Annotated in this window: 53 protein-coding genes and 2 other annotated features (2 of these 55 cut by a window edge); of the genes, 38 read left to right on the forward strand and 15 right to left on the reverse strand. The window is 55.3% G+C overall.

The annotated features are described in order from the left end of the window. Positions 1–387, reverse strand: partial view of a TIGR01212 family radical SAM protein gene (locus B9L21_RS01815; RefSeq protein ID WP_063164952.1) — the 5' end (the start) only. Its footprint begins 573 nt before the window's first position; 387 of the gene's 960 nt are visible here — the first part of the coding sequence; its start codon is at positions 385–387; its stop codon lies off the left edge, out of view. Between the two features lie 157 nt (positions 388–544). Between B9L21_RS01815 and B9L21_RS01820 the strand changes: the two genes are divergently transcribed. From B9L21_RS01820 to B9L21_RS01845, 6 genes are all read left to right on the forward strand, one after another. Then, positions 545–808, forward strand: a complete 264-nt coding sequence (locus B9L21_RS01820) for a YtzC family protein (protein WP_063164953.1) — start codon at positions 545–547, stop codon at positions 806–808. A gap of 88 nt (positions 809–896) precedes the next feature. Next, positions 897–1,061, forward strand: coding sequence for a hypothetical protein (locus tag B9L21_RS01825; protein ID WP_063164954.1), 165 nt, complete (start codon positions 897–899; stop codon positions 1,059–1,061). 131 nt (positions 1,062–1,192) lie between these two features. Continuing rightward, positions 1,193–2,392: an MDR family MFS transporter gene (locus B9L21_RS01830; protein ID WP_063164955.1), complete on the forward strand. Its 1,200-nt coding sequence runs from the start codon at positions 1,193–1,195 to the stop codon at positions 2,390–2,392. 75 nt (positions 2,393–2,467) lie between these two features. Beyond that, positions 2,468–2,691, forward strand: a binding site (T-box leader). A gap of 76 nt (positions 2,692–2,767) precedes the next feature. After that, entirely contained in the window at positions 2,768–5,185 is a 2,418-nt protein-coding gene (leuS, locus tag B9L21_RS01835) for a leucine--tRNA ligase (protein WP_063164956.1), read from the forward strand. A gap of 63 nt (positions 5,186–5,248) precedes the next feature. After that, positions 5,249–5,563: a rhodanese-like domain-containing protein gene (locus B9L21_RS01840; protein ID WP_063164957.1), complete on the forward strand. Its 315-nt coding sequence runs from the start codon at positions 5,249–5,251 to the stop codon at positions 5,561–5,563. 442 nt (positions 5,564–6,005) lie between these two features. Beyond that, positions 6,006–6,185 (forward strand): sporulation protein Cse60, encoded by a 180-nt coding sequence (locus B9L21_RS01845; RefSeq protein WP_008880941.1) that lies wholly within the window; start codon positions 6,006–6,008, stop codon positions 6,183–6,185. Between the two features lie 197 nt (positions 6,186–6,382). Here the strand turns inward: B9L21_RS01845 and B9L21_RS01850 are convergent, their stop codons facing one another. Next, positions 6,383–7,690 carry an NAD(P)/FAD-dependent oxidoreductase gene (locus tag B9L21_RS01850; RefSeq protein WP_063164958.1) on the reverse strand — a complete coding sequence of 436 codons (1,308 nt, stop codon included), beginning with the start codon at positions 7,688–7,690 and terminating at the stop codon, positions 6,383–6,385. A gap of 114 nt (positions 7,691–7,804) precedes the next feature. Between B9L21_RS01850 and B9L21_RS01855 the strand changes: the two genes are divergently transcribed. Beyond that, positions 7,805–9,433: a polysaccharide biosynthesis protein gene (locus tag B9L21_RS01855; RefSeq protein ID WP_063164959.1), complete on the forward strand. Its 1,629-nt coding sequence runs from the start codon at positions 7,805–7,807 to the stop codon at positions 9,431–9,433. 113 nt (positions 9,434–9,546) lie between these two features. On the opposite strand, the gene B9L21_RS01860 is transcribed toward B9L21_RS01855, so the two are convergent. Next, positions 9,547–9,759, reverse strand: coding sequence for a hypothetical protein (locus B9L21_RS01860; protein ID WP_063164960.1), 213 nt, complete (start codon positions 9,757–9,759; stop codon positions 9,547–9,549). 105 nt (positions 9,760–9,864) lie between these two features. Here B9L21_RS01860 and B9L21_RS01865 point away from each other — a divergent pair, with 105 nt between their 5' ends. Next, on the forward strand, positions 9,865–10,605 hold the full coding sequence (locus tag B9L21_RS01865) for a pseudouridine synthase (RefSeq protein WP_063164961.1): 741 nt from the start codon (positions 9,865–9,867) through the stop codon (positions 10,603–10,605). A 100-nt stretch (positions 10,606–10,705) separates the two neighbouring features. Here B9L21_RS01865 and B9L21_RS01870 read toward each other — a convergent pair whose 3' ends face one another. Beyond that, on the reverse strand, positions 10,706–10,927 hold the full coding sequence (locus tag B9L21_RS01870; RefSeq protein ID WP_008880936.1) for a DeoR family transcriptional regulator: 222 nt from the start codon (positions 10,925–10,927) through the stop codon (positions 10,706–10,708). A 245-nt stretch (positions 10,928–11,172) separates the two neighbouring features. Here B9L21_RS01870 and pepV point away from each other — a divergent pair, with 245 nt between their 5' ends. From pepV to B9L21_RS01900, 6 genes are all read left to right on the forward strand, one after another. Continuing rightward, positions 11,173–12,585 carry a dipeptidase PepV gene (gene pepV / locus B9L21_RS01875; protein WP_172796404.1) on the forward strand — a complete coding sequence of 471 codons (1,413 nt, stop codon included), beginning with the start codon at positions 11,173–11,175 and terminating at the stop codon, positions 12,583–12,585. Between the two features lie 217 nt (positions 12,586–12,802). Beyond that, positions 12,803–13,999, forward strand: a complete 1,197-nt coding sequence (malA, locus tag B9L21_RS01880) for a maltose permease (protein ID WP_063164963.1) — start codon at positions 12,803–12,805, stop codon at positions 13,997–13,999. After that, complete coding sequence (gene thpR, locus B9L21_RS01885) at positions 13,996–14,574, forward strand: RNA 2',3'-cyclic phosphodiesterase (RefSeq protein WP_063164964.1); 579 nt, start codon at positions 13,996–13,998, stop codon at positions 14,572–14,574. Before malA ends, thpR begins: the two co-directional genes overlap by 4 nt. 11 nt (positions 14,575–14,585) lie before the next feature. Further along, entirely contained in the window at positions 14,586–15,518 is a 933-nt protein-coding gene (locus B9L21_RS01890; RefSeq protein ID WP_063164965.1) for an NERD domain-containing protein, read from the forward strand. Positions 15,519–15,624: 106 nt separating this feature from the next. After that, the gene (gene pulA, locus B9L21_RS01895; RefSeq protein WP_063164966.1) at positions 15,625–17,793 is read left to right on the forward strand and encodes a type I pullulanase; all 2,169 of its coding nucleotides are present in this window, start codon (positions 15,625–15,627) and stop codon (positions 17,791–17,793) included. A gap of 243 nt (positions 17,794–18,036) precedes the next feature. Further along, on the forward strand, positions 18,037–18,819 hold the full coding sequence (locus B9L21_RS01900) for a phosphotransferase family protein (protein WP_063164967.1): 783 nt from the start codon (positions 18,037–18,039) through the stop codon (positions 18,817–18,819). 93 nt (positions 18,820–18,912) lie between these two features. Here the strand turns inward: B9L21_RS01900 and B9L21_RS01905 are convergent, their stop codons facing one another. After that, on the reverse strand, positions 18,913–19,182 hold the full coding sequence (locus B9L21_RS01905; RefSeq protein ID WP_063164968.1) for a YtzH-like family protein: 270 nt from the start codon (positions 19,180–19,182) through the stop codon (positions 18,913–18,915). 147 nt (positions 19,183–19,329) lie between these two features. Here B9L21_RS01905 and trmB point away from each other — a divergent pair, with 147 nt between their 5' ends. Together trmB and B9L21_RS01915 are read left to right on the forward strand one after the other, a co-directional pair. Then, entirely contained in the window at positions 19,330–19,980 is a 651-nt protein-coding gene (trmB, locus tag B9L21_RS01910; RefSeq protein WP_063164969.1) for a tRNA (guanosine(46)-N7)-methyltransferase TrmB, read from the forward strand. A gap of 85 nt (positions 19,981–20,065) precedes the next feature. Further along, positions 20,066–20,917 (forward strand): YtnP family quorum-quenching lactonase, encoded by an 852-nt coding sequence (locus tag B9L21_RS01915; protein WP_063164970.1) that lies wholly within the window; start codon positions 20,066–20,068, stop codon positions 20,915–20,917. On the opposite strand, the gene B9L21_RS01920 is transcribed toward B9L21_RS01915, so the two are convergent. Then, positions 20,912–21,208 (reverse strand): PepSY domain-containing protein, encoded by a 297-nt coding sequence (locus B9L21_RS01920; protein WP_063164971.1) that lies wholly within the window; start codon positions 21,206–21,208, stop codon positions 20,912–20,914. The genes B9L21_RS01915 and B9L21_RS01920 overlap by 6 nt on opposite strands. Positions 21,209–21,312: 104 nt before the next feature. Between B9L21_RS01920 and B9L21_RS01925 the strand changes: the two genes are divergently transcribed. From B9L21_RS01925 to ccpA, 11 genes are all read left to right on the forward strand, one after another. Further along, a complete protein-coding gene (locus tag B9L21_RS01925) occupies positions 21,313–22,389 on the forward strand; it encodes a M42 family metallopeptidase (protein WP_063164972.1) in 1,077 nt (358 codons plus the stop codon). Positions 22,390–22,487: 98 nt separating this feature from the next. Then, complete coding sequence (locus B9L21_RS01930; protein WP_063164973.1) at positions 22,488–23,018, forward strand: DUF84 family protein; 531 nt, start codon at positions 22,488–22,490, stop codon at positions 23,016–23,018. A gap of 45 nt (positions 23,019–23,063) precedes the next feature. Beyond that, on the forward strand, positions 23,064–23,861 hold the full coding sequence (locus tag B9L21_RS01935) for a DUF1444 domain-containing protein (RefSeq protein WP_063164974.1): 798 nt from the start codon (positions 23,064–23,066) through the stop codon (positions 23,859–23,861). A gap of 18 nt (positions 23,862–23,879) precedes the next feature. Further along, positions 23,880–24,485: a YtpR family tRNA-binding protein gene (ytpR, locus tag B9L21_RS01940; protein ID WP_063164975.1), complete on the forward strand. Its 606-nt coding sequence runs from the start codon at positions 23,880–23,882 to the stop codon at positions 24,483–24,485. A 106-nt stretch (positions 24,486–24,591) separates the two neighbouring features. Then, positions 24,592–27,132: a DNA translocase FtsK gene (locus B9L21_RS01945; RefSeq protein ID WP_063164976.1), complete on the forward strand. Its 2,541-nt coding sequence runs from the start codon at positions 24,592–24,594 to the stop codon at positions 27,130–27,132. Between the two features lie 127 nt (positions 27,133–27,259). After that, on the forward strand, positions 27,260–28,564 hold the full coding sequence (gene murC / locus B9L21_RS01950) for a UDP-N-acetylmuramate--L-alanine ligase (RefSeq protein WP_063164977.1): 1,305 nt from the start codon (positions 27,260–27,262) through the stop codon (positions 28,562–28,564). A 256-nt stretch (positions 28,565–28,820) separates the two neighbouring features. Beyond that, positions 28,821–29,270: a DUF948 domain-containing protein gene (locus tag B9L21_RS01955; RefSeq protein ID WP_063164978.1), complete on the forward strand. Its 450-nt coding sequence runs from the start codon at positions 28,821–28,823 to the stop codon at positions 29,268–29,270. Next, a complete protein-coding gene (locus tag B9L21_RS01960; RefSeq protein WP_063164979.1) occupies positions 29,257–29,640 on the forward strand; it encodes a hypothetical protein in 384 nt (127 codons plus the stop codon). Before B9L21_RS01955 ends, B9L21_RS01960 begins: the two co-directional genes overlap by 14 nt. A 5-nt stretch (positions 29,641–29,645) precedes the next feature. Continuing rightward, the gene (gene ytxJ / locus B9L21_RS01965) at positions 29,646–29,978 is read left to right on the forward strand and encodes a bacillithiol system redox-active protein YtxJ (protein ID WP_063167281.1); all 333 of its coding nucleotides are present in this window, start codon (positions 29,646–29,648) and stop codon (positions 29,976–29,978) included. Positions 29,979–30,221: 243 nt separating this feature from the next. Further along, a complete protein-coding gene (locus B9L21_RS01970; protein ID WP_063164980.1) occupies positions 30,222–31,304 on the forward strand; it encodes a bifunctional 3-deoxy-7-phosphoheptulonate synthase/chorismate mutase in 1,083 nt (360 codons plus the stop codon). A 210-nt stretch (positions 31,305–31,514) separates the two neighbouring features. Then, positions 31,515–32,510: a catabolite control protein A gene (gene ccpA / locus B9L21_RS01975; RefSeq protein WP_063857294.1), complete on the forward strand. Its 996-nt coding sequence runs from the start codon at positions 31,515–31,517 to the stop codon at positions 32,508–32,510. A gap of 169 nt (positions 32,511–32,679) precedes the next feature. Here ccpA and B9L21_RS01980 read toward each other — a convergent pair whose 3' ends face one another. Genes B9L21_RS01980 through B9L21_RS01990 form a run of 3 tightly spaced genes read right to left on the reverse strand, consistent with a single transcriptional unit; the run spans position 32,680 to position 35,154 of the window. Next, a complete protein-coding gene (locus B9L21_RS01980) occupies positions 32,680–33,849 on the reverse strand; it encodes an acetoin utilization protein AcuC (RefSeq protein ID WP_063164982.1) in 1,170 nt (389 codons plus the stop codon). After that, the gene (locus B9L21_RS01985) at positions 33,846–34,490 is read right to left on the reverse strand and encodes an acetoin utilization AcuB family protein (RefSeq protein ID WP_063164983.1); all 645 of its coding nucleotides are present in this window, start codon (positions 34,488–34,490) and stop codon (positions 33,846–33,848) included. Before B9L21_RS01985 ends, B9L21_RS01980 begins: the two co-directional genes overlap by 4 nt. Positions 34,491–34,521: 31 nt before the next feature. Continuing rightward, complete coding sequence (locus B9L21_RS01990; protein ID WP_063164984.1) at positions 34,522–35,154, reverse strand: GNAT family N-acetyltransferase; 633 nt, start codon at positions 35,152–35,154, stop codon at positions 34,522–34,524. 182 nt (positions 35,155–35,336) lie between these two features. Here B9L21_RS01990 and acsA point away from each other — a divergent pair, with 182 nt between their 5' ends. Continuing rightward, positions 35,337–37,052 (forward strand): acetate--CoA ligase, encoded by a 1,716-nt coding sequence (acsA, locus tag B9L21_RS01995; RefSeq protein WP_063164985.1) that lies wholly within the window; start codon positions 35,337–35,339, stop codon positions 37,050–37,052. Positions 37,053–37,110: 58 nt separating this feature from the next. Next, complete coding sequence (locus B9L21_RS02000) at positions 37,111–37,305, forward strand: hypothetical protein (RefSeq protein ID WP_143424835.1); 195 nt, start codon at positions 37,111–37,113, stop codon at positions 37,303–37,305. Between the two features lie 260 nt (positions 37,306–37,565). Here the strand turns inward: B9L21_RS02000 and B9L21_RS02005 are convergent, their stop codons facing one another. Then, complete coding sequence (locus B9L21_RS02005; RefSeq protein ID WP_089134978.1) at positions 37,566–39,224, reverse strand: IS1634 family transposase; 1,659 nt, start codon at positions 39,222–39,224, stop codon at positions 37,566–37,568. A gap of 100 nt (positions 39,225–39,324) precedes the next feature. On the opposite strand from B9L21_RS02005, the gene B9L21_RS02010 reads away from it, so the two are divergent. Continuing rightward, positions 39,325–40,875, forward strand: coding sequence for an IS1182 family transposase (locus B9L21_RS02010; protein WP_171698435.1), 1,551 nt, complete (start codon positions 39,325–39,327; stop codon positions 40,873–40,875). Positions 40,876–41,121: 246 nt separating this feature from the next. Here B9L21_RS02010 and B9L21_RS02015 read toward each other — a convergent pair whose 3' ends face one another. Next, positions 41,122–43,881, reverse strand: a complete 2,760-nt coding sequence (locus B9L21_RS02015) for a transglycosylase domain-containing protein (protein ID WP_063164987.1) — start codon at positions 43,879–43,881, stop codon at positions 41,122–41,124. A 307-nt stretch (positions 43,882–44,188) separates the two neighbouring features. After that, positions 44,189–44,413 (forward strand) — a binding site (T-box leader). Positions 44,414–44,466: 53 nt separating this feature from the next. Here B9L21_RS02015 and tyrS point away from each other — a divergent pair. Then, positions 44,467–45,726: a tyrosine--tRNA ligase gene (gene tyrS, locus B9L21_RS02025; RefSeq protein WP_063164988.1), complete on the forward strand. Its 1,260-nt coding sequence runs from the start codon at positions 44,467–44,469 to the stop codon at positions 45,724–45,726. Between the two features lie 46 nt (positions 45,727–45,772). Here the strand turns inward: tyrS and rpsD are convergent, their stop codons facing one another. Then, positions 45,773–46,375 (reverse strand): 30S ribosomal protein S4, encoded by a 603-nt coding sequence (rpsD, locus tag B9L21_RS02030; RefSeq protein ID WP_063164989.1) that lies wholly within the window; start codon positions 46,373–46,375, stop codon positions 45,773–45,775. Between the two features lie 324 nt (positions 46,376–46,699). On the opposite strand from rpsD, the gene B9L21_RS02040 reads away from it, so the two are divergent. After that, on the forward strand, positions 46,700–48,535 hold the full coding sequence (locus tag B9L21_RS02040; protein WP_063164990.1) for a sensor domain-containing diguanylate cyclase: 1,836 nt from the start codon (positions 46,700–46,702) through the stop codon (positions 48,533–48,535). Positions 48,536–48,587: 52 nt separating this feature from the next. Here B9L21_RS02040 and B9L21_RS02045 read toward each other — a convergent pair whose 3' ends face one another. Together B9L21_RS02045 and hisJ are read right to left on the reverse strand one after the other, a co-directional pair. Beyond that, entirely contained in the window at positions 48,588–49,064 is a 477-nt protein-coding gene (locus B9L21_RS02045; RefSeq protein WP_063164991.1) for a GAF domain-containing protein, read from the reverse strand. Between the two features lie 27 nt (positions 49,065–49,091). Beyond that, on the reverse strand, positions 49,092–49,916 hold the full coding sequence (hisJ, locus tag B9L21_RS02050; RefSeq protein ID WP_063164992.1) for a histidinol-phosphatase HisJ: 825 nt from the start codon (positions 49,914–49,916) through the stop codon (positions 49,092–49,094). Positions 49,917–50,103: 187 nt separating this feature from the next. Here hisJ and ezrA point away from each other — a divergent pair, with 187 nt between their 5' ends. The 5 genes from ezrA to mbcS all read left to right on the forward strand — a co-directional run bounded on the left by ezrA (position 50,104) and on the right by mbcS (position 56,337). Beyond that, positions 50,104–51,807 (forward strand): septation ring formation regulator EzrA, encoded by a 1,704-nt coding sequence (gene ezrA / locus B9L21_RS02055; RefSeq protein WP_063164993.1) that lies wholly within the window; start codon positions 50,104–50,106, stop codon positions 51,805–51,807. 151 nt (positions 51,808–51,958) lie between these two features. After that, positions 51,959–53,122, forward strand: a complete 1,164-nt coding sequence (locus B9L21_RS02060) for a cysteine desulfurase family protein (RefSeq protein ID WP_063167282.1) — start codon at positions 51,959–51,961, stop codon at positions 53,120–53,122. Next, positions 53,112–54,317 carry a tRNA uracil 4-sulfurtransferase ThiI gene (thiI, locus tag B9L21_RS02065; RefSeq protein WP_063167283.1) on the forward strand — a complete coding sequence of 402 codons (1,206 nt, stop codon included), beginning with the start codon at positions 53,112–53,114 and terminating at the stop codon, positions 54,315–54,317. The genes B9L21_RS02060 and thiI overlap by 11 nt, the downstream gene beginning before the upstream one ends. An 80-nt stretch (positions 54,318–54,397) precedes the next feature. Next, entirely contained in the window at positions 54,398–54,604 is a 207-nt protein-coding gene (locus B9L21_RS02070; RefSeq protein ID WP_020960916.1) for an alpha/beta-type small acid-soluble spore protein, read from the forward strand. Positions 54,605–54,741: 137 nt separating this feature from the next. Further along, entirely contained in the window at positions 54,742–56,337 is a 1,596-nt protein-coding gene (gene mbcS, locus B9L21_RS02075) for an acyl-CoA synthetase MbcS (protein WP_063164994.1), read from the forward strand. A 232-nt stretch (positions 56,338–56,569) separates the two neighbouring features. On the opposite strand, the gene B9L21_RS02080 is transcribed toward mbcS, so the two are convergent. Continuing rightward, positions 56,570–57,373, reverse strand: coding sequence for an NAD kinase (locus B9L21_RS02080; RefSeq protein ID WP_063164995.1), 804 nt, complete (start codon positions 57,371–57,373; stop codon positions 56,570–56,572). Between the two features lie 110 nt (positions 57,374–57,483). Between B9L21_RS02080 and sppA the strand changes: the two genes are divergently transcribed. Continuing rightward, positions 57,484–57,671 carry the 5' end (the start) of a signal peptide peptidase SppA gene (gene sppA, locus B9L21_RS02085; RefSeq protein WP_063164996.1) on the forward strand. It continues 820 nt past the right edge of the window, so only the first 188 of its 1,008 coding nucleotides appear in the window; the start codon lies at positions 57,484–57,486; its stop codon lies off the right edge, out of view.

Consider the following 57,671-nt stretch of genomic DNA (forward strand, 5'->3'; position numbering starts at 1 on the left):
CGTGGCGATCGACAGACCGACGACGCCGTCAAGGCCGAGCACGGTTTCGTATTTTTCGCGCAGCACCTCGACTGGGGCGTGCGTGTTCGTGAACGCTTGAAAGTACGCCAAATAGTTGCCGTCTTTCCACTTTTGGTGCATTTTCTCCCGGATCGTATGAAATTGGGTCACTAAATCATCGGCCCGGTTGCCGGCAAAATCGCCTGACCCGGCGGCGCTGCAAAACGTGCAGCCGCCGTATGCCACCGTCCCGTCGCGGTTTGGGCAGTCAAAGCCGCCATCGAGCGCGACTTTAAACACTTTATGTCCGAACGTCTGGCGCAAATGGTAGTTCCACGTATGATACCGTTTATGGTCATTGGTATACGGAAACGGGTTTGCGTGCATGAATACCGCTTCCCTCCTTGCTTTGAAAAATGCCGTCATCCTTGCATTGTACCATGGATGGCGGCAAAAAGCGATCGCTGCCAATCATTGACGTGATACGGATGACGACAGCGGCGCATAGTAAACATGAGGGAACATTACGAAAAGGGGTGAACGCATGGCGACAAGACAATCGGTCGAAGAGTTTTTGCAGCGGTGTGAAGATGTGATCCGCTTTGCGAAAGAACAATATACCGAAGCGCAAAAGCAAGAGCATTACAACCTCACCGAATATACGAACGCCCAGCAAATGCTCGAGCAAACGGTCAACGACTTGGCGCACTTGGCGTTAAGCTGCAACGCCCAGCAGCGTGAGCAGCTGCACCGGATGCGGCTTCAGCTTGAGCAGCTGCAAAACGAAATGATCTTGCTTGACCGCTAAAGACAGCGGCAAGTGAAAGCCCCGCCATTCACACCGGCCAGAAGGAAGGCAAAGAAACGGCGGGGAAACAGAAGTGAGGAGGGACGACATGAAGCGGCGCCTGAAACAAACGAACCCGGAACAAAAAACGCGCAACGGCCGAAACAATAACGATCTTGAACTGGGCCAAGATTTCGATCCGGTCAAACTGGCGAAAAAGCAGTACGAACAAACGGGCGGACAGCCGATCCGCTCCAAACAGCGCAACGGGTGAGGTACGTTAAACAACGAGGGGGCATCCTGCTGCCCTCGTTGTTTATTATGACGTTTTTGATTGCTTTTTTCTCCTTTCCCCCCTACAATTAGTTTGGGAACCGAAAGAAATGAAGCAAAGGATGATGACCGATGCCCCGTGCGCTTTGGTGGCTGCTTGTCGGTATGGCGCTTAATGTGACAGGGGGGTCTTTTTTATGGCCGCTCAATACGATTTATTTGCACGAACAGCTTGGCCAGCCGCTTGCGGTGGCGGGCGCGGTGCTGATGCTCAACTCCGGCGGCAGCGTCGTCGGCAGCATAGTCGGCGGTGTTTTGTTTGACCGGATCGGCGGGTTTCGCTCCCTCCTTGCCGGGGCCTGTTTGACGATGGCGGCCTCGGCCGGCTTGAGCGTTTGGCACGGCTGGCCGCATTATGCGATGTTTTTGGCGCTGCTTGGCATCGGCAGCGGCATCGTTTTTCCGGTGGCATCGGCGTATGCGGGCGCGATTTGGCCGGAAGGGGGACGGCGGGCGTTCAACGCCTTGTATGTGGCGCAAAACGTCGGGGTCGCCATCGGTTCGGCGCTCGGCGGGCTTGTCGCCTCCTATTCCTTTTCGTTCGTGTTTTTCGCCAATCTGTTGCTCTATGTCGCGTTTTTGGTGATCGTCACGGCCGGCTTGCGGCGCATCCCGCTTTTGCCCGCACCGAGAACGAAACGATCCCGAGAAGTGGAAAAACCGCCATCCCGCGCCGTCGGGTGGGCGCTCGCTCTCCTTTGCGGCGGCTATGGGTTGTGCTGGGTGAGCTATGTGCAATGGTCGACGACGATCGCCGTTTATACCCGGGAACTTCATTTGCCGGTCCATCAATACAGCTTGCTTTGGACGATCAACGGCGCGTTGATCGTCTTGGCGCAGCCGGTGCTGTCGCGGGTGATCCGCCGCTTCATGCCGGGGATGAAGCGGCAAATGGTGATCGGGTTTGCCATTTTCGCCGTTTCGTTTGCCATGCTGTTTGACGCCGATTCGCTCGGTGAGTTTGCCGCTTCGATGGTGGTCCTCACCATCGCCGAGATGATCGTCTGGCCGGCGATTCCGGCAGTCGTGAGCGGGCTCGCGCCGCAAGGGAAGGCCGGATTTTACCAAGGAATCGTCAACGGCACGGCTACGGCCGGACGGATGATCGGGCCGGTCATCGGCGGGTGGGCGGCTGACACCTTAGGCATGAAGCCGCTCATCGGGCTGCTCGTCGCGTTTGCGTTGTTGGCGGTTGCCGCGGCGCTGTTGTACGACCGCTGGCTGCCAAAGCCGACAGAGAAGACCGGGAAAAAAACAGCAGCGACGATATAGGTTTCGGCTTGCAATCGATCGACAAATTTTTTAAAATAATAATTAAATTTGTCATTTCGGACGCAAAGAAACGTGCGAATAACGGTGAAGAGGAGCAGTAGCGGGCCTGGCGGACGGCAGAGAGTTGACGGCTGGTGCGAGTCAACCGAAGCGGGCTCGTGAACTCGCCTCGGAGTTGCCGGCGCGAACAGCGCTGCTTACTAACGCCGGCCGTGAATCCGCGTTAAGGAACAAAGCGGGTGCGCCATAGGCGCGCCAAAAAGGGTGGTACCGCGGGAAGTGTGCCTCTCGTCCCTTTTCATGGGGATGGGGGGTTTTTTTATACATATTTCCGTCAATGATGCAAATGCAGAAACCGATAGGAGGAGTATGACGATGAGTTTCAACCATCGCGAAATCGAGAAAAAATGGCAAAATTATTGGGAAGAGCAGAAGACGTTCCGCACCCCGGATGAAAGCGACAAACCGAAGTTTTACGTGTTGGATATGTTTCCGTATCCGTCCGGCGCCGGCTTGCACGTCGGCCATCCGGAAGGGTATACGGCGACTGACATTTTGGCGCGCATGAAGCGGATGCAAGGGTACAACGTCCTTCACCCGATGGGCTGGGACGCGTTCGGGCTGCCGGCCGAGCAATATGCGCTTGATACCGGCAACGACCCGGCCGAGTTTACGCAAAAAAACATCGACAATTTCCGCCGGCAAATTAAGTCGCTTGGTTTTTCGTATGATTGGGATCGGGAAATTAACACGACCGACCCGAACTATTACAAATGGACGCAATGGATTTTCTTGAAGCTGTACGAAAAAGGGCTTGCGTATATAGATGAGGTGCCGGTCAACTGGTGTCCGGCGCTCGGCACGGTGCTGGCAAACGAGGAAGTCATCAACGGCCGCAGCGAGCGCGGCGGGCATCCGGTCATCCGCAAGCCGATGCGGCAATGGATGCTGAAAATTACGGCTTATGCCGACCGGCTGCTCGAAGATTTAGAAGAGCTCGACTGGCCGGAAAGCATCAAGGAGATGCAGCGCAACTGGATCGGCCGCTCGGAAGGGGCGGAAATCGAGTTTGCTGTCGACGGCCATGACGAGTCGTTCACGGTGTTTACGACGCGGCCGGATACGCTGTTTGGCGCAACGTACACGGTGCTGGCGCCGGAGCATCCGCTCGTTGAGAAAATTACAACGCCGGAGCAAAAACAAGCCGTTGACGCCTACTTGAAGGAAGTGCAAAGCAAAAGCGACCTCGAGCGCACCGACTTGGCGAAAGAAAAGACGGGCGTATTCACCGGTGCGTACGCCGTTCATCCAGTGACCGGCGCTCGGCTTCCGATTTGGATCGCCGACTACGTGTTGATGGGCTACGGCACGGGGGCGATCATGGCCGTCCCGGCGCACGATGAGCGCGACTATGAGTTCGCGAAAACATTCAACTTGCCGATCAAAGAAGTCGTGGCCGGCGGGAATGTCGAAAACGAGCCGTACACCGGCGACGGGGAGCACATCCACTCCGAGTTTTTGAACGGCTTGAACAAACAAGAAGCGATCGAAAAAATGATCGCGTGGCTTGAAGAGCATGGAAAAGGGCGGAAAAAAGTGTCGTACCGGCTGCGCGACTGGCTGTTCAGCCGTCAGCGCTACTGGGGCGAGCCGATTCCGGTCATCCATTGGGAAGACGGAACGATGACGACCGTGCCGGAGGAAGAATTGCCGCTTGTCCTGCCGAAAACGGATGAAATCCGTCCGTCGGGAACGGGCGAATCGCCGCTTGCCAACATCGAAGAATGGGTCAACGTCGTCGACCCGAAAACGGGCAAAAAAGGGCGGCGTGAGACGAACACGATGCCGCAATGGGCGGGAAGCTGCTGGTATTATTTGCGCTACATCGATCCGCATAACGACAAACAGCTCGCCGATCCGGAAAAATTGAAACAATGGCTGCCGGTTGACGTCTACATCGGCGGGGCAGAGCATGCGGTGTTGCACTTGCTGTACGCCCGCTTCTGGCATAAAGTGCTGTACGACCTTGGCATCGTGCCGACGAAAGAGCCGTTCCAAAAGCTGTTTAACCAAGGGATGATTTTAGGCGAAAACAACGAAAAAATGAGCAAATCAAAAGGCAACGTCGTCAATCCGGACGATATCGTCGAAAGCCATGGCGCCGATACGCTCCGGTTGTACGAAATGTTCATGGGGCCGCTTGAAGCGTCGATCGCCTGGTCGACGAAAGGGCTTGACGGAGCGCGCCGGTTTTTGGACCGCGTCTGGCGTCTGTTTGTCACTGAAAATGGCGAACTGAACCCGAACATCGTCGACGAGCCGGCGAACGACCAGCTTGAGCGCGTCTATCATCAAACGGTGAAAAAAGTGACGGAAGACTACGAAGCCTTGCGCTTCAACACCGCCATCTCACAGCTGATGGTGTTCATTAACGAAGCGTATAAAGCCGAGCAGATGAAAAAAGAATATATGGAAGGGTTCGTCAAGCTTTTATCGCCGGTTTGCCCGCATATCGGCGAAGAGCTGTGGCAAAAGCTTGGCCACACGGACACGATCGCTTATGAATCGTGGCCGGCGTATGACGAAGCAAAACTGGTCGAAGACGTCGTGGAAATCGTCGTCCAAATCAACGGCAAAGTGCGGGCGAAGCTCAACGTGCCGGCTGACTTATCGAAAGAGGCGCTCGAAGAACGGGCGCTTGCCGATGAAAAAATCAAAGAGCAGCTTCAAGGCAAAACGGTGCGCAAAGTGATCGCCGTCCCCGGCAAGCTCGTCAATATCGTTGCCAACTAACAAGACGGGCGGGACGGCGGGTCCGCCGCCCCCCTCTTATACGGATGAAAGGAGCGAACTTGGATGGAAGAAATCAAAGAGATCACTCCGGCCGAGGTGAAGGAAAAGCTTGAACGCGGTGAAAAGCTGAACATTGTCGATGTGCGCGAAGACGAGGAAGTCGCCTTCGGCATGATTCCGGGCGCCAAACATATCAAAATGGGTGACATCCCGAACCGGTTGGATGAACTCGATAAAAACGAAGAATACATTTTCGTCTGCCGCTCCGGGCGGCGGAGCGAAAACGTCTGCCATTACTTGCAGGAGCTCGGCTACCGCGTCCGCAACATGACCGGCGGCATGCTCGAGTGGGAAGGGGAAACGGTGCCGAAGCAATAATGGTCCCGCCTTCACCCGGTTATGATGACCGTCCGCCTTCCACTCAGCATTCGCCCACGGGGTCGGGGTGAAAGAAGCGGCGAAAGACGAGCATCCGCCGCCGACCGTGATCGCTCTTTAACCCGCTGCCCGATGGAAGTAGGGCGGATGGGGCTGACCCAAAAGGTCGTCTGCCTTTAAGATAGGAGCAACATATAGTGTGTCAGAAACAATCAGCACGTATATATAGCGGCGAAAGGGGGGCCTAATCCTTTTTGGCCCCCTCAATTAGCGACGCGTTCATTCCATCGTGAGAGACACGGCCTCAAGGAAGGGTTCGGCGCGCGTGTCATCGTGAGAACAAGGGGGTCCCGCTTCATATGGGACACCCTCGTTTTTTGTTTTTTCAGGCAGGACTTTCCCTCCCCATGTGGAAAACAGAAAAGAAAACAGGAGGAGCGGCATGTATAAAGTGAAAGTGTTTGACAAAGAACATGAGAAAGATTTAGAAGCGGCCGTCAACGATTTTCTAGCCCGCCTGAAAGACGGGCAGCTGATTGATGTCAAATACAGCGTGGCGGCGATGGAGTCAGAAGGCGAGCAAATTTATTGCTTTTCCGCCATGGTCATTTACCGGACGTAATGGGCCGGGCCGCCCCGGTTGCAGGTGTGGAGCCGGAACGCCGAGTTGTTTGTAAGAGGCTTGGCGGTCCGCTTTTTGCCGGCCGTTGTCCGCTTCATCGGCGGGAAAGCGGCTGCGCCTCGTTTGGCATGCTGTCAATCAGCTGTCTGCGCCGATGATTCCCGTCATTCGTCGAAAACCCGTCTATCTCGACACTGTCAATCGGCTGTCTGCGCCGATGATTCGCTTCGGCTGCTTTTCGCCTCTAACGCATAGCGGGCGGCATTCATGCCGGCGAGCCGCCCGGTCACCAAGGCGGCGGTGATGTTGTAGCCGCCCGTATAGCCGTGGATGTCCAAAATTTCGCCGCAAAAATAGAGCCCAGCCATGCATTTGGACGCCATCGTTTTCGGTTCAATTTCTTTCACAGACACCCCGCCCCCGGTCACGAACGCTTTTTCGATGGGCAGCGTGCCGTGGACGCGAAACGTAAACTGTTTGCAGCAGCGGACAAACGCCCGCAATGCCTCATGGCTTACCGTGCCGGCGGCCGCTTGCGGGTCGATGCCGCTTCGCTCGAGCAAAAAGGCGGCGTACCGCTCCGGCAGCACCGTTTTGGCGATGGTTTTCACCGCTTTTTTCGGCTCTTCTTTGCATAATTTGGCCAGGCGTTGAAACAGTTCTTCTTGCGTGACGTCCGGCAGCGCATCGATGCTCATGGCGACGGCGCCGTCGGCGGCGTTTTTCAGCGCTTTCACAACAAACTGGCTGCAGCGGAGAGCAGCCGGGCCGGAGATGCCGAAATGGGTAAACAGCATGTCCATCCGGTGGGTGATGATCGGTTTGCCGTTCGGCTTTAAGACGCCAAGCGCCACATCGCGCAGCGACAGCCCTTGCAGCGTCCGGTTTTGGATGAACGGCTCGTTCGATACGATCGGCACTTCGGTCGGAAACAGCTCGGTCACCGTATGGCCGGCTTTTTTTGCCCAAGGATAGCCGTCGCCCGTCGAGCCGGTTTGCGGCACCGATTTGCCGCCGACCGCGACGACGACAGCGTTGGCGGCGATCGTCTCCCCGCTTTTTAGCTTGACGCCGACCGTTTTTCCGCGCTCATACCAAACATCCTCAACCGGCGTTTCAAGCCGGATATCGACCTTAAGCCGGCCGAGTTCGTTCACGAGCGCCTCGACGACGGATTGAGCGCTGTCGCTTTTTGGAAACATGCGGCCGTGGTCTTCTTCCTTCAGCGGCACGCCAAGCCGTTCAAAAAAGCGAATGATGTCTTCGTTGTTAAATACGGAAAAGGCGCTGTATAAAAAGCGGCCGTTGCCGGGAATGTGGCGGACGATTTCATCGATCGGCAGCCGGTTTGTGACATTGCAGCGCCCGCCGCCGGAGATGGCGAGCTTGCGCCCGAGCTTTGTCCCTTTTTCCAACAGCAGCACGCTTGCTCCTTGTTCCCCAGCAGCGATCGCCGCCATGAGTCCAGACGGGCCGCCGCCGATGACGATGACGTCATATCCCATATGCATTCCACCCTTTCGTTGTCCGCAACCAGACAATGTTTTTCGTTCCGTTGCCAACTATGATAAAATAGGAATGTTGCCATTTTCAACGTCCACGGTTAGGGAAGGGATCGTATGTCAACATCGAAACTGCTGCGCGGCACATTTATTTTAACCGCTGGCGTGATGATTTCCCGTCTTCTCGGCTTATTTTACGTCATTCCGTTTTACCATCTTGTCGGCGAGCGCGGCGGGGCGCTGTACGGATACGGCTATGTGCCGTACCAAATTTTTTTAAGTTTAGCAACGGCTGGGCTGCCGGTCGCTGTATCGAAATTTGTGTCAAAATACAATGCCCTTGAGGAATACCGCGTCGGCTATACGCTCTTTCGCTCCGGCCTCGTGCTCATGTTGGCGAGCGGCGTCGCTTCATGGCTCATTTTGTACGGGCTGGCGCCTGTTTTGGCCCCGCATGTCATCGATGCGGAAACAAACGTCAACTCGGTGGATGACGTCGTTGCCGTCATTCGCGCCGTCAGTTTTGCGCTCATCATCGTGCCGATGATGAGCTTGATCCGCGGCTTTTTCCAGGGGCATGAGTCGATGGGGCCGACAGCGCTGTCGCAAGTCGTCGAGCAAATCGTGCGCATTGTCTTTTTGCTTGGGGCTTGTTATGTCATTTTGCGCATTTGGGACGGCTCGATCGTCACCGCGGTGAGCGCAGCGACGTTTGCCGCGTTTGTCGGCGCCGTCGGCGGGCTGTTGGTGCTTGTTGTGTATTGGTGGAAGCGGCGTCCGTATTTGCGTTCTTTGCTCGAGCGCGACCGCGGCGAAGTGAGCGTGTCGCTCCCGGCGATGTATAAGGAGCTGCTCCTTTCTTCGATTCCGTTCGTCTTTGTCGGTTTGTCGATGTCGCTTTATCAGCTCATCGACCAGTTTACGTTCAACCATGCGATGGCCGCCGCCGGGTTGGGAAACATATCGGAACACGCGTATTCGGTGTTCAATATGTGGGCGCAAAAGCTCGTCATCATCCCGGTGACGCTGGCAACCTCGTTCAGCTTGGCGCTCATTCCGACGATCACGAAAGCGCATGTCGAACAAAACCGGAAGGCGCTGCGGCAATATTTGAACCAGACGTTCCAAGTGCTCATGTTTTTAACGATGCCGGCGGTGATCGGCATGGCGGTGCTCGCCGGCCCGATGTACAGCTCGTTTTACAGCTATGACCCGCTCGGTGAACAAGTGCTGCGCTGGTACGCTCCGGCAGCGATTTTGTACGCATTATTTTCCGTGACGGCCGCGATCATGCAAGGCATTAACCAGCAGCGGTTTACAGTGATCAGTTTAGCTGCCGGCTTGCTGGTGAAACTGTCGCTGAACACGCGGCTCATTATGGAATGGGAGACGGTTGGCGCCATCGTCGCGACGATGGCCGGGTATTTCGTTTCAGTGGCGTTCAACTTATGGGTGATTCAACGGTACACCCGTTACCGCTACCGCTTTGTCCTTCGCCGGACGGTGTTTATGGCCATTTTGACGGCGTTGATGTCATTGGCGGTGATGGCGGTTTCGGCGTTGGTCGGGCGGTGGATCGACTATCGCGATGGCACGGTGGAGTCGGTGTTGGTTGCCGCGATTGGCGCAGCGGCTGGCGCGGCGGTGTACTTGTTTCTCAGCATTCGCTCCGGGCTGTTTTCCGCGCTATTTGGCGACCGGTTTGCTTTTTGGCGGCGCAAGAAAGAGAAAAAGGCCGTGTCATAAACCTTGTTGGTCGGTTTTTTGGTTTTGCCGCCGCCTCTTTGGCAGCTGCGGATTGGTTGCCGAAAAGAGAAGAAGGCGGTCTTGCCACCCGCCTTCTTTCTTTACTGATCCGTTTACGAGAGGCCAAGCCGGCGCTCGATGCGGTCGAGGCGGCTGTCCACCCGGTCGAGCCGCCGGTCGAGCCGTTCGACAGCCCGCTCGAGCCGTTCGATGCGGCGCGCCCAGTTGGCAAACTGCCCGCCGGGATACCCAGGCCAGAATTGGCCGGCTGGCGGCTGTTGACGGTAATCGTCAAACGTCGGGACATAATAGTAATACTCGTTCATCGGCATATCTCCTTTCTGCATGATTCCCTCATAGTGTATGGTGAGGAGGCAAAAGCGGACTAGATAAACGCCCAAGTATGGGGAAGATTTTAGGAGGGATTTTTCGTGGAACTGCGCATTGACAAGCTCCTCGCCCATATGGGGTACGGGACGAGGAAGGAAGTGAAAAAGCTGCTGAAGTCCGGCGCGGTGAAAGTGGATGGCGCTGCTGTCCATGATGCGAAAACGAAAGTGCGGCCGGACGAACAGACGGTGACCGTCTGGGGAGAAACGGTCGAGTACAAACCGTTCATTTATTTGATGATGAACAAGCCGCCGGGCGTCATCTCGGCGACGGAAGACGCCGTGGAAGAGACGGTCGTCGATTTGCTTGAAGAGGAAGACCGGCTGTTTGCCCCGTTTCCGGTCGGGCGGCTCGACAAAGACACGGAAGGGCTTCTGCTGCTGACGAACGACGGACAGCTCGCCCATCAGCTGCTGGCGCCGAAAAAACATGTGCCAAAAACGTACTTTGCCGTCATTGACGGCGAGGTGACGGGTGACGATGTGGCGGCGTTCCGGCGCGGCGTTGTGCTCGATGACGGTTATGAAACGAAGCCGGCCGAGCTCGTTGTGCTGAAATCCGGCCGGCGTTCCGATGTCGAAGTGACGATTACGGAAGGGAAATTTCATCAGGTGAAACGGATGTTTCAAGCGGTCGGCAAGCGGGTCGTTTATTTGAAGCGGGTGCAAATGGGGCCGCTTTCCCTCGATCCGAATTTGGCGGCCGGCGAATATCGGGAATTGACCGATGAAGAGATTGAGAGGCTGAAGCAATATCGGGCGGACGAAAAAAAAGGAACCTGAGGAGGTTCCTTTTTTATAGAAAAGTAAGGAATGTTCGTTCGTTAGGAAAAGACGTTCCGCATCCATCTCTCATCCCGTTTTGCCTTGTTGGCACCGGTTTTTAAGAAGAGATACGCACTTTTTTGTTCGTGGTCGTCCATTTGCCCTTGCTCGGGCTGCGAACGAGATCGTTGTACATAAGCACGTTTAAGTCACGCTGGATCGTTCGTGGGGTGGTGCCGAACTCATCAACAAGTTCTTGGGTCGTAACCGTTCCTTTTTCGCTAATATACATATACACGGATTTGATGCGAGTAAGCATCCGGTGTGTTGAAGGTTTCAAAAGACCACTCCCTATCTTAGCATCATTCGCATGGCACAACCGACAGCTTGCAGATGAGAGATGTCTTTATCTGTTTACTACCATTGTACACGAAATGGCCGGGAAAATGCTACCCGTTTGCCCTTATTCACGAAAAATTTAAACTTTTTGTAGCGAAAATGAAACGAAGTTGTGACAGACGAAAAATTTTGACTTCCCTTTTTCAATGTGATACGTTGGCAACAAAGAGCAAAAAGAAAGGAAGAATAACGTTGAACATCAACTGGATCGAGGAGGCGCGGAAGCGGAAAGACGAGTTCGTCCGCGAGGTGCAAGCGCTTGTCCGCATTCCGAGCGTCCGCGATGATGGCGGGGCGCGGCCGGGGGCGCCGTTTGGGCCGAAGGTGGCGGAAGCGCTCGATTACATGTTAACTCGCGGTCAAGAAGAAGGATTTCGCATTAAAAACGTCGACGGCTATGCCGGGCATATCGAAATGGGAGAAGGAGAGCAGCTGGTCGGCGTGCTCGGTCATATTGACGTCGTGCCGGCCGGGGACGGGTGGTCCGTTGATCCGTTTGCGGCCGAAGTCAAGGACGGCCGCCTTTACGGGCGCGGAGCGATCGATGATAAAGGGCCGACTGTCGCCGCGTTTTACGCGATGAAAATCGTAAAAGAACTCGGGCTGCCGCTTGGCAAACGGGTGCGGCTCATCATCGGAGGTGATGAGGAAAGCGATTGGCGCTGTGTCGGCCATTATTTCAAGCATGAAGAGATGCCGGATGTCGGGTTTGTTCCCGATGCCGATTTTCCGATTATTTACGCAGAAAAAGGGATCATTGATGCCGATTTGCGCTATCGCCCCGCGGGAAGCGAAGAAACGGGGGAAATGACGCTCCGTTCATTTCAAGCCGGCCGCCGCTACAATATGGTGCCCGATGCGGCCGAAGCCGTCGTCGAAGGAGCCGGGCTCGAGGGATGGTTTAGCCGTTATGAGCAGTTTTGCCGGGAATGCGGATTAAACGGAAACATTCGCCATAGCGGTGAAGCGGTGACGCTGACGCTAGAAGGGGTGTCCGCCCATGGCGCCGAGCCGGAGCGCGGCGAAAATGCCGGCGTCTACTTGGCGCAATTTTTAGCGGGCCTTCCGCTGGATGGACGCAGCCAGCCGTTTGTCCGGTTTGTGGCATCCGCGTTTTTTGGCGACACGCGCGGCCAAAAACTCCACCTTGCGTATCGGGATGAGCCGAGCGGCGAGCTGACGGTGAATGTCGGCGTGCTGTCATACGATCGTGAGCAAGGCGGAACCATCGGGCTCAACATCCGCTATCCGGTGACGGCTGACGGCGAAACGATCCGCCAAACGTTAGCCGGCGTTGCTGCCCGGCGCGGCCTCACGCTCGGACGCTTCCATGATACGAAACCGCATTACGTCGATCCAAATCATGAATGGATTCGCACGCTTCAACGCGTCTATGAAGAACAAACCGGCGAGCCGGGCCGGCTGTTGGCCATCGGCGGCGGTACGTATGCCCGCGCGCTCAAAGCCGGGGTGGCGTTCGGCGCGTTGTTTCCGGGCCGTCCTGATGTCGCCCATCAGAAAGATGAATATGCCGAGATCGACGATTTAGTGAAGGCGGTCGCCATTTACGCTCAGGCGATCTACGAGCTGGCCAAATAAACCGCTGCTTAAGAAGGCTGGTGAAAAACAGCGGTTGTCCCTAGCTGACGTCCGATGACGTGAAACGAGAAGTTGATACCACAAGGTTTCTCAATTTGAGAAACAAGGCGGTGAAGCAACCTGCGCCTTTAATCACTTGGCTTTTCGGAACGGCTGAAGAATGAACAAGGCTGCCCCGCGGGACAGCAGTGCTTTGACGAGGAAAGGGGAGAACGGGATGGAAGCGGCTTTAAAACGGGAGGCAGCGGCGCGAAAAACGGTGTTTCCGCTCTTTTATTTTCTGATCTTTTTTGCCTTTGGCGCCTTGTTTCCGCTTTTGTCGGTCTATTTGCAGGAAGAGGCGCGCCTGCCGGGGACGGCCATCGGCTGGATTATGTCGCTCACCCCGATCGTGACGATGGCCGCTCAGCCGCTTTGGGGCATGGCGACCGACTATACGCGCAAACCGGTCGGGATGTTACTAATAACGCTTGTTTTGGCGTCGTTGTTCGGGCTTATGTATTCATTTGCCGGCAGCTATGAAGCGTTTGTGGCGTTGACGGTGCTCCTTTCGGCCGTACAGAGCGCCATCGTTCCGCTTTCGGACAGCCTCGCCCTTCGCCATGTGCACGAACAAGGCGGAAACTACGGGGCGATCCGGCTGTGGGGGTCGCTCGGCTTTGCTGTGGCGGTGTTGGTCGTCGGTTGGCTGTCCGAACATACCGCGTTTGCGGCCATTTTTTATACGTTTTCAGTTGCGTTGCTAGTTGCGGCAGCGCTGACCGCCCGCCTGCCGCGCTGCCGGGCGGCGGTGCCGGCGGGGCGGTTGACGCGGCGCGACATCGGCGGGCTGCTTTCGATTGGCCCGTTTCGGCTGTTGTTGACGGCGACGTTTTTATTGTTCGGCCCGATTTTGGCCAACAACTCGTATTTCGGGCTGTTGATTCATGAACTCGGCGGCACGCTGACCGGCATCGGCTTCGCGTTTTTGCTTGCGGCCGGAAGCGAGGCGCCGTTTATGAAAGCGGCGGACCGGCTCATCCGCCGCTTCGGCATGGTGCGCCTGCTCATTTTGGCGGCGCTGCTGTCGGCGGCCCGCTGGCTGTCATACGCTGCCGATCCACCGCTTTGGTTTGTCTATATGACAACGGTTGTGCAAGGCTGTTCCGTCGGATTGTCGATTCCGACCGCGCTCCATTATGCGCGCCGCCTGGCGCCGGAGCGGGTGCAGGTGACGGCGGTGTCCCTCTACTCGGCGGTCGGCAACGGCCTTGGCGCCTGGTTTTGCACGCTGTTGGGCGGATATTTGCTTGAGCGGTGGCAGATTGGCGCGGTGTATTGGTTTTTTGGCGCGTGCACGCTCGCCAGCGTATTCGTGCTGCTTTGGCTTGCCAAACTAGAACGAGACGATCAATCGGCAGGTGAGAAAGAATGAAACGAAGCCATTATTTTATTGCCGTCCCGCTGACAGCGGAGGCCAAACAAGCCATTCGCCGCTTTGCGGGCGATACGGCATCATCGCTCCCGTTCCGTACGTGGGTGCATGAGCAAGACTACCATATTACGCTCGCGTTTTTAGGCGATGTGCCGCCGGAGAAAATGAACCCGCTATGCGAAGCGGTGGCGGCGGCTGCCGCCCGCTACGCCCCGTTTTCCCTTCGGCTTGCCGGGCTCGGGACGTTCGGGGAACGCACGGCGCCGCGCGTTTTTTGGCAAGGGGTCGAAGCGGAGAAAACGCTCGACGCGTTGCGGCGCGATGTGTATGAGGCGTGCCGGACGCTCGGTTTTTCCCTCGACCGGCGGCCGTTTGCTCCGCATATTACGATCGCCCGCAAATGGCAAGGAGCAAAGCCGTTTGGTCCGGAAACGCTCACCTCGCTTCCGGCGGCTGCGGCGGTGTTTTCAGTGCCGGAAATTGTGTTGTACCGGACGAATATGGATCAGACGCCGAAATACGAAGCGATCGCCTCGTTCCCGCTGCTTGGTGCACCGGCAGAGGGCAACCGATAGCGGGTGAGGGTATGGGACAGCTCGTAAAGCTGCGGGATTACATCTCCCGCTATGAAACGGATGTGTATTATTATGTACCGGAATTTATCCGGCTGAAACAATGGCAGTGGGAACAGGCGAAATCCCGGTGGGAAGCGGAGCGTAACGCCGGCATACCCCTCCAAACGGGAGCGGAAGAAACGTGGGATTTTTTGCTTGACAAGCCGTCGTGGTGGGAACGGCTTGCAAAGAGGTGGCGCCGCGTCCCGGCGGAGGAGGAAGAGCCGCCAGCTGAGGCGAGGGCCAGCCGGGCGGCCACCGTTGAGGAGCTGAAGCGGCAATTTCTTGATGAATTGTTTCAGCTCCAGCTGAAATGGGCGAGTTCGACGATGACGCACGCTTCTCCGTTTGACGACGCGCTGTATGGCGATGAAACGTTGAAATATTTTTTGCAGCGGTTTCCGGATACCTATTTATGTTTTTACCGCCCGGTTGCTATGGCCGGCAAGGCGCTCGTCGAGCTCGAGACGATCATCCTTACGCCGGCGGCGGCTTGGTGCATTGCCTTTGTCGAGGGAAAGACGGACAATGTGGTGATCGCCTCCACAGGCCGGTTTTGGACGGAGCGGGCCGGAACCGAAGAAACCAAGCGGGTGAACCCGGTCGTGTCACTGCGGCGGACAGAACAGGTCGTTTCCGATGTTTTTCAAAAACATCGAATCGATTGGCCGATCCATCTCGTGCTGTTAAACCGCTATGGCTATATTGACCACGGCCATCTTTTTCCGTTTCTTCACTATATCGATAAACGAAATTATGAACAATGGTTTTCCCGCTTGCGCCGCTCGGCCCTCCCGCTTCGCCATCAGCAGCTGAAGGCGGCTGCGGCGCTGCTTGGCCAATGCGCCAGCTTTTACAGCCGACGTTTGGACGGGAATATTTGCAGCGAAGAACGGCAACAATAAAAGCATCTGTACATCGATAGGGCGAATCGGCCGATTTTTTGGCACCGCCCTTTTTCTTTTGCGTATGATAGTAATAACGGGAGGCCAAAAAAGGGGGTGAGCCACTATGCTTCACATTCACCGAACGTTTGTCGCCTATTTGGACGGGATGGATCAACTCACCGTGCTTGTGCCGAAGTCGTGTCGCCCGGACGGGATGACGCCGTTTGCGATGGTGGCGCCAGGCGGGGAGGAAATTCCGCTTGCTGTGCAGCAGACCGAGGAGTTAGGGGATGCGGTAAAATATGTCTGTCGCTTTTCGTCTGCCTTCACGTTTGGGTCGACGTACTGGGTTCGCACTCGTTCAGGGGAGATGACCGATGTGCAAATCGGTGCTGTCGTGCGGACGCGGGCGTTTGATGATCAGTTTTTTTACGAAGGGAAGCTGGGAGTGGACTATACGAAGGAACAAACGGTGTTCCGCGTCTGGGCTCCGACGGCTACCGCGGTCAACGTCAAGTTGATCGCCCCGGATCGCAACGATGTCCGTTATGTGCCGCTTGAGCGCGGAGAGCGCGGCGTATGGTCAGCCGCCGTCCCCGGCGATTGGGAACGAACGTATTACACGTATGTGGCCTGCATTAACCGTGTCTGGCGCGAGGCGGTCGATCCGTATGCGACGGCTGTTTCCATCAACGGTGAGTATGGCGTTGTCATCGACTGGGAAAAGACGCGGCTCGCTCCGTCCGCTCATCCGCTGCCGCCGCTCGCATCGCCGACTGACGCCGTTATTTACGAGGTGAGCATCCGTGATTTTACGAGCCACCCGGACAGCGGTGCCGTCCATAAAGGGAAGTATCTCGGATTGGCTGAAGCGGACACAAGCGGGCCGAACGGGACGTCGACCGGGCTTTCCTATTTAAAAGAGCTAGGTGTCACCCATGTGCAGCTGATGCCGTTTACCGATTTTGCCGGGGTCGATGAACGCGATCCGCAAGCGGCGTATAACTGGGGATACAATCCACTTCATCTATATGCACCGGAAGGGAGTTATGCAACCGATCCGACCGATCCGTACGCGCGCATTGTTGAACTAAAACAAATGATCCGCACGTTGCACGAAAACGGCTTGCGCGTTGTGATGGATGCGGTGTACAACCACGTCTACGACCGGGAGCAGTCATCGCTTGAGAAGCTCGTTCCCGGGTATTACTTCCGCTACGATGTGTACGGCCAGCCGGCCAACGGCACCGGCGTCGGCAACGACATCGCCTCGGAGCGGCGGATGGTGCGCCGCTGGATCGTCGATTCGGTCACGTTTTGGGCGAAAGAGTACGGCATTGATGGATTTCGCTTCGATTTGATGGGCGTGCATGATATGGAGACGATGAAGGCGGTGCGTGACGCCCTCGATGCGGTCGATCCATCGATCCTCGTGTATGGGGAAGGGTGGGACTTGCCGACACCGCTTGCGCCGGAGCAAAAAGCGACGATGGCCAACGCCGGGCAGCTGCCGCGCCTTGCCTATTTCAATGACCGGTTTCGCGATACGGTGAAAGGAAGCACGTTCCACTTGCCTGAACGCGGTTTTGCCCTTGGCGAACGAGGCGGACGCGAGCAGGCGAAAACGGCCATCGCCGGCAGTTTGCGGGCGCTAGGCGGGCTGTTTTGTCATCCGCTTCAATCGGTGAACTACGTCGAATGTCATGACAATCATACGTTCTGGGATAAAATGGCGGTCGCGAATGGCCATGAATCGGAAACGGTAAGGCGCAAACGGCAAAAGCTTGCCACGGCGATCGTTCTGTTGGCGCAAGGCATTCCGTTTTTGCATAGCGGCCAAGAGTTTTACCGGACAAAAGGCGGAGACGGCAACAGCTATCAGGCGCCTGATGAGGTCAACCGGATCGATTGGGAGCGGAAAAGCCGCTATGAACATGACGTTCGCTATGTTCAAGGACTGATCGCTCTTCGCCGGGCGCACGGCGCGTTTCGCCTCGCGACAGAAGCGGAGGTGTTGCGCCATTTCGTGTTTTTGGAACCGACCCCGCCGTCTGTGATCGCCTATCGGCTGCGCGATGTCGCCGTCTATGGGCCGTGGGCGGAAATCATCGTCATTCACCATCACGAAGAAAAGCGAGAGACGATTCTTCTTCCGGATGAAGGAGAGTGGGACGTCGTTTGCGACGGGGAACGAAGCGGGACGACTCCGCTCTGGCGGGTGCGCCGTGCTCTTGACCTTGACGGCATCGGCACATGGGTGCTTGTCAGAGCAGAAGCGATCAATGCCCGCTGAACATGGGGGATGGGCGGAACCACAACGGTAAAGCTTCTTCCCTTTTTGCGTTGACGCGCAGACTTTGGGCAGTTTTAAGCAGGTGGCCTGGCAAGAAAAATGTTTGCATGCCGGGGCGGTATTTCAGTATAATACAAGTAAAATGGACGGAAGAAGGACGCGGCACGGCCGTCCTTTTTATTTGTGCACATGAAGAAGCAAACGGACACGTTTTCTATTTTTTAAGTCGCAGGTGAACATGCTTTGGAACAGTTACTAGGTAAGGAGTGGGAGATCACTCCGGCTGGCGGTGCAACAGGGGATGCGTATTTTGCCGAATATGAAGGGAAGAAGCTGTTTTTGAAACGGAACTCTTCCCCGTTTCTCGCCGTATTGTCGGCCGAGGGGATCGTCCCGAAGCTCGTCTGGACGAAACGGCTCGAAAACGGCGATGTGTTTACGGCCCAGCAATGGCTGAACGGCCGGGAGCTGAAGCCGCATGAAATGGGAAGCGAACAGGTGGCGGCGTTGTTGCGGAAAATTCATGGCTCCAAAGAGCTGGTGACGATGCTTAAGCGGCTCGGTAAAACGCCGCTCCACCCCGGAAAGATGTTCGCTGCGCTCGCCGAGCGGCAGCGATGCCACCCGATCGGCGCTGCGGCCGTTCGTGAAGCGCTCGGCTGGCTGGGAGAGCGCGTGTCGTTATTGCCTGATGATCAATATGTCGTTTGCCACTGTGACATTAACCATAACAATTGGCTGCTTGCCGATGACGGAACGTTGTACTTAATCGATTGGGACGGAGCCGTCATTGCGGATCCGGCCATTGACATCGGCATGCTGCTTCATTTATACATTCCGCGGGCCGAGTGGGAAGCGTGGCTTCATCAGTACGGGGCCTCATGGACGGAGGGGCTTGCCCTCCGCCTGAAATGGTATGCGATCGCCCATACGCTGCATTCCTTGTTTTGGCCGAAAGGGAAGGACAGCGAAAAGGAAAGGGAACAGTCATTGCAGTTATTGCAGTACATTATCGCGGAACAATAGGGGGCAAAGGCTGCGGACGGTCCGCGAAAAAGGAAGCGGAACGCCGGCGGCGCTTCGCGGCGTCGGTGTTTACCCGGCGCGCGGCCGCGTGGGTTATGACAGCTCGTTCACCCAATCGGCGAGTTGGGCTTGATGAGCGGAAATATGGGCGTTTACATCGGGGCTGTATTTTCCGCCTTGGCCGTAGGCGTAAATGTTCGGAAGAATTTGCTTGACATTCGTGCTCACCTCGTCGTTGGCGAGCAGCGACTTGACGAGCCGTTCGATTTGTTCACATTCGGAAACCGTTCCGCAGCAATCCAGTTGGTGTTCAGATAAAATATCGCGGAGCACGGTCAATTGGTGGCTATGGTCGAGCGGCATGCCGATCACCATCCTTTAGCAAAGCTGTACGGTTTTAATATGCCCGGACCTGGCGGCGTTTATGCCTAGGCGTTTGCTTCTTCAAGCGTGGTTATACTAACAGCGTAGCGTCAAAACAACAAACGGAAACGAGACAGAGGTGTCGATATGCGTTTGCGCAACAAACCGTGGGCGAAAGAAAAGATCGCCGCTTACCCTCAGTATGTCATCCCTGACCCGGAAACGAAGCGCGGGCGGTGGCATGAGCTGTTTGGCAACGACCGGCCGATCCATATTGAAATCGGCACCGGAAAAGGCAAATTTATTACCGAAATGGCGAGGCTGCATCCTGACGTCAATTTTATCGGCATTGAGCTGTACCCGAGCGTGCTCGTGTCAGCGCTCGATAAGCTGATCGAGGGCGAGCTGCCCAACGTGCGGCTGCTCAATGCCAATGCGAAAGATCTTGCCGCCTTTTTTGCCGACGGAGAAATCGCGCGCCTTTACTTGAATTTTTCCGATCCATGGCCGAAAAAGCGGCACGAGAAACGGCGGCTCACTTATCGGGAGTTTTTGGCGCTCTATGACCGCATTTTGTCGGCGGACGGGGACATTCATTTGAAGACGGACAATCAGTCGTTTTTTGAATATTCGCTTGTCAGCTTGTCGCAATATGGGTTTGTGCTCGCGGCGGTCCAATTGGATTTGCATCGGAGCGATGTCGTCGGCAACGTCATGACCGAGTATGAAGAAAAGTTTTCTGCGAAAGGAAACCGCATTTACCGCTGCGAGGCGCTGCGCCCGCCCAAGCGGCCATAACGACCCGGCCTGTTTGGTCGGGTTTTTTAGTTTCTTTCCGGTTGATGAAGAAAATGGTACACTAAGAACAGGGGGGGAGAGGAACATGGAACAGTTAAAAGTCGGACAAGTGACATTAACATGGTTAAACGGAGGCGTCACACATCTTGACGGCGGGGCGATGTTTGGCGTCGTGCCGAAACCGCTTTGGTCGAAAAAATATCCGCCGAATGACAACAATCAAATTGAGCTGCGCACCGACCCGATTTTGGTCGAAGCGGGCGGCAAACGGCTGCTCATTGAGTCCGGCATCGGCAACGGCAAGCTGACTGACAAGCAAAAGCGCAATTTCGGCGTCACCGAGGAATCGTCGCTTGACGAGTCGCTCGCTGCGCTTCGGTTAACGCGCGACGATATTGATGTTGTCATCATGACCCATCTTCATTTTGATCACGCATGCGGGCTGACGGTTTGGGAAGACGGGCGGCTTGTGCCGGCGTTTCCGCGCGCAGCGATCATCACATCGGACGTTGAATGGGAGGAAATGCGCGCGCCCAACATCCGCTCGCGCAATACGTATTGGAAAGAAAATTGGGAGCCGATTGCCGACCAAGTCATTCCGTTTACGAAAGAAACGGAAGTCGTCTCCGGCATTCGTCTCATACATACCGGCGGTCATAGCGCCGGCCATGCGATCGTGTTGATTGAATCGGATAGGGAGATGGCGATCCACCTCGGCGATTTGCTCGGCACGCATGCCCATCAAAACGTCCTTTGGGTGATGGCGTATGACGATTACCCGATGGACTCGATTTTTGCCAAACAGCGGTGGCTTTCGTACGGCATCGAGCGGAACGCGTGGTTTACGTTTTACCATGATGCCTATTACCGCGCGGTCAAATGGCGGGAAGACGGTGCGATTGCGGAACAGGTGAAGCGCAACCGGCCGTCGCTATAACGGCCGCGTGTCGACGATGGCGCCGGTGTACGCGTTCACCCAAAACTCGTCATCCCCGTCATCGCGGCAAATGCCGCCGCGGTAGACGGTGTACGTCAACCCGTTTTTCTCATACCGTTCCGGAGCGGCCTGAATCCATGAGCCGCGGATTGAGCGCGGCCCGCCGAGCGATTGTTTCGCGATGGCCAGCGCTTTTTCCGGCGCAAGAAGCGCGGGCCGCGATGCGGCGCGGATGGCGTAGACGGCGGCGGCACCGACGGCGGCGCCAACAACCCATTTTTTCCAAGCCATGTATTTGTTCCTCCTTTTGCCTTGATACGGTTTAGTATAGCCGATTTTGGCGAAAGATGTAAGCAAAGCGGAAAAACGGAAGGGAAAAAGAAAGGAGAACGGTGATGAACGAAGAAACACGGCAACTGTTTCAAACGCTGACCGAACTGCCGGGGGCGCCGGGCCATGAACACGCGGTGCGGCAGTTTATGCGCAAAGAGCTCGCCAAATACGCCGATGAGATCGTGCAAGACCGTCTCGGCAGCATTTTCGGCGTCAAGCGCGGCGACGAGACGGGCCCGACGGTGATGGTGGCCGGCCATATGGATGAGGTCGGATTTATGGTCACGGCGATTACCGACAACGGTATGATCCGCTTTCAACCGCTCGGTGGCTGGTGGAACCAAGTGCTGCTCGCCCAGCGCGTGCAAATTATCACGAACGACGGGCCGGTCGTCGGTGTCATCGGCTCGATTCCGCCGCACTTGCTCGATGAGGAGCAGCGGAATAAACCGATGGAAATCAAACAGATGCTCATCGACATCGGCGCGGAAAGCCGTGAGGACGCCGAGCGGATCGGCATTCGTCCGGGGCAGCCGATCGTGCCGGTCAGCCCGTTCACGGTGCTGGCGAACGGGAAGACGGTGATGGCGAAAGCGTGGGACAACCGGTTCGGCTGCGGGCTCGCCATCGAGCTGTTAAAAGAGCTGAAAGAGGAAACGGTGCCGAACGTGTTGTATGCCGGCGCCACGGTGCAAGAGGAAGTTGGGCTGCGCGGGGCGCAGACGGCGGCAACGATGATCAACCCGGACATCTTCTTCGCCCTTGAGGCGAGCCCGGCGAACGACATGTCTGGCGACAAACAAGCGTTTGGCCAGATCGGCAAAGGAGCGCTCGTCCGTTTGTACGACCGGACGATGGTGACGCACCGCGGCATGCGCGAGTTCGTGCTCGACACAGCGGAAGCGCTTGATGTCCCGTATCAATTTTTCATTTCTCCCGGTGGAGGAACGGACGCCGGGCGGGTTCATATCGCGAACCGCGGCGTGCCGTCGGCGGTCATCGGCCTTTGCGCCCGCTATATTCATACGCATGCGGCGATCATTCACGTCGATGATTATGCGGCGGCGAAAGCGCTCATCGTTGAGCTCGTCAAACGGTGCGACCGGGCGACGGTCGAAGCGATCCGCGCCAACAGCTAAACAAAAACGAATGGCGGCAAAGATGCAATAGGGAAAGCTAAATAAGATAAGGGGGAGAAGCGTCGGCTTCTCCTTTTCCATGCCAAGGAGGATGAGCAATGAAGACAATTGCGGTCGGAACGAAGAACGAAGCGAAAATCGCCGCCGTCCGCGCGGTGTTCGGGGAGACGGACGATCGCATCATTCCGCTTGAGGTGCCCTCAGGCGTCTCCGCTCAGCCCCTTTCGGACGAAGAAACGCGGCGTGGCGCGATCGAGCGTGCCAAGCGGGCGCTGGAAGCGGCAGAGGCGGACATCGGCATCGGGCTTGAGGGAGGTGTGATGAACATCGACGGGCAATGGTGGCTTTGCAACTGGGGAGCGCTCGTTGACCGAAACGGCGTGACGGTCGCGGCCGGCGGCGCGCGCCTCGCCTTGCCGCCGGAGATCGGCACCGGGCTTGAGACGGGGCGCGAGCTCGGCGAACTGATGGAGGAGTATACAGGGCGGCGGAATATCCGCACAAAGGAAGGGGCGGTCGGCGTATTTACGAACGGACGCATCGACCGCGCGGCGATGTTTTCCCATATCGTCGCGCTGTTGGCTGGCCAATACGAATTTTTTTGTCAAAACGGTCCGTTCACGGTATGATAAAGGAGAATCGCTGGCGCCGCCATAAAACAAGGAGGCAGACGGATGAACAGCCGGCAAATGTATGAAATGATCAAGGAACGTCTCGCAACTTATCCGCACTGGACGTTCCACTTTGATGCCCAACAAGACACGATGCGCATCGAAGACCGCCGCACGAAAAAAGGGGTGACGATCTCGCTTCCCGGCGTGATCGCCAAGTGGCACGAACAAAAAGACGAAGCGGTGCGCGAAATCATTTATTACGTGGAAGAAACGCTGAAAACGATGGAGGAAGCGGCAACGCTTTCCGGAAACGAACGGAACATTTATCCCGTCATTCGCTCGACGTCGTTTCCGACCGAAACGAAAGAAGGCGTTCCGCTCCTTTATGATGATCATACGGCGGAAACGCGTGTTTACTACGCGCTTGATCGAGGGAAAACGTACCGCTTGATTGACGAACGAATGATCGAGAGCGAGCGATGGAGCCGCGACCGGGTGAAAGAGATCGCCCGTTTCAACGTTCGCTCGCTGCCGGCGCCGGTGAAAGAAGACCGCGTCGCCGGCAACGTGTTTTATTTTGTCAACACGAACGACGGCTATGATGCGAGCCGAATCCTAAACGATGCGTTTTTGGCCGAAATGCACACGCGCATCGAAGGAACGATGGCGTTGGCCGTTCCGCATCAAGACGTGCTCATTCTTGCCGATTTGCGCAATGAGATCGGCTACGATGTGCTCGCGCAAATGACGATGAGCTTTTTTGCCGGCGGTCGCGTGCCGATCACGGCGCTGTCCTTTTTATACGAAAACGGCAAACTCGAACCGATTTTCATTTTAGGAAAAAAACGGAGAACGTAAATAAGGAGGAGTCAAGCGATGAACGTGTTCTACAACCGTGAAGGGATCGGTGATGTGCTGCTCGTATCGCTAAAGCCGACGGCTGACGAGGAGCGGGCGTTTACAAAACAAGGAGACGTCGTCCGCATCGTTTCTGAGCGCACCGGCGAGACGGTCGGCTATAACATTTTTTCCGCTTCTTCCTACTATCCGTTTTCAGGAAACGGTCCGCTGGAAGTGAACGAGGAACTCGTCGGCATCATCAATGATATTTTGGCGAAAAACGGCTGTGACGAACGGATGGAAGCGGACTTGTCGCCGAAATTCGTCGTCGGGTATGTGAAGGAAAAAGCGAAGCATCCGAACGCTGATCAGTTGAGCGTCTGCCAAGTCGATGTCGGCGATGAGGTGCTGCAAATCGTCTGCGGGGCGCCGAATGTCGCCGAAGGGCAAAAAGTCGTCGTCGCGAAAATCGGCGCGGTCATGCCAAGCGGTCTCGTCATTCAAGAAAGCGAGCTGCGCGGCGTCCGGTCATCGGGCATGATTTGCTCGGCGCGTGAGCTCGGGCTGCCGAACGCTCCGCAAGAAAAAGGGATTCTTGTGCTCTCCGATGAGTATGAGGTGGGGCAACCGTTCACGTTTTAACGGGGGAATCAGAAAGAGCAGGGAGACACCTGGCTTGAACGTCACTGGCGCGGACTCCAGTGGCGTTTTTTCCGACACCGAATGAATAGAAAGAGTGGAACGACCCATGAAATTTTGGAAACGATGGCTCCGTTTTTTTACGGATGAGGAGGAACACGAACAACCGGCCGCCGGAAAACGAATGGATCACAGCACGGAACGCGCTGAGGCGAAAGTCGTGTACCAGTATCCGCAAGGCCGCTTCCGCTTTCCGCTCATTCCGGACGATCATTCCCCACGGGCCGGGGAGACGCCGAGGCGAATGGCCGGCGAAGAAAGCAAGGTGAAGGCCCCGCACCGCCCACTCGCCGATCCGGTGAGGGAATCGGCGGAAAAAAAGCCGTTCCGCCCGTCCGACGTGCCGTCTCCTGTGTTTGGATATGATAAGAATCGTAGTGAATGGCGGCAACGGCTGACGGAACATGGAACGATCGCCGCTGTGAGGATCGCAGACAAGGCGAGCCGCCGTCCCGGGATGCCGGCCGCTAATGAGCAAGCTGAAAATTTGTCAAGCGATCAAGCTCTTTTGTCTCGCCCTTCTCATATAGACGAAGCCGCCGCGCCGCAGGAGACGTTGAAAAGCGTTGGACGAAGCGGCGAGGAGGGAGCGGCGGCCGGCCGGCCGACGGAAAAAGAGAAGAACGCCAAAGCTGACGCGGCCGTACATATCGCAACATCGGACGCAGAACAACGGATCAATGAAGATGGGCTTATCCGGGAGGAAGAGGGCGCCTCTGATGCGGGGTCCGCGGCGATGCCAGCGGTTGAATCGGCGGCCGCGGAAATGAAAGACGAACAAGCACATGTGCCGCCTGGCGAAGTGGCAACCGCGGCGGAGTCGGAGGGCAGCTTCCGTGAAGGCGGAGATATACGGTCAGCCGCGCGAACGGAGGAAAATAGAGTAAGCCAGCCGGATCACGGCGGTGGTGAACAAAAGGAAACGCCGAAGCCGCCGGCGGAGAGCGATACCGGAAATGCAAGGGCTGCTTCCCAAGAAGGCGAGAAGGGGCTGCCTCGCCCCCCGTTGCCGCCTGACGAAGCCAAGCGGCCCATCGACCGCCACGGCCCGGAACGAGCGCGCATTCCGTACAACGTGATGATGCTGAAGCAAGACCGGCGCAAGCTCGAAGAAAAAGCGGCCCGCCGCCCGGTCGGCTATTCGCTGCCGCCGCTGTCGCTCCTTACGCCGCCGGGGGAGGCGGCGGCCTGCGATGAGCAATGGATTCGTGAACAATGCGCCCGTTTGGACCGGACGTTTGAGAGCTTCCATATCGGCGCGAAAGTGGTTCATGCAACACAAGGACCGACAGTGACGCAGTTTGAAGTGCAGCCCGATCTAGGGGTAAAAGTGAGCAAAATTACCAGCTTAACGGACGACATCAAACTGAGCTTGGCGGCAAGAGATATTCGGGTGGAAGCGCCCATTCCGGGAAAACGGACGATCGGCATCGAAGTGCCGAACCCGTCAAGCCGGCCGGTGCGGCTGCGGGAGATTTTGGAGAGCCGCGCGTTTCGCGAGCGCCGTTCTCCGCTTACGGTCGCGCTCGGGCTCGAGATTAGCGGGGCGCCGGTCGTGACGGACATCCAAAAAATGCCGCACGGACTCATCGCCGGGGCGACCGGGTCGGGAAAAAGCGTATGCATGAACGCCATGCTTGTCAGCCTGCTGTATAAAGCTGCCCCGGACGAGGTCAAATGGCTGCTCATCGACCCGAAAATGGTCGAACTGGCCCCGTACAACGGGTTGCCGCATTTGCTCAGCCCGGTCATTACAGAGGCAAAAGCGGCCGCCGGAGCGCTCAAATGGGCGGTCGGCGAAATGGAGCGGCGGTACGAGCTGTTTGTTCATGCCGGGGTGCGCGATATCGAGAAGTATAACGCTTCGCTCCGCGCCCAAGGGGGCAGCGAACCGATCCTTCCGTACATCGTCATTGTCATTGATGAGCTGGCCGATTTGATGATGGCCGCTCCGGCCGATGTCGAAGAATCGATTTGCCGGTTGGCGCAAAAGGCGCGGGCGTGCGGCATTCACTTATTGATCGCCACGCAGCGTCCATCAGTCGATGTCATCACCGGTTTGATCAAGGCGAACATCCCGACGCGCATCGCCTTTTCCGTCTCTTCCCAAATCGATTCGCGCACGATTTTAGATGTGAATGGGGCCGAGCGGCTGCTTGGCCGCGGCGATATGCTCTTTTTGGAAAACGGATCGGCCAAGCCGGTGCGGCTGCAAGGATGCTTCATCTCCGATGAGGAAATTGAACGGGTGACGGCGTACGTGAAAGCGCAGCAAGAGCCTTCCTACTTGTTCAGCCCGGACGAGTTCCGTCAGACAGCGATGTTTAGTGAAGAGGATGACGAATTATTCGACGAAGCGTGCCGGTTTGTCATCGCGCAAGGCGGGGCATCGACATCGAGTTTGCAGCGCCATTTCCGCATCGGCTACAACCGCGCCGCCCGCCTCATCGAGATGATGGAAGCGCAAGGGCTGATTTCCGAAGCGCGCGGCAGCAAACCACGCGACGTGTTAATGAGCGAGGAAGAGTGGGCGCGTTGGCGCGAGCGGGGCGCGCTGCAGGCGGACGGTTTTTCCCCTTCCGAACGGTAGTGTTTTGCCGCCTGGCGTGCTATAATGAGGAAATGAGACAGCCGGTACAGCAAAATGAAATAAATGGCAAAACTAGATGAATATCATATACTGTCTTACAGAGAGACGATGGTTGGAGGGCTTAGCGATGACAGTTTACCACTTTGTTGGCATTAAAGGCACGGGGATGAGCGCGCTCGCACAAGTGCTTCACGATCTCGGCTATACGGTGCAAGGGTCCGACGTAGAAAAATGGTTTTTTACGCAAAAGGCGCTTGAAGAGCGGGGAATCCCGGTGTTGCCTTTTTCAAAAGACAATATTCGCCCGGGTTATACCGTCATTGCCGGCAATGCTTTTCCAGACACGCACGAGGAAATCGAAGCGGCCCGTCAGCTCGGTGTTCCTGTCATTCGGTACCATCGCTTTTTAGGGGAGTTGGCAGGCAAGTTTACGAGCATAGCGGTGACCGGCTCACACGGGAAGACGACGACGACGGGACTGCTTGCCCATGTGATGCAAGGGGCGCATCCAACGTCGTATTTAATCGGAGATGGAACGGGAAAAGGGGAGCCGGGGAGCAAATACTTCGTATTTGAGGCATGTGAATATCGAAGACATTTCCTTTCATATTTTCCAGATTATGCAATAGTGACAAACATTGACTTCGACCACCCGGACTATTTCGCCAATATTGATGACGTCTTTTCTGCTTTCCAGCAGATGGCCGAACAGGTGAACAAAGCGATTGTCGCTTGCGGGGATGATCCGTATTTGCAAAAGATTCAAGCAAAAGTGCCGATTTTGTTTTACGGGTTTGGCGAAGAAAACGATTTTCAAGCGCGCAACATCGTGAAAACGACAGAAGGGACGGCGTTTGACGTATTTGTGCGCAGCACGTTTTTTGCCTCGTTTACCATTCCGCGCTTTGGCACTCATAACGTGCTGAATGCGCTCGCGGTCATCGCCCTTTGCCATTACGAAGGGATTGACGCCGGCGCGATCGCTGCGCGGCTGCAAACGTTCCAAGGGGTGAAGCGCCGCTTCAGCGAAAAAACGGTCGGACGGCAAGTGTTAATTGACGATTATGCGCATCATCCGCGCGAAATTATGGCGACATTAGAAGCGGCTAGACAAAAATATCCGGGGCGCGAAGTCGTCGCCATCTTCCAGCCGCACACGTATACGCGGACGCAGACGTTTTTGCGCGAGTTTGCCGAAAGCTTGCAGCAGGCAGACTACGTTTATTTGTGCGACATTTTCGGCTCGGCGCGCGAACATCATGGCAAGCTGTCCATTCGTGACTTGCAGGCGCAAATCCCGCGCTCGCAGCTGCTTGAGGAGCAAAACGTGTCCGTGTTGAAGCAGCATCGCAATGCGGTGCTTGTGTTTATGGGCGCCGGCGACATTCAAAAGTTTCAACAAGCATACGAACGGGCCGTTCTTTCCGCCTGACGGCCGACGGAAACGGGCCGGACGGCCCGTTTTTTGATCTTTTCCGCCACGAAGCTCCTCACTCGTGGACAAGGGAAGGGGAAGGGATGAATTCGGTTTTGCCCGAGGGGGATGACCGGAATCTTCTGCCCCCGCCGGTTGATGGGGAAAGATCGAGCGTGAGGCAGGAAACAAAGGGCGGGATGTCGAAGTTTGAAAACGGGACAGAACGGGTACAAAGAGGACGAAACGGTCCGACAGGCAAGGGGGGAATGAGGTGGAATGGCTTTTGTATGCGAGCGCCGCGCTCGTCGCTGCCGCTTTTTTGCTTCTTTCGGTTTACATAGCGAGAACGCTCATTGTTTTGCAGGAGACGCTGCGCCGGCTGGCCGCGGCGGTGAGCCATGCCGATGAACAAGTGCAAACGGTTGCGAAGGAAGTGACCCAGCTTCTTCATACGGCCAACAGCATTGCCGGCGATGTGCAAAACAAGGCGGAAAAGTTAAACCATGCGGTTGAGGCGGTAAATGAAATCGGCGGCACTGTCCGGTCGCTGAACCGCGCGCTCCGGCAGACAGCAGCGGCGCTGTCGGCGAGAGCGGGCCAAGGGCAAGAAAAGTGGGCGAAAGCGCTGCGCTGGGCAAATGTTTTGCTTGATATATGGGAAAAATGGAGAGAAAGAGAACAACTACGGAAAAAGGAGGGTGTGCCAAATGGCGAAAAATAACGGTGGATTTTTGCTTGGAGCGCTTGTCGGCGGCATCGCCGGCGCGGCCGCTGCGATGTTTTTGACGAGCGAAAAAGGGCGGAAGTGGCTGAACGAGTGGAACAATCACGAAACATGGGAGCCGGTGAAAACGACCGCTGCGGAGTGGTTCGAGACGGCTAAAGAGAAAACGAAGGAAATCGCCACCTTCATCCCGCTGAAAACGGCTGAAGCGCCGGCCGGCGGGGAAGGTGTTGGCGAAACGACGATTCCGATTCCGCCATCCGCGGACAAGGCGGATCGCGAAACGCTCCAAAAGCTGCTTGAGGAAGCGGAAGCCGCGCTAGATAATGCCGAGCAAAACATGCCATATCGAAGAGAAGTGGAGTGAAGACGGTGGGAATGGAGAAACTGGAGACGACCGAACAGTTTGACCGCATCATGCAAGAAACGCGCCGCTTTTTGTTCGTTAAACATAGCTTGACATGCCCGATCAGCCAAGCGGCGTTCCGTGAGTGCGAGAAGTTTGCCGCCGATCATCCGGAGCTGGCTGTCTATTGCTTATACGTTCAGGAGGCGCGCCCGCTTTCCAACTACATCGCGGAGCGGACGGGCGTGAAGCACGAGTCGCCGCAAGTGCTGCTGTTTGAAAACGGCCAAGTCGTCTGGCATGCGTCGCATTGGAAGATTACGTACGAGGCGTTGAACACGCATACTGCCATCGCATAACCGCCTGCCCAGCGGGCGGTTTTTGCCGACCGTTTCACTTTATTGCTTAAAAGCGTTTAATCAAAAAAGCATTTTTTTCGTGACAACCGGGTCTTCATCCATTATAATAAAGACTAATTACAAAACTTAACCGTTGTGTTTCTGGACGGGGAAGCGCCTTGCGCGCGGGGCTTGCCGACGTCCGGTAGGCGAGGCCAGAAGAGCGAAACATCGCACGATATTTGGCGAAAGGATGGGGGAAGCATGAGCAACGAGAGATTAGATGAGCTGCGGGCGAGAGTCGACGAAATCAACTTGCAGCTGTTGAAGCTGATCAATGAACGGGGGCGTCTCGTCCAAGAGATCGGGAAAATTAAAGAAGCGCAAGGGACGCATCGCTACGACCCGGTGCGTGAGCGGAAAATGCTCGATCTCATTTCCGAGCATAACGACGGACCGTTCGAAACGTCGACGCTGCAGCACATTTTCAAGGAAATTTTTAAAGCGGCGCTCGAACTGCAAGAAGATGACCACCGGAAAGCGCTGCTCGTCTCACGGAAAAAACATCCGGAAAACACGATCGTCGAAGTGAAAGGCGAACGGATCGGCGACGGCAACCAATATTTTGTCATGGGGCCGTGCGCTGTTGAAAGCTACGAGCAGGTGGCTGCGGTCGCTGAAGCGGTGAAAAAGCAAGGCATTAAGCTGCTGCGCGGCGGCGCCTACAAACCGCGCACATCGCCGTACGACTTCCAAGGGCTCGGCGTCGAGGGGCTGAAAATTTTGAAACGGATCGCCGATGAATTTGATTTGGCGGTCATTAGCGAAATCGTCACTCCGGCGGATATTGAGACCGCCTTGGATTATATCGATGTCATCCAAATCGGGGCGCGCAACATGCAAAACTTTGAGCTGCTGAAAGCGGCCGGCCAAGTCAATAAGCCGGTTTTGCTGAAGCGCGGCTTAGCGGCGACGATTGAGGAGTTCATCAACGCTGCTGAATACATTATGTCGCAAGGCAACGGGCAAATCATTTTGTGCGAGCGCGGCATCCGCACGTACGAGCGGGCGACGCGCAATACGCTCGACATTTCGGCGGTGCCGATCTTGAAGAAAGAAACGCACTTGCCGGTGTTCGTTGATGTCACCCACTCGACCGGGCGGCGCGATCTTCTCATTCCGTGCGCCAAAGCGGCGTTGGCGATCGGCGCTGACGGCGTCATGGCCGAAGTGCACCCGGATCCGGCCGTCGCTTTGTCCGACTCCGCCCAACAAATGGATATTGCTCAATTCAACGAATTTATGGAAGAAGTGCGCGCGTTCCAACGCCAGTTCGTTCAGGCGTAAAGCCATCTCCCCTTCGGTCTTGGCCGAAGGGGATTTTTTACTGAATTGTGCAAACGTTTTTTGGGCAAACTATCCATGAACGGTTTGTGAACAAAACAGCAAAATCATTGCCATTTCGTTGCGATTTGGCGATAATGTATCGTATGATAGTTGTACATATATATCGGAACTCTTGCCGGTTACCGGATTGAGGAAGAAGGAGTGAACGGAATGACCGTAACGATTTATGATGTGGCGCGAGAGGCGAACGTCTCGATGGCGACGGTCTCGCGTGTCGTAAACGGCAACCCGAACGTCAAGCCGTCGACAAGGAAAAAAGTATTGGAAGCGATTGAGCGGCTCGGGTACCGCCCAAATGCGGTCGCGCGCGGTCTTGCCAGCAAAAAAACGACGACGGTCGGGGTGATCATCCCGGATATTTCGAGCATCTTCTTTGCCGAGCTGGCGCGCGGCATTGAAGATATTGCGACGATGTATAAATACAACATTATTTTAAGCAACTCCGACCAAAACAAAGAAAAAGAGCTGCATTTGCTCAATACGATGCTTGCCAAGCAAGTGGACGGCATTTTGTTTATGGGCGGGACGATCACCGGGGAGCACGTCGCCGAGTTTCAAAAATCGTCCGTGCCGATCGTGCTTGCGGCGACGGTGGAGCCGAACGACACGATCCCCTCGGTGAACATTGACTACGAGCAGGCCGCGTTTGAAGCGGTGACATATTTGCTCGAAAAAGGAAACCGGCGCGTGGCATATGTCACCGGTCCGACCGACGACCCGATCAACCAACGGAAACTGGCCGGCTATCGGCGCGCGCTCGAGGAGCACGGGACGCCGTACGAGGAAGAACTCGTTGTGGAAGGCGACAACTCGTATGACTCCGGCTTGGAAGCATATGAAAAAATCGCTGAGCTCCCCGAGCGGCCGACGGCGGTCTTTGCCGGGACGGACGAAATGGCGCTCGGCATCATCCATAGCGCCCAAGACCACGGGGTGCGCGTGCCGGACGAACTTGAAGTCGTCGGCTTTGACAACACGAGGCTGGCGACGATGGTGCGGCCGCGGCTGACGACCGTCGTGCAACCGATGTATGACATCGGCGCGGTGGCGATGCGGCTGCTGACGAAGTATATGAATAAAGAACAAGTCGACAATCATATCGTCGTCTTGCCGCACCGGTTGGAAGTGCGCGAGTCGACAAAATAAGCAACGGGAAAAAGCGTCCGGATGGGCGCTTTTTTCGCTTTATGAGGCGATGGGAAAGCCGGCGTTTTCCCATTCCTTCAAGCAAAGCGGGAGGCGGCGCGAAGAGGGGTGGCCGCTCCCTGCTTTGGCGATCAAAGATGCGAATGATCGTGCATTTGGATGGGCGGGATCAGGTGCCCGCGCGCCGCTGGCTGCGAATGAAATACAACGCCTTTTCCGTCGTCTGGGCATTTTTTTCGCTAATTTCCGCCTTGCGCGGGATCGGCGGGTACAAGTCGTCCGGATCGCCCCATTCAAGCGGCAAGGAGACCGGTGAAAGCGGTTGCCATCGCTCGCGCCAAGCGGCCGGCAGCGGGCCGGAAATATCGGATTGTTCCGTCATTTCAAGCCAAAGAAGCGCCCACGCCCGCGGGACGACGCGCCAAATGTCATACCCCCCGCCGCCGACGGCGATCCAGCGGCCACCGCAATATTCATGGGCGATTTGGTGGGCGAGCTTCGGAATGGCGCGATACGTTTTCATCGTCACCGACAAATGGGTAAGCGGGTCGTAATAATGGGCGTCCACTCCATTTTGCGTCACAATGACATCGGGGCGGAAAAAGTCGGCGATTTCCCGAAGCGCCGTCGTGTAGGCGTAAAGCCATGACTCATCCTCCGTAAACGCATCAACCGGAATGTTGAACGAATAGCCGTACCCCGCTCCGTGGCCGCGTTCGTTGACGTTTCCCGTCCCCGGAAACAAGTAGCGGCCCGTCTCATGAATCGAAAACGTGCAGACGTTCGGATCGTCATAAAACGCCCATTGCACCCCGTCGCCGTGGTGGGCGTCCGTGTCGACATATAAGACGCGCAGTCCGTATTTTTCGCGGATGTATTGAATGGCGACCGCGCTGTCATTGTAGACGCAAAAGCCGGATGCCTTGCCGCGGAACCCGTGATGCAAGCCGCCGCCAAGGTTGAGGGCATGATCGGCCTGTCCGGACAGAACGCAATCGACAGCCGTCAGCGTGCTGCCGACAAGGAGCGCGCTCGCCTCGTGCATGTTCGGGAAGATCGGCGTATCTTCGGTGCCGAGGCCGTAGTTCATCGCGGCTGTTTCGGAAAGCTCGCCGCGCCCGGCGGCCTTGACCGCCTCGATGTACGAACGGTCATGAATGAGCGCGAGTTCATCGTCCGTCGCGATGCGCGGGGCGATGATATGCCGATCATCCAAAGCGCCGAGCGTCCGCAGCAAGTCGTACGTCAGCTTCACCCGCAGCTGGTTGAACGGGTGGTCGTCATGGAACTTATAACGAAGAAATTGCTCGCTGTAAACAAATACGCACTTTTCGCTCATGACGTAACCCCCGGCAAGTTCGGCCAGAGCACTGTATAGCCGGCCTTTTTCAAATCATGGATCAAGTTGATCGGGTTCATCGTTTGGACGCGAAACACTAAAATTTTATAGTTTGGATCGCTGGCTGGATACAAAAGGACGCTGGCGATATTGACGTGGTGCTCGGCGATAATGCTCGCCGCTTTGCCTAACATTCCCGCTTCGTTCGGCACTTTAATTTCGATTTGCGACCCGGGCTGGTGGGCACCGGTCAGCTGAATGAGCGTGTGCAATAAATCCGTTTCCGTGATGATGCCAACGAGCTTTCCGCCGTTGACGATCGGCAAGCAGCCGATCCGGTGTTCGTAAAAGAGCGCGGCGACTTCTTCGACGAAATCGAGCGGGTGGCCGACGATGATGTCTGTTTTCATAATCGCGCTGACCGGTTTTTGCAAGTCGTCAAGATGTTCATGAAGATGGAAAATCGATGGACTGGCGTCGCGTAAATCGCGGTCCGTCACAAGGCCGACTAAACGCCCTTCCCCGTCGGTGACCGGAAGATGGCGGATGCGGTGATGGCGAAGCAGCTGCAGCGCTTCGGCGATCGTGTTCGTGGCGCGGAGCGTGACCACCGATGTGTTCATGACTTGTTCAACAATCATCGTTCTCCTCTCCCCTTTGTGCATCACACGTTTAGTACATATAGCGGTTCATAAAGCGAAGCCGGTCAAACCGTTGAATCGATTCCGGATCGACCCGTTTGCCGATACGGACCATGAGGCAGTTCGCCGGATGGGAACAAATTTCCGGGTCATCGGTCGCGTACCAGACGAGTCCGCCGGCGTTCATCATTTTCTCCATCACTTTCCGGTATTCCCATACGTTCAGCCCGGTCCCTTTCAAATCCCAATGCCAATAATACTCAGTGGTAATGATGATATAATCTTCCATCGCATCGTCCATCATGGAGACAATCAACAAATTTTTTCCAACGCCAAAGCCGCGAAACTCCGGGATCACTTCGATGGCGCCGAGCTCGATTAAATTGTCCATCTTCCCTTCAGACCAACGTTCAAGCGGGTCGGGATATAAAAATGTGACATAACCGACGATCGTTTCGCCGCGGCGGGCGATAATGATCCGGCCTTCCGGCAGCTTGGCGATCTCGATTAACGCTTCGTGCTGTTTAGAGGGTTGGCGAAATGAAGTTAAGTCACGGTGAAATTCGTAGCTGGCCAACGCTTCCGGCGTCACCGGCCCTTCGATGAGAAGCGTTCCGTTCGGCGTTTTCAGCTCCTTGGCGTTATACGTTTTTTTATGTTCCATTCGGTCACCACCTGAATTCATCAATCAGTCAATCCATTTCCATTATACATAAAAATGGCCTTGGCCGGCGCAATTCAAAAAAATTTCAAAGAAACGGGGACAAGGAATATTTTAAAAATTGAGAAATTGCTTATCATCCACTATAATAGAAATGTAACCACTTACATAAGGGGGATCGGAGAATGAAAACGGAGCTGCTACCAGTCGTACAAGGGGACTACAACTTGAAAAACTACGAGGAAGCATACGAACAGTTTCAATGGACGGAAACGGAGAGGGCATTTTCTTGGCATGAAACCGGACGGGTCAACATGGCGTATGAGGCGATCGACCGCCATGCCGAGTCGTTCCGCAAAAATAAGGTGGCGCTTTACTACCGCGACGCTGTGCGGAATGAGAAATACACGTTCAAAGAGATGAAAGAGATGTCCAACAAGGTCGCCAACGTCTTAAAACAGGTGGCCGACATTGAAAAAGGCGACCGCGTATTTGTGTTTATGCCGCGCTCGCCGGAGCTGTATTTTACGGTGCTCGGCATCATTAAAACCGGCGCCATCGTCGGGCCGCTGTTTGAAGCGTTTATGGAGGGGGCGGTGCGCGACCGTCTGGAAGACAGCGGGGCGAAGGCGATCGTCACGACGCCGGAGCTTTTGCCGCGCGTGCCGGTGGGCGACTTGCCGGAGCTGAAGTACGTCTTTTTGGTCGGCGACGGCGTTGTCGAAGAAGGGCCGTACATCGATTTGAAAAAGCGGATGAACGAGGCGAGCAAGCACTTCGACATCGAATGGGTCGACCGCCAGGACGGCTTGATTTTGCACTATACGTCCGGTTCGACCGGAAAGCCGAAAGGCGTCCTGCACGTCCATAACGCGATGATTCAGCACTATCAAACCGCCAAATGGGTGCTTGACTTAAAAGAAGACGACATTTACTGGTGCACGGCCGATCCGGGCTGGGTGACCGGAACGTCGTACGGCATTTTCGGCCCGTGGCTGTGCGGGGCGTCAAGCGTCATCGTCGGCGGCCGCTTCAGCCCGGACGCTTGGTATCAAACGATCGAAGACTTCGGCGTCACCGTCTGGTACAGCGCGCCGACGGCGTTCCGCATGCTGATGGGCGCCGGCGATGAAGTGGTGAAAAAATACGATTTAAGCTCGCTCCGCCACATTTTGAGCGTCGGCGAGCCGCTCAACCCGGAAGTCATCCGCTGGGGGCTGAAAGTGTTCGGCCGCCGCATCCATGATACGTGGTGGATGACGGAAACGGGCGCCCATCTCATTTGCAACTACCCGTGCATGGAAATTAAGCCGGGATCGATGGGGAAACCGATTCCGGGTGTTGAGGCGGCGATCATCGACGACCAAGGAAACGTCCTGCCGCCGTACCGAATGGGCAACTTGGCCATCAAAAAAGGATGGCCGTCGATGATGAAAACGATTTGGAACAACCCGCAAAAATACGAATCATACTTTATCGGCGATTGGTATGTGTCGGGCGACTCGGCCTACATGGATGAAGACGGCTATTTCTGGTTCCAAGGGCGCGTAGACGATGTCATCAATACATCGGGCGAGCGCGTCGGGCCGTTTGAAGTCGAAAGCAAGCTTGTCGAGCATCCGGCCGTTGCGGAAGCCGGCGTCATCGGCAAGCCCGATCCGGTGCGCGGGGAAATCATCAAGGCGTTCATCGCGCTTCGCGAAGGCTATGAGCCGTCCGAAGAGTTGAAGGAGGACATCCGTCAGTTTGTGAAAAAAGGGCTCGCCGCCCATGCTGCGCCGCGCGAGATCGAGTTCCGCGACAAGCTGCCGAAAACGCGAAGCGGAAAAATTATGCGCCGCGTCTTAAAGGCATGGGAGCTCAACTTGCCGACCGGCGACTTATCGACCATGGAAGACTAAAACGAACAGCAGCGTCCGAATGCTTTGGCGTTTCGGGCGCTTTTTCTGATGGCGGCTGATGATGCTCGGCCCGCAGCGGGAGTCCATTCGGCAAACTGGCCGCCATAAAGAGTGCCGGCGGAAACAGGCGAGGGTGGCGCTGCGCGGTCGTTTCGGCGGAAAAACGTGGATCACAAGAGGAGAGCGGAAGGAGGCGGGCGGCGAAAGAGGCTGCCCGGCAGCCATGCCCGAACAAGCAGGCGTCCGTTCATGAAACAAGGGGCTGACCCAAAACGCGAATGCGTTTTGGGATCAGCCCCCACTTTTTTGCCTCAAATATAGAAGAATCGCCCTTTTTTCTGGTAGAATAGAGTCACCAAAACCACTACCACCGAAAGAAGGGCGACTCACATTTCGCACCCTAACAAGGTCAAAACAAAGGATTTTTTATTTAGTTTTTCAGAATAACTTTTTGACCAACACGACGAGCGATGGCTATCCTTTTTTTACCATCGCTGGTCGTTCCGTATGACGTTACACGTAAATGCTCTCATCCAGCCCCAACCCCTGCAGAATCCTTCGTTGTTCAGGGGTGAGGGAGCGATCCAGTGAGCGTTGGATGCGTCCATCCGGCAGCTCCAGGAGGACGACGTTCACATATTGAAACAGCTGGAAAATCGCCTGCCCCGTCGGTCGGGTCAGCTTGCGGCCTCCGGCGCCCTTTAATGGGTGTTCGGGTGTGATGAACTGGCGCACCCGGCGCTGAAAGACGCGGTAAATGGCCAAGGCCAAGAGAAACAAATAGCCCAATACCGCAACTCGTTCTGGCTTTTTGACATAGATCTCATCCGTGAAAAAAGGGTCTTTCAAAAAAGCGAAGTTCATTTCCACCGAGATCTGCCCTTTATATAGCTTCAAGATCTCTTGGGCATCCATTTGTTGGCCCTTCCATTCCTCCGGAACGGTCGTGACGAGGACAAACCGGGACGCTTTCCGTCTTGCCTGTTCCCACGCGTTTTGGTCGAATTCGACGTCAAGGCGCAAGAGATACCGCGTCTCCATCTCGGGTTCCGCCCCTTTTTTCGGCCGTCCGCGCCGTTTTTTCGGGCGTACGATCTCTTTGACCGCGGCCTTGACCTGATGAAACCGTGGGCGAAGGGACGTCTTGAGGGACGCCAAGGCTTGTTCAGCGTCTTCCCGGCACGAGAAAGGGTGGCGCTCCCAATGGGCTTGTTCCTCGCGAAGAAGCTCCGCTTCTTTGGTTCGTTCTTTTTCGAGCGTCTTTCCTTTTCGCTGGTCGAGCGCACTCGATTCGACGACGATCAGCCGAACGGGGTGGCCTTCATAGGTGGAGGATGTTTCCCATACCCGGTACGTGGCGCCGTTTCTCTCCGCCAGGGTAAAGGGGTCGCTCCACGGGATGTGGGCCGAATCGGCCTCCGCTAATGCCCGTTTCACGATCCGAAGCGACGAAGGGCCTCGGGTGATCAAAAAGGCGTTGGCCGCTTTGGTTTGCGCCAGAGTGTCTTTTGTCATCGCGGCGGAATCGGCCACGTAAATCCATTCGTCTTCCATCTTGGCTTGTTTGAGCTGTTCGTGGACACGGGACAGCACCTCCGGATTCCACGTTTTGTCAGGCAGGTTGCCGTCGTGCACATCGCCGTAAAACGGGATGCCGTCCTCGTTGCCGACCAGTCCGAAGCCGATCTGTTTTTGCCAACGATGATGGCGGTTATAGCCATGTGTGATCTGCAAAGCCTCTAATGAGGCCGATTCATACGCGCCGTAAACCGTCTTGTCCGTCGTATCGGCGTGAAAGGCTCGGAGGGAAAGGCCTTCTTTGCGATAAATGTGAATCAAGCAAGTGCTGATCACCTTGTGAATGTCGGCCTCATACAAGCGGTCGAGATGACGAGCCAAGGCATCGTCGTTCAACCAGGAAGGATGGAGACCGGGACGGATGAGTTTCTCACAATCGACCTCCTGAGCCCATCGTTCCACGTGAACGAGGGCTTGCCGGCCGTCAAACAGATTGTAGATGATGGCCTGAACGGCATCGCTGACTCGAGTCTGGCACTGTGGATCAACGGGAACGAGATGGTCAATCAATTGGGGCAGGCCCAGTTTCTTGAATAGGGCACTTATTATATTCAAATAATGGGGCTGACCCAAAACGCGAATGCGTTTTGGGATCAGCCCCCACTTTTTTGCCTCAAATATAGAAGAATCGCCCTTTTTTCTGGTAGAATAGAGTCACCAAAACCACTACCACCGAAAGAAGGGCGATTCTTTTATGAAACATGATCATATTTCCTTTAAAGAGTATACCATGGACAACCTCTCTTTGCCAAGCAACATCGCCGATCTCATTCCACGGGATAACATGGCCCACGTGGTTCATGAGATGGTTGAACGCATCCCGATGGAGACGTTTCTTGCTTACTACAAAGGAGGGGGCGCCTCCGCCTATCATCCGAAAATGATGACCAAAATTCTCCTTTACGCTTACACCCAAAAAATGTATCATGGCCGTGAGATTGCACGGCAGCTCGAAGTCCACCTTCCCCTCATGTGGCTAAGTGGATTTCAAAAGCCGGACTTCCGCTCCATCAATCGGTTTCGTTCGGAGCGGATGAAAGACCTGATTGACGACCTGTTCCGGGAAATGATCACGCTGCTCGTGGCCGACGGCTATGTCAAGATGGAAGATTATTTTGTGGATGGAACGAAAATTGAAGCGAATGCCAACCGGTACACCTTCGTTTGGCGCAAATCGGCTGAGAAGTACCAGGAGAAACTCCAAGCCAATGTCGATCGGCTGATTGCCCAGATCGAGGCGATCGTGGAAGAAGAAAAGGCGGAAGACATCGACCCTTCGCCGGCCTTTACGTCAGAAGAAATCCGAAAGAAAACCGAGGAGTGGGAAAAACGGTTGGAGGCCGAGCCGGACAACCAACCGTTGAAGAAGGCCATCAAGAAGATGAAGGAGGACTACTTGCCCCGCAGTGAAAAGTATGAACACCAACTCCATGTATGCGGGGATCGCAACAGCTATTCCAAGACCGATGTGGATGCCACCTTCATGCGGTTGAAGGAGGATCACATGCGAAACGGCCAGCTCAAGCCGGCCTATAACGTACAGGTGGGTTCTTCCGGCCAATTTATTTTGGGGTATTCCCTTCATCAGAGGCCGGGCGACACTCGTTGTCTTCTCCCGCATTTGGAGACCGTTCGAGAGAAGTACGGCGTGGAACCCGAACGTTTGATCGCTGACGCGGCTTATGGCTCGGAAGAGAACTACGTGAAGCTGGAAGAGAAGCACATATCGGCCTTGATCAAGTACCATACGTATGAGAAGGAGAACACGCGCAAGGTCAAGAAAAATCCGCATCATCAGCAGAATTGGACCTATGTGGAAGAAGAAGACGTTTGGATTTGCGCCAATGGGAAAAAGCTGGTTCGCACCGGAACTTCGAAACAGACCACGGAATCAGGATACACCTCGGTCACCCGACACTACCAATGCCATGAATGCGAAGGATGTCCGTTCCGTTCGGCCTGCACGACTTCCAAGTATGGACGAACCACGCAATGGAACCCCGTCTATCATGAACAAAAACAGAAAGCCCGCGAACGGTTGGAGAGTGAAGAAGGGCAAGCCCGATACCGCCAACGCCAAACCGACATTGAGAGTGTATTTGGGCAAATCAAACAAAATCGCGGGTTTCGTCGCTTTGTCCTGCGAGGCCTCCAAAAAGTTTCCATCGAATGGGGGCTGGTTTGTGCTGCCCACAATCTTCTCAAAAAAGCCGCTAGGGACAAGCAATTGTCCTTGGTGGCGTAAATGAGGGGGAGAACAGAGTCGGAATTTTGTTCCGTTTGGTAAAATATACAAAAACCAGAGAGGGCTGACTCCAAAAGTCCGCTTTTTGGCGGACTTTTGGGTCAGCCCCTTGTCCTTGGTGGCGTAAATGAGGGGGAGAACAGAGTCGGAATTTTGTTCCGTTTGGTAAAATATACAAAAACCAGAGAGGGCTGACTCCAAAAGTCCGCTTTTTGGCGGACTTTTGGGTCAGCCCCTTATGATCGTTTATTGACGAGCGGATGGGGAAGCGGCGCCGTTTTCCGCGTTGTCCTCCCGAGCAGGCGGATCGGCCGGCGGGGCGGGCTGGGCGGCCGGCAGTGCGACTTTGCTCGATGGCGCCGATTCGCGGCCGGCAATATCGACAGCGGTGACGCAATAGGCCGCTCCCGGCTTGAGAGCAGAAAAGGAAGCCGCTTCCTCCGCTTTAATAATGGCGGCGATTTGCCGCTCTCCGGTTTCACTCACCTGATAGACGCGGTAGCCGATGACATCGCGCTCCCGGTGTCGGTCCCAGACGAGAGTGCGGCCGTTCAGACGGGCGGCCGGCGGAGCGGGGACGCGCCCGTTTTCTTTTAAGATGGCGACAACAAAGTCATCGCCGGCTGATGTTATCCCGTCGATTCCCCACTGATTGAGCAGCTTTGGATTGACGATGACCCCGCGGGTGACAAATTCCTCCGGCGTCGTCTCAAGCGCCGCATACCGGCGCCCGCCAATGACGACAAACCGGCCCTCGACCAAATAGTCATCGCTTCCTTGCCGCGGCGTAAACTTTGCATTATATAAATCATAGCGGACGAGTCCGGCTTTTTTGCACGCCTCTGATGGGCTGAATCCGCTCACGGCGCAATACGCGCGGCGAACGATGCCGCCGGGCATTAAAAACCGCTCCGGCGGGTCGATCAGCTTCGGTTTTACGCGATGGGCGGCATTCATGAATTGCGCCCATAACAGCTGGGTGCGCCGGCTGTAGGACAGCCCCTTATAGCGCGATTCCAGCGGCGCCGGACGATCGTAGCCGATCCAAACGCCGAACGTCACGTTCGGGTTTGTGGCGACAAACCATGAATCGCGTTTGTCTTGCGATGTCCCCGTTTTGCCGGCCCAGTCAGCCGAAAACGTCAAGTAGCGCGGCACTGAGGAGGCGGTTCCGCCATGCAGCACATCGCGCATCATATCGATCATTAAATACGATGTTTGCGGAGAAAAGACGGGAACCGGCTTGCTCGTATGCTGATAAATGATCGTTCCGTCTTTATCGGTAATTTTTTCGATCATATACGCATCGACAAAGGAACCGTAATTGGCAAACGTCGCATACGCATTGACGTTTTCTTCGACGGTGACGCCGATGTGCGTCCCGCCAATTGCTAAAGCCGGATTGTTTTCTTCTTGCCTGGCGACGCTTGTAACCCCCATTTTGAGCAAATAATCGATCGGATGGCGGCTTTGGATTTTCGTATAGATCCGAACGGCCGGGATGTTGTACGACTGTTGAAGCGCGCGCCGCGCCGAGACGAGGCCGTGTGTTTTTCCATCAGCGTTTTTCGGGCTGTACGAACCGATCGAAAGCGGCAGGTCGGGAATGACCGAACCGGGCTGAACGACGCCCATTTCCATCGCCGGCGCGTACACTAAAAGCGGCTTCATCGTTGAGCCGTTTGAACGGTGCGCCTGGGTGGCGTGGTTTAACTGCTCGCGCTTGTAGTCGCGGCCGCCGACAAAGCTGATGATTTTGCCGGTTTTGTTTTCGATGAGCATCGCTCCCACTTCCACCGGTTGGCGGCGGGCGACTGTTTTCCCTGTTTGTTTGTCTTTCGTATAATACACACGATCGCTGCCATAATACGGGTAGCGGGTGGCCACGCGCTGCATTTGCTCATAAATCGCTTTGTCGATCGTCGTATAAATGTGCAAGCCTCCTTGCCGCAGCGCTTTTCCCGCTTCACCGGCATAGCGGCGATACAAGCCGGCATCGCGTTTCAGCTCTTCCGGCTTATGGCCGTGGCGCTTGGCGAACGTTTCCGCGAGCACCTCTTTGACCCGTCTTTCAATTTCCATCGTTAAAAACGGATAGCGCTCAAACGGCGTTGGCTTCGGAGCGGCGAAATGTTTCGTCACATCGTAGGCGAGCGCTTCTTTATACTGCTTGTCAGAAATATAGCCAGCGCGCTTCATCCGGTAAAGCACCGTTTTCATCCGTTTCAATCCGGCCGAGAGATCTTGTTTGAGGCTGCCATCAGCGGCAAACGGCGTATAGACGAACGGGTTTTGCGGCAAACCGGCTAAAAACGCTGCTTGGGCGAGATTGAGATCTTTGGCGTCAACGCCGAACACCCCTTGGGCGGCGGCCTGGATGCCGGCGATGTTGCGGCCTGATGAGCTGCGGCCGAACGGAACAACATTTAAGTAGGCTTCTAAAATTTCTTCTTTCGACAAAAATCGTTCAAGGCGCAGCGCCAGTAACATTTCCTTCGCCTTGCGTTCAAACGACACTTCGCTGGTCAGCAGCTGATTTTTGACGAGCTGCTGCGTAAGCGTGCTGCCACCGCTTTTGTTCGGCGAGTTCGTCACTTCCTGAAACATGGCGCGAATGACGGCCTTTGGGACGACGCCGTCATGTTCGTAAAAGTGCTCATCTTCGGTGGCGATCACCGCCTGCACAACGTATGGGGAGACGTCGGCAAGGCGCACCGCCTCACGGTCGAGGTCGGACCGGAATCGGCCTAAATAGACGCCATCGGCAAAATACATATGGCTCGTTTCTTCATAACTGTAAATCTCGCTTTTCATTTTGTCATGCGAAGGGACCGCCATATCTTTCACCAAAAAAGCGAAATAACCGGCGCCGATGCCAGCGGCAAAACAAACGAGGCAGAGCGCGGTGATGAGCAAAATAAGAGTGACATTCCAAACGATGTCATATGTAAGTGAAAAATAATGCCACATTTTTTGTAACGAAGCTCGAAACGGTTTTTGTTCCATGCCAGGCCCCCTCTCATGGCAAATCATATAGATAACTGTAGATGAGCATTTTTCATTACAGTAATTTCCATCCCCTAAGAGACAAACAGGGTACCCCTTAGGCGACATGGAGCTGTTTTTTGTCATGTCTCCTTTTTTGTTTAGTTGTCAATTTGTGTTAGCGAATTTGCTCATCTACAGTAGATAAGTATAACATACTCGTGCGCATCGTTGCGGGATTTTGTCGCTTTTTCGCCGTTTGTGGCGAAAAGAGCCGGAGTTGACAGCAAGTATGTGTATATGGTAAAAGAATGTATATATTCATACCGAAAAAGCGATGACGGGAACAAGTAGCGGTTGTCTCCCTGGTGCAGAGAGCTGGCGGGCGGTGCGAGCCAGTCCATAGGCAGGCGTGAATTACCTCCCCGAGCAGCGATGGCGAACGGCGTTGACGCTCAGTAGCCGTCTGCCGGCATGCGCCGTTACCGAAATGAGCGAGAAAGCGACAGGCTTTCTAAGTAGGGTGGTACCGCGATGAACACTCGCCCCTTCATACAGGGCGGGTGTTTTCTTTTTTTTGATGACATTCATAAAGAGGTGAAGAACATGGACTTGCTCGAAGAACTGCAATGGCGTGGGCTCGTCAATCAAACGACGGATGAAGACGGGCTCCGAAAGCTGTTGAATGAAGGAAACGTGACGCTCTATTGCGGATTTGACCCGACAGCGGACAGTTTGCACATCGGCAACTTAGCGGCCATTTTGACGCTGCGCCGCTTTCAGCAGGCCGGACATCGGCCGATCGCCCTAGTCGGCGGCGCAACCGGACTGATTGGCGACCCGAGCGGAAAGAAAAGCGAGCGCACGCTCAATGCCAAAGAAACCGTCGAGGCATGGAGCGCCCGCATTAAAGAACAGCTCGGCCGCCTGTTAGACTTTGAAGCGGAAGGCAATCCGGCAAAAATCGCTAATAACTATGATTGGATCGGTCCGCTTGATGTCATTACATTTTTGCGCGATGTCGGCAAGCATTTCAGCGTCAATTACATGCTCGCCAAAGAATCGGTGCAGTCGCGCATTGAAACCGGCATTTCGTTCACCGAGTTCAGCTACATGATGCTGCAGGCATACGACTTCCTCAACTTGTACGAAACGGAACAATGCCGCCTGCAAATCGGCGGGAGCGACCAATGGGGCAACATTACCGCCGGGCTCGAGCTCATTCGTAGAACGAAAGGAGAAGCGGAAGCGTTCGGCTTGACGATTCCGCTCATCACGAAAGCGGACGGCACGAAATTCGGAAAAACGGAAAGCGGCACGATTTGGCTTGATAAAGAAAAAACGTCGCCGTATGAGTTTTACCAGTTTTGGATTAACACCGATGACCGCGACGTCATCCGTTACTTGAAGTATTTTACGTTCCTGTCGAAAGAGGAAATCGAGGCGCTTGAACATGAGCTGCGCGAGGCGCCGGAGAAGCGGGCGGCACAAAAAGCGCTCGCTGAGGAAGTGACGAAGCTCGTTCATGGCGAAGAGGCGCTTAGGCAGGCGATCCGCATTTCGGAGGCGCTCTTTAGCGGCGACATTGCCGAGTTGACGGCCGCGGAAATCGAGCAAGGGTTTAAAGATGTGCCGTCGTTTGTCCATGAAGGAGGCGACGTTCCGCTCGTCGAGCTGCTTGTCGCCGCCGGCATTTCGCCATCGAAGCGGCAGGCGCGCGAAGATGTTCAAAACGGCGCCATCTATGTCAACGGCGAACGCATCCAAGACGTCAGTGCCTTCTTAACGGCCGAACACCGTTTGGAAGGGCGGTTTACCGTCATCCGCCGCGGCAAGAAGAAATATTATTTAATTCGCTATGCCTAAACAAAACGATCCGAAATGCCGATGCATTTCGGATCGTTTTTGCGCATTAACGCGAGTAGAACTCAACGATGAGCGCTTCGTTCACTTCCGCCGGCAGTTCGGAACGCTCCGGCAGGCGAGTGTATGTGCCTTCCATTTTTTCCGGGTCGAACGTCAAGTAATCCGGAACGAAGTTGTTCGCTTCGAGCGCTTCTTTAATGACTTGCAAGTTGCGCGATTTTTCGCGGACAGCGATCGTTTGTCCCGGTTTGACGCGGTACGACGGGATGTTGACGCGGCTGCCGTCGACTAAAATGTGGCCGTGCGTCACAAGCTGGCGGGCTTGACGGCGCGTGCGGGCCAACCCTAAACGGTAGACGAGGTTGTCGAGGCGCGATTCAAGCAAAATCATGAAGTTTTCGCCGTGTTTGCCCGGCATTTTGCCCGCTTCTTCAAACGTTTTGCGGAACTGGCGCTCGTTCACGCCGTACATATGGCGCAGCTTTTGTTTTTCCTGCAGCTGCAAGCCGTACTCCGACAATTTTCTCCGTTGGCCTGGGCCGTGTTGACCAGGCGGATACGGACGTTTTTGCAATTCTTTCCCCGTGCCGCTTAACGAGATGCCAAGGCGGCGGGAAATTTTCCATGTTGGGCCAGTATAACGAGCCATTGACTGCTCCTCCTTATGCTTTTATTCCCGTAAAATAAAAGCAGATGTGCGCCAACAATTACGGCCATTTTGTTTTCATGTATCCTCGCTCTAGCAGCTAAGAGTTACGCGATACACCTCGGCGGGCCGAGGAACAAAATGAACCATAAAGGTGGGCACAAAGGCTGCTATATTTTACACAAAGGCTATTATATGATTTTTAGAGGGAAAAGTCAATATTTTATTTTCCTTTTTGGCCGTTTGTATGATATAATAAAAGATGCAATTTTTAGAAAAAATTTGTCATCTATTAGAGTGATGATGCCAGTTTAGGTGGAAAAGATGATGAGATGGGAAGAAACGAAACGATATGAATCGTTTAAGCGGAAATTTTTCCACTGGTTTTTGGCGTTTCAGGACGACGGGCTGTTTTCAACAGCGGCGGGCGAGCTGCTTGCGCTGCTAAAAGAAGAGCTGGCGCTCGAACAAGCAGTATTGTACTTGTTTGACCCGTCGTGCGGCACCTTTTGCCCGGAGGCGGCCGCTGGCGGGGAGCCGGTGGCGGGGCGGATTGCGGCAGAGGAAAAGCAGGAGATCGTCGTGGTCGATGATGGCGGGCCGCGCATAGCCGCCCGCCTCTTTTTCCTGCTTTCCGAAGAAGCGCCGGCGATGGTCGAGCTGGTGTACGGAAAAGGCCGCCGCTTCGATAGACCGCTGCTTGAAGCGCTGAGAGCGGATTTGGCCCAGCTGTTCCGCAAGCTGAGCACGTTGTCACAAGGGAAGAGCGAGGAGAAACGGTACGAGCAGCTGCACTGCTTTGCGGCGAAAATCCACTCCTCGATGCAAATCGACGATGTGCTTGAAGAAATTATCCGCACGCTGCAAAACGTCTATCCGTCGTTTACATACTACCTTCTGTTATCGCACGATAACCACTTGCGCGGAAATTTGCCGATTAAAACGTTTGCCTTTGATGAAAACGGAGAGCAAACGGCGGCGCTGCGGGCGTTTTTGACCGGGCAGGTGCAATGCGAGGAGACAGCGGCGCCGCAGCGCTCGGTGCTGTACGCGCCCATTAAAGGGGTGCAGGCAGTATACGGGGTGATTCAAATTATCGCCCCGCATGCCGCTCCGTTTCCGAAGCGGGAAATCAACTTTATTTCACTGTTGGCGGGGACGGCCGGCAGCGCGCTGGAAAACGCCAAACTGTACGAACAGTCGCGCCGGCTTGTTGCCGATTTGCAGCTCATTAACGACACGATGCGCCAGCTGAACGCCCGGTCGCGGCTGCACGAGGCGATCGAGTATATGGTGTCGCAAATTCGGCAGTCGTTTGGCGCGGATGAAGTTGGCTTTTTCTTGTTTGCTGACGGCAAACATGAGCTTCTTCCGGGGAGCACGCCGTTTTTTTATGAAGGCTTATCGGCGATGTATGTCGAATGGGTCGAAGCGCGGCGTCGCAGCGGAAACGATATTTTATTTGCCGGCGATGTATGCGCGTCCGATTTTGGGTCGTTTTGTTCCGTTATGGCTGCGCCGATGCTGCAAAATAAAGAAACAAAAGGCGTCTGCATCGTGCTTGCCCGCAAGCCATATCAGTTCACGTTTGACATGTTTAAACTGCTGCAATCGCTTGTCCAGCACTCGACCCTGGCGTTTATGAACGCGATTTTGCGGGAGGAACTTGAGAAGTTGGTCATCACCGATTATTTGACGAAGCTGTATACGCGCCGTTATTTGGACAGAGAGATCCAACAATCGATGGAGACGGATGCGCTTGGGGCGTTTCTTTTAATCGATATCGACAACTTCAAACAGATCAACGACATTTACGGTCATCAGACGGGCGACGATGTGCTCGTTCAAGTGGCCGAGATGATCCGCACGAACATCCGCGATAACGATATCGCGGCGCGCTGGGGAGGAGAGGAACTCGCTGTCTATTTGCCGAACGTGTCGCTTTTTGACGCGGTTTCGGTTGCCCGCCGCATCGTTGAAAAAGTGAGGGAGCATACGGTCCCGCCGGTGACCGTTTCGTGCGGCATTTCATCGTGGAGGCAGCATGACCATGATAATGCGGAACAGTTGTTTAAACGGGCGGACGCGGCGCTGTATATGGCGAAGGAGACTGGAAAAAACTGCATTTTTGTCAGTGATCGCCACCATTCCTATAAGGTGTAAAAAAGGAATCCGGTCAGGCGGATTCCTTCTTCGCGCCGGCTGTTATTTCCGCTCATTCGGAAATGAGCACGCCGGCGAATTGTTCTAAATAGCGGCGGTCAGTGTCATCAAAGCGGTTTTTCACCGGGCTGTCGATGTCAAGGACGCCGATGACGCGGCCTTCCTTGATGAGCGGCACGACAATTTCCGATTGGGATGCAGCATCGCAGGCGATATGGCCCGGAAATTGGTGCACATCGGGAACGACGACCGTCCGCCGCTCGGCGGCTGCTGTGCCACAAACCCCTTTGCCGAACGGAATGCGCACGCACGCCGGCAACCCTTGGAACGGGCCGAGCACAAGTTCGTCGCCCTCTGCCAAGTAAAACCCGACCCAGTTGATGTCGGTGAGAAACTGATTAAGCAGGGCGGCAGCGTTCGCCAAGTTGGCAATCATGTTCGGCTCTCCGGCGATGAGCGCTTTCAGCTGCTCGATGACGAGCGCATAGTTTTCTTCGCGTGTACCACTGTAGGCGGTTGGATGAAACATTTGTTTGCCCTCCTTTTTTGGCCCATTTTATGATGACGCCTGGCGGTTGTCAACCGCAAGCGCTTCGTGATCCATCACGTCCCGCCCTTGATGCAAGTCGGCCGCGCGATGAGCGTCCGAGCCGTAAACGATCGGGATGCCGCGCCGCCGCGCTTCAGCGATGAGGCGGTTGGGCGGGTAAGGCTCGAGGCAGAGCGGTTTGGCGGCGCCGGCTCCATTATAGTCGATCTCATAGCCAAACTGCCCCATGTCATCAAGAATGGCAAGAACGAGCCCGGTCATCGGATCCGGGCATGGAAAGCGGCGCCAAAACTTGCGCACAAGTGTGATATGCCCGATGCGTTTCGGCTTATAGCGGCCAAGGTCGGCGCGGATCGACCGGCGCACGGTTTCGTAATAAGCGCGGTGGACGCGCTCAACGGAGCCGAACAGGCGGACGATGCCGGCGAACATATCGGCGCTGTAGTCTAAGCATACATAGCGGTCTTCGTGCGCTAAAAAGTGAACCGATAAAATGCTGTCATCAAGCAGCGGACCGACCTCATCGAGCAATCGCACCGTCTCTTCCTCCCAACCGGGGATAAAGTCGACCTCAAGCCCGACGCGGATCGTGATGTCGTTTCGGTAGCGCGCCTTCACATCAGCGACAGCGGCCAAATAGCGCTCAAGCTGCCGGCGCTCCATGGCGCTGTCCTGTTCCGGCGTCGGGTCGACAAACCGTTCCGGCAGCGGGGCATGTTCAGTGAAGGAAATATCGGTATAGCCGAGCGCAATCGCCCGTTCTACATATTGCTCAAGCGGGTCATGGCTTCCGTGCGGGCAAAACGGTGTATGAATATGGCCGTCACGCAAGGCGGTTTTCCCCCTTTCCCTTTGTATGATAGCAAACATATTGAAGATTCTTGTAAAAAAAATAAAAATTTTGGTCAAAAAATGTCGTTAACATGGTATCATAAAAACATTGAAAAACATATATTTTTGCCTTCTCCGCCATTTTGATTCATTTCGGAGTAGCTTGAGTGCAAGGGGGCATTTGTGCATGGAAATCGTGTGGATCGTTCTGCTCCTCAGCGCAGGGGCAATCATATACAATCAGATGTACCGGAAGCGGATGTATCGGGAAATCGACCGGCTTGAGGGATGGAAAATCGAGCTGATGAACCGGCCGGTGCCGGATGAGCTCGCCAAAGTGAAACAGCTGAATATGACGGGGGAAACAGAGCGGCTGTTTGAACGGTGGCGCCAGCAATGGGATGAGATCGTAGCCGTGAAGCTGCCCGATGTCGAAGAACAGCTGTTTGACGCCGAAACGCTTCTTGACAAATACCGGTACCGGCAGGCGCGCAAGCTGCTTGGACAAATGGAGGACGGCCTGCGCCGCCTCGAGGAAGAGGTGCATCAAATCATTCATGAAGTCAACGAGCTGATCGGAAGCGAAGAGCAAAACCGTGCGGAAATCGAGGAGCTGCGGGCCGCCCACCGGGAGGCGAAAAAAACGCTGCTCGCCTATCGATATACGTTCGGGGCGGCGGCCGATTTGCTCGATGTCCGCCTGAGCGAGGCGGAAAAGCAGTTTCAGTCGTTTGCGGAATTGACGGAAGCCGGCAACTACTTGGCGGCGCGCGATGTCGTCTTGTTGCTGAAGCAGGAGCTTGACCGCCTCACCGCGATGATGGAAGAGATTCCGGTGTTGCTTGGCGAGTGCCAAACCTCACTTCCGGCCCAGCTCGCTGAGCTCGCTGACGGCTATCAGGAAATGGAACAGAGCGGGTACATACTCGATCATTTGCACATCGAACGCGCGTTGGAAGAAAAACAGGAGAAAATCAAGCAATGCTTGGCGATGATCGGCGAGTTGCGCATCGAGGAAGCGAAGCAGACCGTCGCTGAGCTGAAAGAAGAAATTGACACGCTGTATGACTTGCTGGAAAAAGAAGTGCTTGCCCATCGATACGTGCAAACGGAAATGCCGCGCATCGGCGGCATGCTCAAGGAATTGGCCGCCGAGGCGAAAGAAACGGGCGCTGAAGCCGTGTTCGTCCAGCAAAGCTACCACCTGCCGCCAGGCGACCTCGAAAAATACCGAAGCATTGAAAAACAGCTGCACCAGCTGCAAAAGCGGTTTTTGCTGATCGAAGAACGCGCCGCCGAGGCGAAAACCGCCTATTCGCTGCTTAGAGAGGAGCTTGAACAGCTCGTTGGGCAAATCGGCATGATGAAGGAAGAACATGAACAATTTCGGGTGATGCTGCAGACGCTGCGCAAAGATGAATTGATTGCGCGCGAAAAGCTCGATGACATGAGAAAACAATTGTCTGAAGCACTTCGTCTCGTGCAAAAAAGCCGGCTGCCGGGGCTGCCCGAATCGTATGCGCTTAGGCTGACGGAAGCGCGCAACAGCCTGCAAAATGTCGCCGCCCGCCTCGATGAAAAGCCGCTCGACATGCCGTCGGTCGATCAGGCGCTTGAAGAAGCGAAAGCGTCGGTGGAACGGCTGTATGAGCGAACCATCGAAATGATCGAACAGGCGGCCTTGGCTGAACGGACGATTCAATACGGCAACCGCTACCGCCGCCGGTATCCGGCCGTTCATAAAGGGCTTGAGGAGGCCGAGTTTTTATTCCGCCATTATGATTACGAAGAGGCGCTTCGCCAGGCGGTGGCCACGATTGAGAGCGTCGAACCGGGCGCGTTTGATCGCGTGCAGCAGCTTTGGCAGACGGACAACGAGGAAGAACGATGATCCCAACCCGATAAATATCGGCGGAAACCGATATTTATCGGGTTTTTGGTGAATACTGTAAATGTGTGTGTGTTTTCGTTGCTGTTTTTCGTCCGCTTTTATTATTATGTTATATGGATGAATTGCCGATCACGAGCGGAGGATGGAAATGATGATTTACCTTGATAACAGCGCGACAACGAAACCGTTTCCGGAAGTGATCGATTCGTTTGTGACGGTCGCGACGGATTACTTTGCCAATCCGTCTTCACTTCATGAGCTGGGCATGAAGGCGGAGCGGCTGCTCGCACAGGCACGCGAACAAATCGCGGCCATGCTGCGCGTCAAAGCGAACGAGGTCGTGTTCACGTCCGGCGGAACGGAAGCGAACAATTTCGCCATGAAAGGAGTCGCTTGGCAATATCGGCGGCGCGGCCGCCATATCATTACGACGGAGATCGAGCATCCGTCCGTTGCCGAGCCGTGCCGGCAGCTTGAGGAGCTCGGCTTTGAGGTGACGTACTTGCCGGTCGACCGCGACGGGAGGGTGTCGGTAGAGCAAGTGGAGCGAGCGCTGCGCGATGACACGATTCTCGTTTCAATTATGCACGTCAACAACGAAGTCGGCACGGTGCAGCCGATTGAGGAAATCGGTGCGCTTCTTGCCCGCTATCCGAAGACGCTGTTTCATGTCGACCGGGTGCAAGGCATCGGCAAAGTGCCGCTCGATTTGAAACAAGCCGGCGTCGACTTATGCACGCTATCGGCCCATAAATTTCATGGATTGCGCGGCGCCGGGGTGCTTTATGTCCGCGAAGGCGTCCGTTTGATGCCGTTGATCGCCGGCGGCGGGCAGGAAATGCGGCTCCGGTCCGGAACGGAAAATGTCGCCGCCATTGTTGCGATGGCGAAAGCGCTGCGCCTGGCGATGGAGAAATACGAGCGGGAGATCGGCCGGCTCAAGGCGCTAAAGGAGGAGTGGCTGGCCGCCCTTTCCGCCATTCCGGAGATTGAGATCAACACGCCGCGCCACGGCGCTGCGCCGCATATCATCAACTTTTCCTTAAAGCGCGGCATGAAGCCGGAAGTGTTCGTCCATGAGCTGGCGAAAAGCCGTATTTACGTCTCGACGACATCGGCTTGTTCGTCGAAAAAAAAGGCGCCGAGCCAAACGCTACTAGCCATGGGGCTCGGCGAAGGACGGGCTGAGCGCGGCATCCGCATCAGCCTGTCGTTTGACAACACGAACGAAGAAATCGCGCCGGCGGTGGCGGCCATGAAACAGGCGATCAAAACATTAAGTGAGGTAACGGGATCACATGGAGATGAAGTATGACCGCATTTTAATCCGTTATGGGGAAATGACGACGAAAGGAAAAAACCGCAACATTTTTGTCCGGCGGCTGAAAAACAATATCGCCCGCAAACTGCAGGCGTTTCGCCGGATTCAAATTGAATATATGCGCGACCGAATGTACATTTTATTAAACGGTGAGCCGCATGAACCGATCATCGACAAGCTGAAAACGGTGTTTGGCATTCACTCGTTCAGCTTGGCGATGAAGTGCGAAAACGATTTAGATGCCATTAAAGAGACGGCGCTTGCCGCCGTCCGCCAGCTTCCGTACAAAGGGAAAACGTTTAAAGTGAGCGCCCGCCGCGTCAATAAACAGTTCCCGTACCGAAGCGACGAGTTGAACTATGAAGTCGGGGCGCATATTTTGCGGCAGACGGAAGACTTAACGGTCAACGTGCGCCAACCGGACATTGATGTGCGCATCGAAGTGCGCCAAGATGGGACATATGTCACGTGCCGCGACATTTTCGGCGCCGGCGGCCTGCCGGTCGGGACGAGCGGCAAGGCGATGCTCATGCTCTCAGGCGGCATCGACAGCCCGGTCGCCGGCTACTTGGCGATGAAGCGGGGCCTCGAAATTGAAGCCGTTCACTTTTTCAGCCCGCCGTTTACGAGCGAACGGGCGAAGCAAAAAGTGATCGATTTAGTGCGGACGTTGACCGCCTACGGCGGAAAAATCAAGCTGCATATCGTGCCGTTTACCGAAGTGCAGCAAGCCATTTATCAAGGAGTTCCAAATGAGTATTCACTGATTTCCACCCGAAGGGCGATGCTGAAAATTACGGATGCGTTGCGCCGCCGCCAACGGGCGTTGGCGATCGTCACCGGGGAAAGCCTCGGCCAAGTGGCGAGCCAGACGCTGGAAAGCATGTACGTGATCAATGAGGTAACGAACACGCCGGTTTTGCGCCCGCTCATTTCGATGGATAAAATGGAAATTATCGAGATTGCTAAGCAAATCGGCACCCACGATATTTCGATTCTTCCATATGAAGACTGCTGCACCATTTTTACGCCGCGGGCGCCAAAAACGAAGCCGAAAAAAGAGAAAGTGCTTCATCACGAGGGTCAGCTCGATCTCGCCCCGCTTCTTGAGAAGGCGATCAATGAGACGGAAACGATCGTGATCGATGAAGAAGCCGGACAAGCTGATGAGTTCGCTGACCTGTTTTGAATCTCAGAATTTACCAAAAATGCTGTTGCATATCGCCGTCTGTTTTCACACATTCTATACGTACAAGGAGGTGAAAACAGATGGCACGCAACAACAACAACAATCAACTGCTTGTTCCGGGTGCACAGCAAGCGCTCGAGCAAATGAAATATGAAATCGCCCAAGAATTCGGCGTCAATTTAGGCGCTGACACGACATCGCGCGCTAACGGTTCGGTCGGCGGCGAGATTACGAAGCGTCTTGTCGCTATGGCGCAGCAACAATTGGGCGGTGCGCGTCAATTCTAATTTCATACATGATGGCTTGCGCGGCGGGGAGCTCCCCGCCGCTTATTATGTCAAAAAAGTATTCAAAATATAATAACTATTTTGTATAATAAAGATGCCGGCGACGGCAAAATGAACAGAAGAGGGGGAGAGGAACGATGAAGCGGGAAGAACTGATCGCTCCTGAGCGCTACAATTTAACGTCCGAAATGGAACGGCATGCGGCGGCCCACCCGGAGCGAATCGCTTTAAAATGGGAGAATGAGCACGGCGAAACAAAAGAGATTACATACGGGCGCCTCATGGCGCGCGCCAATCAAATTGGAAACGCTTTCTTATCGCGCGGGCTGGAAAAAGGGGACAAAGTGCTTGTCATGGTTCCGCGCCTGATTGAAGCGTATGAAGTATATGTAGGGGCGCTCAAAGCCGGGCTTGTCGTCATTCCGAGCTCCGAGATGCTGCGGACAAAAGATTTGCAATACCGATTGTCCCATGGGGAAGTGAAGGCGGTTGTCGCCTATGAACCGTATCTTAACGAATTCGCTTCGATCGATGGCATCGACAAGCTGTTGAAATTTTCGATTGGCGAGCGCGAGCATGACGGCTGGGTTCGGCTGGGGGCAGCGATGGCGGAAGAAAGCGAAACACTCGCTGCGGCCGATACGTCGCGCGACGATATGGCGTTTTTATCCTACACCTCTGGCACGACCGGCAATCCGAAAGGGGTTGTCCATTGCCATGGCTGGGCGTACGCCCATTTGCGCACGGCGGCAAAAAACTGGCTGTGCATCGAAGAGAACGATCTCGTCTGGGCGACGGCCGGACCGGGATGGCAAAAATGGATTTGGAGTCCGTTTCTATCGGTGCTTGGCTCGGGGGCGACCGGGTTCGTCTATTACGGCCGCTTTGAGCCGGAAAAATATTTGCAGCTGTTAGAAAAATATGAAGTGAACGTGCTTTGCTGCACGCCGACCGAATACCGCCTCATGGCGAAGGTGCCGGATATCGGCCGCTACAACTTATCGCACTTGCACAGCGCCGTGTCGGCCGGCGAGCCGCTCAACCGCGAAGTGATCGACACGTTTGCCAAGCATTTTGGCATCCAAGTGCGCGATGGCTATGGCCAGACAGAAAATACACTGCTTGTCGGCGTCATGAAAGGGATGGACATCAAGCCGGGATCGATGGGGAAACCGACGCCGGGCAACCGCGTCGAAATCATCGATGAAAACGGCGAACCGTGCCCAGTCGGTGTTGTGGGAGATATCGCCGTCCATGTGGAAACGCCGGCGCTGTTTAAATATTACTATAAAGATCCGGAACGGACGGCGATGCAGTTCCGCGGCGACTATTACATTACCGGCGATAAAGCGCGAAAAGACGAAGACGGCTATTTCTGGTTTGAAGGCCGCGGCGATGACATCATCATCAGCTCCGGCTATACGATCGGCCCGTTTGAAGTGGAAGATGCGCTCGTCAAGCATCCGGCGGTGAAAGAATGCGCCGTCGTCGCCAGCCCGGATGAAGTGCGCGGCCATGTCGTCAAAGCGTTCGTCGTGCTGCGCGACGGGGTCGACAAAAACGATCCATCGCTCATTCCGGCATTGCAGGAGCATGTCAAACAATTAACCGCTCCGTACAAATACCCGCGCAAAATCGAGTTCGTCGACGACTTGCCAAAAACGGCGTCCGGGAAAATCCGCCGCGTCGAGCTGCGCGAACGGGAAGCGCGCCTTGCCGGCCGGTCGTCATAAGCGCGGGGGGATGGAAACGCGCGTGCAATGAAAGGCCGCAAAACAGCCCTCCTTAAGCGGCGTGAATCAGCCTGAAGGCCGCCCGTTTCGGGAGGGGGCGGTTCATCTTGAAGCCATTCATAAAACGAAAGAGGGTGTCCCGAACGAAGGGACACCCTCTTCCATCCATACCAACCGAATACTCCCGCACACCTTGTCGTCTCTCCCGAAGAAAGGCGACCTTGCGCGCCGTTTATAAAAAGACGCGCTTCACTTTATCCCAGAATGAGTTGTCTTTTAAGCGCACCGTTTTGATGACCCGGTCGCTCAACTGGATGTCAATCCGCTCAATATGCTGGATGCTGAGCGCTTCATTGTCGAGGCCAATGATCGGAAAATGGCTCGTTTCTTCCGACATTTTCAGCGTCAGTTTCCGCTTACCGCTCAAAATAAACGGCGAGCCGAGCGTCCGGTAGCGGTTGCTGTTGAGCGAGGCGAGCTCGCTCACTTGAAAGCACGGCAAAAGTGGATCAACGATCGCTCCGTGCACCGATTTGTTGTAGCCGGTGCTGCCGGTTGGCGTCGAGACGATAATGCCATCGCCGCGGAACGTTTCAAAATGCAAGTCGTCAATAAAAACATCGACCGCCATCGTTTTAATGATTTGCGAGCGGATCGAACATTCGTTTAAGCAGAAAAAGGAGGCGGTGCCGTCGATCGTCACTTCGATGACCGGGTAGCGCCGCACTTCAAGCTTCCAGTTTCTGGCCGCTTCAACCATATGATCGATATCATCGATTTGGAAATCGCAATAAAATCCGCGCGTCGGCAGCGTTGACACACCGACGTATAAACGGTCAGAGCGGAATCCGGTTTGCCGGACCGCCTGCAAAAACGCGCCGTCATCGCCGATGCTGACGATAATGTTCGCTTCCCGGGCGTCGTCGACAACGACAAACGGCCCGCGCTCCGCCCGCTCAATGAGCGGCTTCACCCGTTCGACGAGCTCGTCGTCGCGCTTATAAAAAAAATAGAGGCGGTTGCGTTCCATGTCCATCTTTGCGCCCTCCTAATGGCATCATATCTTGAACCGATGTACAATGAATATTGTACCACGTTTTCCATGATTCTAAAAATATGGGTAGCTGATGCAAAAGGGGGGAGAGGATGAATCGAAAACGGTGGACGGCGTTGGCGATCGCGTCGGCGTTGTTTATCATTTCCGTGCTCGTTAACGCCATTGGCGTACTGCTGTCCGATGAGGCGGGAACATGGTCGGAAAATTGGCTGGCACTGATGGAAGCGCCGTTTAGTGAAGAAGTGATCGAAGAGGGCGACCCGCTGCAAAAAATCGT

Source organism: Geobacillus uzenensis (assembly GCF_002217665.1).
GTDB lineage: Bacteria > Bacillota > Bacilli > Bacillales > Anoxybacillaceae > Geobacillus > Geobacillus subterraneus.

Excerpts from the sequence above, each read along its gene's own strand:
- B9L21_RS01820 (WP_063164953.1), top strand. The coding sequence starts at position 545 with ATGGCGACAAGACAATCGGTCGAAGAGTTTTTGCAGCGGTGTGAAGAT.
- B9L21_RS01825 (WP_063164954.1), top strand. The coding sequence starts at position 897 with ATGAAGCGGCGCCTGAAACAAACGAACCCGGAACAAAAAACGCGCAAC.
- B9L21_RS01830 (WP_063164955.1), top strand. The coding sequence starts at position 1,193 with ATGCCCCGTGCGCTTTGGTGGCTGCTTGTCGGTATGGCGCTTAATGTG.
- leuS (WP_063164956.1), top strand. The coding sequence starts at position 2,768 with ATGAGTTTCAACCATCGCGAAATCGAGAAAAAATGGCAAAATTATTGG.
- B9L21_RS01840 (WP_063164957.1), top strand. The coding sequence starts at position 5,249 with ATGGAAGAAATCAAAGAGATCACTCCGGCCGAGGTGAAGGAAAAGCTT.
- B9L21_RS01845 (WP_008880941.1), top strand. The coding sequence starts at position 6,006 with ATGTATAAAGTGAAAGTGTTTGACAAAGAACATGAGAAAGATTTAGAA.
- B9L21_RS01850 (WP_063164958.1), bottom strand. The coding sequence starts at position 7,690 with ATGGGATATGACGTCATCGTCATCGGCGGCGGCCCGTCTGGACTCATG.
- B9L21_RS01855 (WP_063164959.1), top strand. The coding sequence starts at position 7,805 with ATGTCAACATCGAAACTGCTGCGCGGCACATTTATTTTAACCGCTGGC.
- B9L21_RS01860 (WP_063164960.1), bottom strand. The coding sequence starts at position 9,759 with ATGAACGAGTATTACTATTATGTCCCGACGTTTGACGATTACCGTCAA.
- malA (WP_063164963.1), top strand. The coding sequence starts at position 12,803 with ATGGAAGCGGCTTTAAAACGGGAGGCAGCGGCGCGAAAAACGGTGTTT.
- thpR (WP_063164964.1), top strand. The coding sequence starts at position 13,996 with ATGAAACGAAGCCATTATTTTATTGCCGTCCCGCTGACAGCGGAGGCC.
- B9L21_RS01890 (WP_063164965.1), top strand. The coding sequence starts at position 14,586 with ATGGGACAGCTCGTAAAGCTGCGGGATTACATCTCCCGCTATGAAACG.
- pulA (WP_063164966.1), top strand. The coding sequence starts at position 15,625 with ATGCTTCACATTCACCGAACGTTTGTCGCCTATTTGGACGGGATGGAT.
- B9L21_RS01905 (WP_063164968.1), bottom strand. The coding sequence starts at position 19,182 with ATGCCGCTCGACCATAGCCACCAATTGACCGTGCTCCGCGATATTTTA.
- trmB (WP_063164969.1), top strand. The coding sequence starts at position 19,330 with ATGCGTTTGCGCAACAAACCGTGGGCGAAAGAAAAGATCGCCGCTTAC.
- B9L21_RS01915 (WP_063164970.1), top strand. The coding sequence starts at position 20,066 with ATGGAACAGTTAAAAGTCGGACAAGTGACATTAACATGGTTAAACGGA.
- B9L21_RS01920 (WP_063164971.1), bottom strand. The coding sequence starts at position 21,208 with ATGGCTTGGAAAAAATGGGTTGTTGGCGCCGCCGTCGGTGCCGCCGCC.
- B9L21_RS01925 (WP_063164972.1), top strand. The coding sequence starts at position 21,313 with ATGAACGAAGAAACACGGCAACTGTTTCAAACGCTGACCGAACTGCCG.
- B9L21_RS01930 (WP_063164973.1), top strand. The coding sequence starts at position 22,488 with ATGAAGACAATTGCGGTCGGAACGAAGAACGAAGCGAAAATCGCCGCC.
- B9L21_RS01935 (WP_063164974.1), top strand. The coding sequence starts at position 23,064 with ATGAACAGCCGGCAAATGTATGAAATGATCAAGGAACGTCTCGCAACT.
- ytpR (WP_063164975.1), top strand. The coding sequence starts at position 23,880 with ATGAACGTGTTCTACAACCGTGAAGGGATCGGTGATGTGCTGCTCGTA.
- B9L21_RS01945 (WP_063164976.1), top strand. The coding sequence starts at position 24,592 with ATGAAATTTTGGAAACGATGGCTCCGTTTTTTTACGGATGAGGAGGAA.
- murC (WP_063164977.1), top strand. The coding sequence starts at position 27,260 with ATGACAGTTTACCACTTTGTTGGCATTAAAGGCACGGGGATGAGCGCG.
- B9L21_RS01960 (WP_063164979.1), top strand. The coding sequence starts at position 29,257 with ATGGCGAAAAATAACGGTGGATTTTTGCTTGGAGCGCTTGTCGGCGGC.
- B9L21_RS01970 (WP_063164980.1), top strand. The coding sequence starts at position 30,222 with ATGAGCAACGAGAGATTAGATGAGCTGCGGGCGAGAGTCGACGAAATC.
- ccpA (WP_063857294.1), top strand. The coding sequence starts at position 31,515 with ATGACCGTAACGATTTATGATGTGGCGCGAGAGGCGAACGTCTCGATG.
- B9L21_RS01980 (WP_063164982.1), bottom strand. The coding sequence starts at position 33,849 with ATGAGCGAAAAGTGCGTATTTGTTTACAGCGAGCAATTTCTTCGTTAT.
- B9L21_RS01985 (WP_063164983.1), bottom strand. The coding sequence starts at position 34,490 with ATGATTGTTGAACAAGTCATGAACACATCGGTGGTCACGCTCCGCGCC.
- B9L21_RS01990 (WP_063164984.1), bottom strand. The coding sequence starts at position 35,154 with ATGGAACATAAAAAAACGTATAACGCCAAGGAGCTGAAAACGCCGAAC.
- acsA (WP_063164985.1), top strand. The coding sequence starts at position 35,337 with ATGAAAACGGAGCTGCTACCAGTCGTACAAGGGGACTACAACTTGAAA.
- B9L21_RS02000 (WP_143424835.1), top strand. The coding sequence starts at position 37,111 with ATGATGCTCGGCCCGCAGCGGGAGTCCATTCGGCAAACTGGCCGCCAT.
- B9L21_RS02010 (WP_171698435.1), top strand. The coding sequence starts at position 39,325 with ATGAAACATGATCATATTTCCTTTAAAGAGTATACCATGGACAACCTC.
- B9L21_RS02015 (WP_063164987.1), bottom strand. The coding sequence starts at position 43,881 with ATGGAACAAAAACCGTTTCGAGCTTCGTTACAAAAAATGTGGCATTAT.
- tyrS (WP_063164988.1), top strand. The coding sequence starts at position 44,467 with ATGGACTTGCTCGAAGAACTGCAATGGCGTGGGCTCGTCAATCAAACG.
- rpsD (WP_063164989.1), bottom strand. The coding sequence starts at position 46,375 with ATGGCTCGTTATACTGGCCCAACATGGAAAATTTCCCGCCGCCTTGGC.
- B9L21_RS02040 (WP_063164990.1), top strand. The coding sequence starts at position 46,700 with ATGAGATGGGAAGAAACGAAACGATATGAATCGTTTAAGCGGAAATTT.
- B9L21_RS02045 (WP_063164991.1), bottom strand. The coding sequence starts at position 49,064 with ATGTTTCATCCAACCGCCTACAGTGGTACACGCGAAGAAAACTATGCG.
- ezrA (WP_063164993.1), top strand. The coding sequence starts at position 50,104 with ATGGAAATCGTGTGGATCGTTCTGCTCCTCAGCGCAGGGGCAATCATA.
- B9L21_RS02060 (WP_063167282.1), top strand. The coding sequence starts at position 51,959 with ATGATTTACCTTGATAACAGCGCGACAACGAAACCGTTTCCGGAAGTG.
- thiI (WP_063167283.1), top strand. The coding sequence starts at position 53,112 with ATGAAGTATGACCGCATTTTAATCCGTTATGGGGAAATGACGACGAAA.
- B9L21_RS02070 (WP_020960916.1), top strand. The coding sequence starts at position 54,398 with ATGGCACGCAACAACAACAACAATCAACTGCTTGTTCCGGGTGCACAG.
- mbcS (WP_063164994.1), top strand. The coding sequence starts at position 54,742 with ATGAAGCGGGAAGAACTGATCGCTCCTGAGCGCTACAATTTAACGTCC.
- B9L21_RS02080 (WP_063164995.1), bottom strand. The coding sequence starts at position 57,373 with ATGGACATGGAACGCAACCGCCTCTATTTTTTTTATAAGCGCGACGAC.